Source organism: Streptomyces sp. NPDC019531, assembly GCF_044903305.1.
GTDB lineage: Bacteria > Actinomycetota > Actinomycetes > Streptomycetales > Streptomycetaceae > Streptomyces.
In genome coordinates this window covers 322,315-366,231 of the sequence record NZ_JBJDQL010000004.1, presented here as the reverse complement: position 1 = coordinate 366,231, position 43,917 = coordinate 322,315, and the positions used below count along the sequence as shown (strand labels likewise).

42 protein-coding genes and 1 pseudogene are annotated in these 43,917 nt (G+C 70.5%); 20 read left to right on the top strand and 23 right to left on the bottom strand.

All coding sequences use genetic code 11. The annotated features are described in order from the left end of the window. Positions 1 to 141: 141 nt before the first annotated feature. Positions 142 to 687: a GNAT family N-acetyltransferase gene (locus ACI2L1_RS08005; RefSeq protein WP_404738444.1), complete on the top strand. Its 546-nt coding sequence runs from the start codon at positions 142 to 144 to the stop codon at positions 685 to 687. Here the strand turns inward: ACI2L1_RS08005 and ACI2L1_RS08000 are convergent, their stop codons facing one another. From ACI2L1_RS08000 to ACI2L1_RS07965, 8 genes are all read right to left on the bottom strand, one after another. Further along, on the bottom strand, positions 688 to 2,283 hold the full coding sequence (locus tag ACI2L1_RS08000) for a type VI secretion protein (protein ID WP_404738443.1): 1,596 nt from the start codon (positions 2,281 to 2,283) through the stop codon (positions 688 to 690). Positions 2,284 to 2,295: 12 nt separating this feature from the next. Next, positions 2,296 to 3,711, bottom strand: a complete 1,416-nt coding sequence (locus ACI2L1_RS07995; RefSeq protein WP_404738442.1) for an ATP-binding protein — start codon at positions 3,709 to 3,711, stop codon at positions 2,296 to 2,298. A gap of 11 nt (positions 3,712 to 3,722) precedes the next feature. Beyond that, the gene (locus tag ACI2L1_RS07990) at positions 3,723 to 5,282 is read right to left on the bottom strand and encodes an SCO6880 family protein (protein WP_404738441.1); all 1,560 of its coding nucleotides are present in this window, start codon (positions 5,280 to 5,282) and stop codon (positions 3,723 to 3,725) included. Further along, positions 5,279 to 6,610, bottom strand: coding sequence for a hypothetical protein (locus ACI2L1_RS07985; protein ID WP_404738440.1), 1,332 nt, complete (start codon positions 6,608 to 6,610; stop codon positions 5,279 to 5,281). Before ACI2L1_RS07985 ends, ACI2L1_RS07990 begins: the two co-directional genes overlap by 4 nt. After that, positions 6,600 to 7,433 carry a hypothetical protein gene (locus tag ACI2L1_RS07980; protein ID WP_404738439.1) on the bottom strand — a complete coding sequence of 278 codons (834 nt, stop codon included), beginning with the start codon at positions 7,431 to 7,433 and terminating at the stop codon, positions 6,600 to 6,602. The genes ACI2L1_RS07985 and ACI2L1_RS07980 overlap by 11 nt, the downstream gene beginning before the upstream one ends. A 165-nt stretch (positions 7,434 to 7,598) precedes the next feature. Then, positions 7,599 to 7,907, bottom strand: coding sequence for a hypothetical protein (locus ACI2L1_RS07975; protein ID WP_020140250.1), 309 nt, complete (start codon positions 7,905 to 7,907; stop codon positions 7,599 to 7,601). A 338-nt stretch (positions 7,908 to 8,245) separates the two neighbouring features. Beyond that, a complete protein-coding gene (locus ACI2L1_RS07970; RefSeq protein WP_404738438.1) occupies positions 8,246 to 9,589 on the bottom strand; it encodes a peptidase S8 in 1,344 nt (447 codons plus the stop codon). 271 nt (positions 9,590 to 9,860) lie between these two features. Next, positions 9,861 to 10,475 (bottom strand): TetR/AcrR family transcriptional regulator, encoded by a 615-nt coding sequence (locus tag ACI2L1_RS07965; RefSeq protein WP_404738437.1) that lies wholly within the window; start codon positions 10,473 to 10,475, stop codon positions 9,861 to 9,863. Positions 10,476 to 10,546: 71 nt separating this feature from the next. Here ACI2L1_RS07965 and ACI2L1_RS07960 point away from each other — a divergent pair, with 71 nt between their 5' ends. Then, a complete protein-coding gene (locus ACI2L1_RS07960; protein ID WP_404738436.1) occupies positions 10,547 to 11,461 on the top strand; it encodes an oxidoreductase in 915 nt (304 codons plus the stop codon). A gap of 72 nt (positions 11,462 to 11,533) precedes the next feature. On the opposite strand, the pseudogene ACI2L1_RS07955 reads toward ACI2L1_RS07960, so the two are convergent. Further along, positions 11,534 to 12,210 (bottom strand): annotated as a pseudogene (locus tag ACI2L1_RS07955) (alpha/beta fold hydrolase); the annotation flags it as partial. A gap of 102 nt (positions 12,211 to 12,312) precedes the next feature. On the opposite strand from ACI2L1_RS07955, the gene ACI2L1_RS07950 reads away from it, so the two are divergent. The 3 genes from ACI2L1_RS07950 (at position 12,313) to ACI2L1_RS07940 (ending at position 14,989) form a co-directional block, all read left to right on the top strand. Next, positions 12,313 to 13,026, top strand: coding sequence for a trypsin-like serine peptidase (locus tag ACI2L1_RS07950; RefSeq protein WP_404738435.1), 714 nt, complete (start codon positions 12,313 to 12,315; stop codon positions 13,024 to 13,026). Positions 13,027 to 13,176: 150 nt separating this feature from the next. After that, a complete protein-coding gene (locus ACI2L1_RS07945) occupies positions 13,177 to 14,121 on the top strand; it encodes an NlpC/P60 family protein (RefSeq protein WP_404738460.1) in 945 nt (314 codons plus the stop codon). A 169-nt stretch (positions 14,122 to 14,290) separates the two neighbouring features. Then, positions 14,291 to 14,989, top strand: coding sequence for a phosphatase PAP2 family protein (locus tag ACI2L1_RS07940; protein WP_404738434.1), 699 nt, complete (start codon positions 14,291 to 14,293; stop codon positions 14,987 to 14,989). Between the two features lie 6 nt (positions 14,990 to 14,995). Here ACI2L1_RS07940 and ACI2L1_RS07935 read toward each other — a convergent pair whose 3' ends face one another. Beyond that, positions 14,996 to 16,537 (bottom strand): FAD-binding oxidoreductase, encoded by a 1,542-nt coding sequence (locus ACI2L1_RS07935; RefSeq protein WP_404738433.1) that lies wholly within the window; start codon positions 16,535 to 16,537, stop codon positions 14,996 to 14,998. Positions 16,538 to 16,834: 297 nt separating this feature from the next. On the opposite strand from ACI2L1_RS07935, the gene pstS reads away from it, so the two are divergent. The 8 genes from pstS (at position 16,835) to ACI2L1_RS07895 (ending at position 24,947) form a co-directional block, all read left to right on the top strand. Next, positions 16,835 to 17,959 (top strand): phosphate ABC transporter substrate-binding protein PstS, encoded by a 1,125-nt coding sequence (gene pstS, locus ACI2L1_RS07930; RefSeq protein WP_404738432.1) that lies wholly within the window; start codon positions 16,835 to 16,837, stop codon positions 17,957 to 17,959. 113 nt (positions 17,960 to 18,072) lie between these two features. Beyond that, positions 18,073 to 19,077: a phosphate ABC transporter permease subunit PstC gene (pstC, locus tag ACI2L1_RS07925; protein ID WP_404738431.1), complete on the top strand. Its 1,005-nt coding sequence runs from the start codon at positions 18,073 to 18,075 to the stop codon at positions 19,075 to 19,077. After that, the gene (pstA, locus tag ACI2L1_RS07920) at positions 19,074 to 20,135 is read left to right on the top strand and encodes a phosphate ABC transporter permease PstA (RefSeq protein WP_404738430.1); all 1,062 of its coding nucleotides are present in this window, start codon (positions 19,074 to 19,076) and stop codon (positions 20,133 to 20,135) included. The genes pstC and pstA overlap by 4 nt, the downstream gene beginning before the upstream one ends. A 41-nt stretch (positions 20,136 to 20,176) precedes the next feature. Then, complete coding sequence (gene pstB, locus ACI2L1_RS07915) at positions 20,177 to 20,953, top strand: phosphate ABC transporter ATP-binding protein PstB (RefSeq protein ID WP_352391660.1); 777 nt, start codon at positions 20,177 to 20,179, stop codon at positions 20,951 to 20,953. Positions 20,954 to 21,191: 238 nt separating this feature from the next. After that, complete coding sequence (locus ACI2L1_RS07910; RefSeq protein ID WP_404738429.1) at positions 21,192 to 21,770, top strand: hypothetical protein; 579 nt, start codon at positions 21,192 to 21,194, stop codon at positions 21,768 to 21,770. Positions 21,771 to 21,772: 2 nt separating this feature from the next. Beyond that, entirely contained in the window at positions 21,773 to 23,020 is a 1,248-nt protein-coding gene (locus ACI2L1_RS07905) for a peptidoglycan-binding protein (protein ID WP_404738428.1), read from the top strand. Then, on the top strand, positions 23,017 to 23,727 hold the full coding sequence (locus ACI2L1_RS07900) for an ABC transporter ATP-binding protein (RefSeq protein ID WP_404738427.1): 711 nt from the start codon (positions 23,017 to 23,019) through the stop codon (positions 23,725 to 23,727). The genes ACI2L1_RS07905 and ACI2L1_RS07900 overlap by 4 nt, the downstream gene beginning before the upstream one ends. Before the next feature lie 8 nt (positions 23,728 to 23,735). After that, positions 23,736 to 24,947, top strand: coding sequence for an ABC transporter permease (locus ACI2L1_RS07895; RefSeq protein ID WP_404738459.1), 1,212 nt, complete (start codon positions 23,736 to 23,738; stop codon positions 24,945 to 24,947). Positions 24,948 to 25,042: 95 nt separating this feature from the next. Here ACI2L1_RS07895 and ACI2L1_RS07890 read toward each other — a convergent pair whose 3' ends face one another. Then, positions 25,043 to 25,396 (bottom strand): SH3 domain-containing protein, encoded by a 354-nt coding sequence (locus tag ACI2L1_RS07890; RefSeq protein WP_404738426.1) that lies wholly within the window; start codon positions 25,394 to 25,396, stop codon positions 25,043 to 25,045. A gap of 212 nt (positions 25,397 to 25,608) precedes the next feature. Here ACI2L1_RS07890 and ACI2L1_RS07885 point away from each other — a divergent pair, with 212 nt between their 5' ends. Beyond that, positions 25,609 to 27,252, top strand: coding sequence for a sensor histidine kinase (locus ACI2L1_RS07885; protein WP_404738425.1), 1,644 nt, complete (start codon positions 25,609 to 25,611; stop codon positions 27,250 to 27,252). Here the strand turns inward: ACI2L1_RS07885 and ACI2L1_RS07880 are convergent. The 3 genes from ACI2L1_RS07880 to ACI2L1_RS07870 form a co-directional block, all read right to left on the bottom strand. Beyond that, positions 27,238 to 27,954: a response regulator transcription factor gene (locus ACI2L1_RS07880; RefSeq protein ID WP_404738424.1), complete on the bottom strand. Its 717-nt coding sequence runs from the start codon at positions 27,952 to 27,954 to the stop codon at positions 27,238 to 27,240. The two genes, ACI2L1_RS07885 and ACI2L1_RS07880, sit on opposite strands and share 15 nt — an antisense overlap. Before the next feature lie 77 nt (positions 27,955 to 28,031). After that, positions 28,032 to 29,030, bottom strand: a complete 999-nt coding sequence (locus ACI2L1_RS07875) for an anion permease (RefSeq protein ID WP_404738423.1) — start codon at positions 29,028 to 29,030, stop codon at positions 28,032 to 28,034. Between the two features lie 8 nt (positions 29,031 to 29,038). After that, entirely contained in the window at positions 29,039 to 29,659 is a 621-nt protein-coding gene (locus ACI2L1_RS07870) for a DUF47 domain-containing protein (protein ID WP_030043659.1), read from the bottom strand. A gap of 188 nt (positions 29,660 to 29,847) precedes the next feature. Between ACI2L1_RS07870 and ACI2L1_RS07865 the strand changes: the two genes are divergently transcribed. Further along, positions 29,848 to 30,186: a metal-sensitive transcriptional regulator gene (locus ACI2L1_RS07865; RefSeq protein WP_404738422.1), complete on the top strand. Its 339-nt coding sequence runs from the start codon at positions 29,848 to 29,850 to the stop codon at positions 30,184 to 30,186. A 36-nt stretch (positions 30,187 to 30,222) separates the two neighbouring features. Here the strand turns inward: ACI2L1_RS07865 and ACI2L1_RS07860 are convergent, their stop codons facing one another. The 9 genes from ACI2L1_RS07860 to ACI2L1_RS07820 all read right to left on the bottom strand — a co-directional run bounded on the left by ACI2L1_RS07860 (position 30,223) and on the right by ACI2L1_RS07820 (position 39,142). After that, positions 30,223 to 30,399 carry a hypothetical protein gene (locus ACI2L1_RS07860; RefSeq protein WP_404738421.1) on the bottom strand — a complete coding sequence of 59 codons (177 nt, stop codon included), beginning with the start codon at positions 30,397 to 30,399 and terminating at the stop codon, positions 30,223 to 30,225. Positions 30,400 to 30,497: 98 nt separating this feature from the next. Further along, on the bottom strand, positions 30,498 to 31,322 hold the full coding sequence (locus tag ACI2L1_RS07855) for a hypothetical protein (protein ID WP_404738420.1): 825 nt from the start codon (positions 31,320 to 31,322) through the stop codon (positions 30,498 to 30,500). A gap of 301 nt (positions 31,323 to 31,623) precedes the next feature. Next, positions 31,624 to 32,049, bottom strand: coding sequence for an NUDIX hydrolase (locus tag ACI2L1_RS07850; protein ID WP_404738419.1), 426 nt, complete (start codon positions 32,047 to 32,049; stop codon positions 31,624 to 31,626). Positions 32,050 to 32,077: 28 nt separating this feature from the next. Beyond that, positions 32,078 to 33,151, bottom strand: a complete 1,074-nt coding sequence (locus ACI2L1_RS07845; RefSeq protein WP_404738418.1) for a CHAD domain-containing protein — start codon at positions 33,149 to 33,151, stop codon at positions 32,078 to 32,080. Continuing rightward, the gene (locus ACI2L1_RS07840) at positions 33,132 to 35,366 is read right to left on the bottom strand and encodes an RNA degradosome polyphosphate kinase (protein ID WP_404738417.1); all 2,235 of its coding nucleotides are present in this window, start codon (positions 35,364 to 35,366) and stop codon (positions 33,132 to 33,134) included. The genes ACI2L1_RS07845 and ACI2L1_RS07840 overlap by 20 nt, the downstream gene beginning before the upstream one ends. Before the next feature lie 677 nt (positions 35,367 to 36,043). After that, positions 36,044 to 36,883 (bottom strand): hypothetical protein, encoded by an 840-nt coding sequence (locus tag ACI2L1_RS07835; protein WP_404738416.1) that lies wholly within the window; start codon positions 36,881 to 36,883, stop codon positions 36,044 to 36,046. Then, complete coding sequence (locus ACI2L1_RS07830) at positions 36,880 to 37,839, bottom strand: hypothetical protein (RefSeq protein ID WP_404738415.1); 960 nt, start codon at positions 37,837 to 37,839, stop codon at positions 36,880 to 36,882. Before ACI2L1_RS07830 ends, ACI2L1_RS07835 begins: the two co-directional genes overlap by 4 nt. Continuing rightward, positions 37,836 to 38,753: an ABC transporter ATP-binding protein gene (locus ACI2L1_RS07825; RefSeq protein WP_404738414.1), complete on the bottom strand. Its 918-nt coding sequence runs from the start codon at positions 38,751 to 38,753 to the stop codon at positions 37,836 to 37,838. Before ACI2L1_RS07825 ends, ACI2L1_RS07830 begins: the two co-directional genes overlap by 4 nt. Continuing rightward, positions 38,750 to 39,142 carry a GntR family transcriptional regulator gene (locus ACI2L1_RS07820; RefSeq protein WP_062051885.1) on the bottom strand — a complete coding sequence of 131 codons (393 nt, stop codon included), beginning with the start codon at positions 39,140 to 39,142 and terminating at the stop codon, positions 38,750 to 38,752. The genes ACI2L1_RS07825 and ACI2L1_RS07820 overlap by 4 nt, the downstream gene beginning before the upstream one ends. Positions 39,143 to 39,264: 122 nt before the next feature. On the opposite strand from ACI2L1_RS07820, the gene ACI2L1_RS07815 reads away from it, so the two are divergent. The 5 genes from ACI2L1_RS07815 to ACI2L1_RS07795 all read left to right on the top strand — a co-directional run bounded on the left by ACI2L1_RS07815 (position 39,265) and on the right by ACI2L1_RS07795 (position 43,821). Next, entirely contained in the window at positions 39,265 to 39,807 is a 543-nt protein-coding gene (locus ACI2L1_RS07815) for an RNA polymerase sigma factor (protein WP_404738413.1), read from the top strand. A 112-nt stretch (positions 39,808 to 39,919) separates the two neighbouring features. After that, complete coding sequence (locus ACI2L1_RS07810; protein WP_404738412.1) at positions 39,920 to 40,747, top strand: zf-HC2 domain-containing protein; 828 nt, start codon at positions 39,920 to 39,922, stop codon at positions 40,745 to 40,747. Beyond that, positions 40,744 to 41,613 (top strand): ABC transporter ATP-binding protein, encoded by an 870-nt coding sequence (locus tag ACI2L1_RS07805; protein WP_404738411.1) that lies wholly within the window; start codon positions 40,744 to 40,746, stop codon positions 41,611 to 41,613. The genes ACI2L1_RS07810 and ACI2L1_RS07805 overlap by 4 nt, the downstream gene beginning before the upstream one ends. Next, the gene (locus ACI2L1_RS07800) at positions 41,610 to 43,151 is read left to right on the top strand and encodes an ABC transporter permease (RefSeq protein ID WP_404738410.1); all 1,542 of its coding nucleotides are present in this window, start codon (positions 41,610 to 41,612) and stop codon (positions 43,149 to 43,151) included. Before ACI2L1_RS07805 ends, ACI2L1_RS07800 begins: the two co-directional genes overlap by 4 nt. A 22-nt stretch (positions 43,152 to 43,173) precedes the next feature. Then, a complete protein-coding gene (locus ACI2L1_RS07795; RefSeq protein ID WP_404738409.1) occupies positions 43,174 to 43,821 on the top strand; it encodes an ABC transporter in 648 nt (215 codons plus the stop codon). Positions 43,822 to 43,917: the final 96 nt, after the last annotated feature.

Sequence of the window (43,917 nt, the reverse complement as noted above, 5' to 3'; positions counted from 1 at the left end):
CCGATGGTACTGCAGGGGGGACCCTGTGGGAGAGTAGGACACCGCCGAACAATTTTTGAGAAATCCCCCGTGCCATTCGGCACGGGGGATTTCTGTTTTATCGACTTTATTGGGCCGTAGCCGGGCACTATTGTTGCCCGCATGAGTTACATGATCCGGTCCGTTCGTGCTCACGAGTGGCCCGCTGCCAAGGCGTTGCGGCTTGTGGCGCTTCAGGATCCGGTTGCTCCTCTTGCCTTTCTGGAGAGCTTTGAGGAGGCGGTCGGTCGGCCCGACTCGTTCTGGCGGGAGCGTACGGCCTCGGGGGCGGAGGGGGCTGACGGAGCTCAGACGATCATTGCTGAGGCGCCGGGCGGGGAGTGGGTGGGGACCGTGACCGTGCTGCTGGAGGAGCCCGGGACCACGGACTGGGCCGGATTTCCGGTGGAGCGGAAGCAGGGGCATGTCGTCGGGGTCTTCGTGCGGCCCGAGGAGCGTGGCAGTGGGCTCACCGATGTGCTGTTCGACGCCGCCCTGGAATGGGCGTGGGCGCACGGGGCCGAGCGGGTGCGGCTGATCGTGCACGAGGACAACGGGCGGGCGCAGCGGTTCTATCGCCGGGTCGGCTTCGTGCCCAGTGGTGTGGTGGTGCCGCTTGCCGCGGCTCCGGGAGAGTCCGAGTTGGAGTTCGTGCTCGAACGCGCCTGACTACACGGGCAGTTCCGCGTCCGGCCAGCGGGTGCGGGCCTGTTCCTGGGACCGGAGCAGGGCCAGGGTCGGTAGCCCCCGGTCCGCTCCGGCGGCCAGCAGCTCCGGGAGCTGGGGAAGCGGAGCCACGGCTGCGACGTCGTCCAGGACGAGCGTCAGTGGTGGGTCGAGGCGACCGGAGGATGACCGTTCGGCCATGCGCCGGCCACGCTCGACCACGCTTGAGGTGAGGGCCGTCAGAAGTGGCATCGCGCCCGGGTTGGTCCTGGGGTCCTCGATCGATTCACCCACCACATAAAGCGTGCCCCCTTCGTCGATGAAGGAATCCAAGGCGAGGGCATCATTTCGGTTGGGAGTGCAGGCCTCGCGGACGTTGACGGTGAAGAGTGCGGAGAGGGCCCGGCTGGTCAACTCCTGGGCGATGTCGCGGCGTTCCGGGTGGGCGGTGAGGGCGGCCTCCAGCTCGCCGGCCGCGCCCGGTGCCGCCTTCGGGCTGGTGCGGAGGGTTCGCACGGCGTCCTGGATCTGGGTGCCCTGGCACCAGCGGTGGACGTGGCGGATGGTGCGGGCTTCTATGGCCGCTGCGTGGAGGTAGCTGCGCAGGAGCGTTTCGGCTACGTCGGCCACGGCCTGGTCGATCTTGGCGGTGGGCCGGATCGGGGCGAGGAGGGCGTGGGCTCGGGCCTTGGCTGTTTCCTTGTCCTCGCAGCCGGTTGTGGGGGACCAGTGGAGGCGGGCCGGGGTGTCGCAGAGGTGGGTGGGGTCGTAGACGTGGACCGGGCCCAGTTTGGCTCTGGCGTCCTTGGTGTCCGCCCACAGGGTCGGGTTCGAGGTGACTACGAGGGTGGGGCCTTCCGCGTCCCTGATGGCCTGGGCTGCGGTTGAATGGCGGGTTGCCGGTGGGGCGTAGAGGATTGCGCCTTCGGCGCGAGATGTTTCCCACCCGCCCACGCGTACGACATTCGTCGTCGGGTGCGGGTGGCCCTCGTGGGGCTGGAGCGCCGTTGGCGGCTGCGGCTGCGGCTGCGGCTGCGGCTGCGGCTGCGTGGGCGAGGCCGAGAGCAGGTGCGCGGTGGCGGATGGCTGCGTCTGCTTAGTAAGTGGCGCCGTGGCGGCCTGCTGTGGCTCTGTCGCCGGTCTCGGTGCCGGTACCTCGTGGAACGGTTCCGTGGGGGTCGGGCCCGACTCCGACTGCCGTTCCTGCGCCCGAGCCGCCAGTTTCTCCGCCTTCGTCCTCGCCCGTACCGCCCTCCACCGGGCCAGTGTTCCCATCACGAAGATCGTCAGGACGACCAGGACCATCAACTGGCCGATGAACAGACCCCAGACCAGGCCGTAGCCGGAGAGCTGGTCCGTGGGGGTGTCGGGCCATGCGCCGGGGATGTCCTGGGGGTGGCCGATGAGGTGGCGCATGGCCACGGGGGTACGGGTGAAGGTGACGGACCGGGGCCAGTCGCCGTGGGCGAACCAGCCCGCGAGGCCCGTCGCCGACCAGACCAGCAGGGTCATGCCGAGGAGGAAGGCGAGTATGCCGACCAACAGCCCGTCGGGGACGCCTCCTTGGCCGTCCTGGTGACGGCGGTCGTCCGGTCTCACCACTGCCCCCTCCTACGCCACCGTCGACTCGGAGTCGCCCATGTGCTGTTCCACGAAGGCAGCCGCCCGCTCCTCGGCCTCCAACTCCGCGGCCCGCAGGGCGTCGTCGGCGAGCTCGTGGTCGGCGGAGGACTCCGTCATAGCGCGGTCGGTGAAGACCAGTGGCCGTTCCGTTTCGGTGACCAGGTGTTTGACCACCTGGACATTGCCGTTGACGTCCCAGACGGCGATGCCGGGAGTGAGGGTCGGGATGATCTCCACCGCCCAGCGGGGCAGGCCCAGCACGCGGCCCGTGGCCCTTGCCTCGTCCGCTTTTTGGGCGTAGATCGTCCTTGTCGACGCCATCTTCAGGATCGCCGCCGCCTCCTTCGCCGCCGCTCCGTCCACGACGTCGGACAGGTGGTGGACGACCGCCACGAAGGACAGGCCGAGACGTCGGCCGAACTTCAGCAGGCGCTGGAACAGCTGGGCCACGAAGGGGCTGTTGATGATGTGCCAGGCCTCCTCGACCAGGAAGATGCGCTTCTTCCGGTCGGGGCGGATCCAGGTGTGTTCCAGCCAAACACCGACGATCGCCATGAGGATGGGCATGGCGATGGAGTTGCGGTCGATGTGGGACAAATCGAAGACGATCAGCGGCGCGTCGAGATCGATGCCGACCGTCGTCGGGCCGTCGAACATGCCCCGCAGGTCACCGTCGACCAGGCGGTCCAGGACCAGGGCGACGTCGAGGCCCCATGCGCGTACGTCCTCTATGTCGACGTTCATCGCCTCGGCCGACTCGGGCTCGGGGTGCCGTAGCTGCTCCACGATGTCCGTGAGGATCGGCTGGCGGTCCACGATCGTCTCGTTGACGTAGGCGTGCGCGACCTTCAGGGCGAAGCCGGAGCGCTCGTCAAGGCCGTGGCCCATCGCGACCTCGATGATGGTCCGCAGCAGGGCGAGCTGGCCGGTCGTGGTGATCGCCGGGTCCAGGGGGTTGAGGCGGATGCCCTGGTCCAGGGCTGCCATCGGGTCGAGCCGGATGGGAGTTATCCCCAGCTCCTGCGCGATGAGGTTCCATTCGCCCGCGCCGTCCTCGCCCTGGGCGTCGAGGACGACGACCTGGCGGTCGCGGAAGCGCAACTGGCGTAGGACGTACGTCTTTTCGAGCGCCGACTTGCCGTTGCCGGACTCGCCCAGGACCAGCCAGTGAGGAGCGGGCAGCTGCTGGCCGTAGAGCTGGAAGGGGTCGTAGATGTAGCCCTTGCCGGAGTAGACCTCGCGGCCGATGATCACGCCCGAGTCGCCGAGGCCCGGCGCGGCGGTCGGGAGGTAGACCGCCTGCGCCTGGCCGGTGGAGGTACGGACCGGCAGGCGGGTCGTCTCGACCTTTCCGAAGAGGAAGGACGTGAAGGCGTCGGTCAGGACGGACAGCGGATCCCGCATGAGCTCAGCCCCTACCTTCGGATGCCGGTGGCGAACGGGAGGGTGTTCACGAACGCGCGGTGGTGCTCGCGGTCGCACCACTCCAGCTTCAGGTACGACTTTCCGGCCGAGGCCCGGATGGTCCGCTTGTCGCGGGCCAGGGCCTCGGGGTTGCGGGAGGACACGGTGATGTAGCCGACCAGGTTGACGCCCGCCGCGCCGCTGGCGAGGTCCTCGCCGCGCTGGTCGAGACGGTTGTGGGCGGCGATGTCCCGGGGGTCCACGGTCCGGTTCATCTTGGCGGCGCGGCTCGCCTCCGCGTCGTCGTTGGTCTTCTCCGTCAGCATGCGCTCGATGGCGATCTCGGTGGGTTCGAGGTCCATCGTGACGGCGACCGTGCGGATGACGTCCGGGGTGTGGACGAGCAGGGGCGCCAGGAAGTTGACGCCCACCGGGGTCATCGGCCACTCCTTGACCCAGGCGGTGGCATGGCACCAGGGCGCGCGCGTGCTGGACTCCCGGGTCTTCGCCTGGAGGAACGTCGGTTCCATGGCGTCGAGTTCGGCCGGCCAGGCGTTGCGCTTGGTCATCGCCTGGATGTGGTCGATGGGGTGGTCGGGGTCGTACATGGAGTGGATCAGCGACGCCAGCCGGCCCTGGCCGAGGGGCTGCCGGACGCGGATGTCCGCCTCTTGCAGTCGCGAGCAGATGTCGGTCAACTCGCGGGCCATGACGACCGCGAGGCCGGCGTCCCGGTCGAGCTTGCGGCCGTTGTGGGGGCGCGCGGCACGGGCCATCGCCTGGGCCTCGGCGGCGAGTTCGCGGTTGTACTGCATGCAGGCGACGAGGTAGGCGCGGTGCTGCTCGCTGCTGGTGGACACCATCGACTGCAGTTGGTCGTACGAGGTCTGCAACCAGGGCAGCGCCTTGTCGTCCCCGCGTACGGCGACGTCCTTGGCGTGGGCGTCGGGGTCCGCGGGCAGGGTGCGGGCGAGCATCTGGATGCGGGTGACGAAGCCGTCGCCGTTGGCGACGTGCTTGAGCAGGGTGCCGAAGCGGTCGACGAGGGCCTCCTGGTCCTCGGAGTCGCGCAGGCCGACGCCGGGGCCCTCGATCTCGATGGCGGCGGTGACGGTCCGGCGGTCCGCGTGCAGCAGTACGGCGATCTCGTCGGGCCCGAACGGGGCGGCCAGCCAGTTGATCCGGCCGATGCCGGGCGGTGGGCCGACCTCGACCTCGCGGCCGTCGACGCGGGTGCCGGCCTCCATCACGGAGGAGCGGTAGGTGGTGCCCTGGCGCAGGGTGCGCTTGTAACTGCGGTTGATCTCGAACCACTTGTAGAAGGTGCGGCGCTTGTACGGCACGTAGACCGCGGCCAGCGCGATGAGGGGGAAGCCCATCAGCAGCACGATGCGCAGGGAGAGCACCGGGACGAGGAGCCCGCACATCATGCCGAGGAACGCGCCCGCGATGATCAGTGTGATCTCGCCGGACTCACGGTTGCGGCCGACGATCGCGTTCGGCCGGGCGCGGCCGATCAGATATGTACGGCGGGGCGTGACCGTATGCGACACGTGGGACTCGGTCGTCAACGCCCGTCACCTCCTGTGCTGTTGCTGCTGCTGTTGCGGTTGTTGCTGGCGTGCGGGGTGTTCACCGGGTTGCTCGAACGGGGGGCGGGAGCGGCGGAGGGGACAGATCCGCCGCCGCTGTTCGGGGTGCGCGAGCTGTGCGCGGCGACGCCGCCGGACGCCGGGTTGCTGGGGCGGGCGCCCGATCCTCCGGAGGACTGACCGTTGTTGTCGGCCCGGGTGCTGTGGGTCTTGATGCCCTGGGCGACCAGGGTGGCCGGGGAGCTGATGACCGCGGCGGCCTTGCCCTCGGCGCCCTGCATGATGCGGTTGTTGCGGGAGCCGGCGATCTCGTCGCCGAAGCCGGGGACGAAACGGTAGATCATCGCGCTGGCGAAGATGGCGAGCAGGATGATCGCGAGGCCGGAGACCACGGCGGAGAAGGCGTCGGGGCCGTCGTCGGAGGAGAGCGCGCCGGCGAGGCCCAGCACGATGACGATGACCGGTTTGACCAGGATCACCGCGATCATGATGCCGGCCCAGCGGCGGACGTGGCCCCAGAGGTTCTTGTCGACGATGCCGGCGTAGACGACGGTGCCGAGGAGGGCGCCGACGTAGAGCAGGGCGGCGCGGATGACGAGCTCCAGCCAGAGGACTCCGGCGGCGAGGATGCTCACGAGTGACACGACGATGAGCATGATCGGGCCGCCGCCGATGTCGTTGCCCTTTTCCAGGGCGCCGGAGAAGGTGCCGAAGAACGTGTCGGTCTGGTCGCCGGTGGCCTTCGCGAGGACCTCTGAGACGCCGTCAGTGGCGGAGACGACGGTGTAGAGGATCAGGGGGGTGAAGGCGGAGGCGAGCACGGTCAGCCAGAGGAAGCCGATTGCCTCGCTGATGGCGGTGGTGAGGGGGACGCCTCGCACCGCGCGCTTGGCGACTGCGAGCAGCCACAGGAGGAGGGTGAGGATGGTCGACGCCGCGAAGACGACGGCGTACTGCTGGAGGAACTTCTGGTTGGTGAAGTCGACGTTCGCGGTGTCCTTGACGGCCTCGCTGAGCTTGTCGATGGTCCAGGCGGCGGCTTTGGCGCAGCTGTTGGCCAGGGAGGACATGGGGTCGAGGGTGGAGGTGGGGTCGTCGTTGATCGACCCGCCGCTCTGCTTGCTGCTGCGGTCGCTTTCGCACAGCTCGCGAGCAGTGCCGGTGATCAGGTCGCAGGCACCGTCACTCGCCGAGGGTGATGGTGAAGGTGAAGGGGCCGCGAAGGCACGGGTCGCCAGAAGCACGGCGGCCGTCTGTACAGCTGTGACCGCTGCGGCGGTCTTGAGTACGTAGCGATTACCGCGCATAGGTGAACCCTCCGTACTCGTCAACGGCCTTCGCCATGTCGTCGGCGCTGGAGGCCGGGTCGTCGCCTGGGACGGGCGCCGGGCCTTCCTTCTGGGACTGTGTGACGACCTTCCAGTCGTCGGCCGCCCACTCGAGTTTCATGGTGACGGTGAACCAGCTGTTGGTGACGGGGTTCGTGGAGTTCTCGCCTGCCATCCCGAGGAGCCCGCTGCACCAGACCTCGACGGTCGCGTTGTTCCCGGAGGACGCGGTGGCCTTGGTGCCGATCGGGCTCGTACGGGACACGAATGTGTAGCCGGTGGGTGTGGAGCCGTCCTCGTTCAGCCCGACGTTCTTGTTGAAGGCGGCGGTGTAGGCCCGGTCCATGGTCGACTGGAACGCGGCCACACGCGAGGGGGCGATGATGACCTGGAGCATCGCGTCGCGCTTGGCCTTGTCGAACATGTCGGCCGAGCCCAGCGCCACCGCGTAGTTCGCCGCCGCGCTCTGCGCTCCCTGGGTGTCGTGCGCGTAGCCCGTGGGGATCGCGCCCGAGGTGGACTGAACCGGCTTGGTACCGCTCGGCGCTGTCGTCGTCGCCTTCGGCTGCCCCCCCGCCCCCTCCGCCGAGCTTGCGGAATCGTCTCCTCCGCGGTTCGCGAAGGCGATCGCGGCGATCAGGAGGACGATGACGCCGACCACGGTGACCAGGCTTCTGGAGGACGAGCGGCCGCCCCGACGGGCGCCGCCGTAGACGTCGGCGCCGCCCTCCGGGTACCGGGTGCGGGTCTGGCCCGTGCCGCCGTAACCGCCGGAGCCGTCCTGGTCGTCTCCGAGACTCATGCCGCTCACGCCCCCTCGACGTCGTACGAAAACGCGTAGGAGTACGACGGTAGCCGCGCGGGTTCCCGCGCGGGTGCGGTGTGGTGACTCGACATCAGGGAACGCAACCTCAGCCGGTGGGCACTGCGGACGGGTGGGGTAGAGGGGGTGTACCGGACGCGACGCCTATACGGCCATGCCGTACACGATAGTGAAGAGCGTGCCCAGGGAGCCGATGATGAAGACTCCGGTCAGGCCCGCGACGATCAGGCCCTTGCCCTGTTCCGCGCTGAAGGTGTCCCGCAGGGCCGTGGCGCCGATGCGCTGTTTCGCGGCGCCCCAGATGGCGATGCCGAGGCAAAGCAGGATGGCGACTGCCATGACGACCTGGATCATCGTCTTCGCTTCGGTCCCCAGCGCCCCGAAGGGCCCCCAGTCGGGAGCGATCCCGCCGATGATGGTGTTGATGTCTCCCTTGTCGGCCGCAAAGAACATGTAAGTCACCGCCCCTGGTGGGTAGTTCTGCTTCCCCTGCGAGGGTGCAGGGGTCAGGCCTCATTGTCGCTGACAATTCCGCCCTCGTATGTCGACTTGGCGGCATTGATGGGCGGGTTTCGTACGAACGACTGTCTGGTCACTCTGTGTATCACGGCAGGTCACGCCGGGCAATGAGGCCTGAGCGGAACCTGTCGTGTGGTTCCGTCGTTAACCCCTGTTTCGACCTGCGACGCTTCTGGCACCGACGTTCTGCGGGTGAAGGCTATCCCGGAGCGGACCAGGCATGCCGAACGGGCCGCGGAAGGGGAAACCGCGGCCCGCTTGTTGACGGAGAGTCAGCCGGTGAAGGCGTCCAGGCCCTGCGGGGTGCCGAGGCCGGTCGGGCCGTCGTAGCCCGACGTGGCGCTGCAGTAGTAGCTGACGGAGCAGGTGCCGTTGTTGCCCGAGGTCACGTCGTTGAGCGCCGAGGTGTCCGCATAGGGGTACTGGGCCGGGTAGTCGCTGCTTCCCGGGGTGCCCGCGAGGGCGTACACCGACGCGATGATCGGGGCGGAGGCGCTGGTGCCGCCGTAGGTGTTCCAGCCCGTGCCGTCGTCGCCGTAGGAGTCGTAGACGGAGACTCCGGTGGCCGGGTCGGCCACGGCCGAGACGTCGGCGATCATGCGCTTGGTGCAGCTCGCGTCGGTCTGCCAGGACGGCTTGGCGTCGTAGGCGGAGCAGCCGGAGCCGGTGCCCTCGGTGGAGCTGGTCTTCCAGACGCTCTCGGTCCAGCCGCGGGAGGTGGAGGAGGTGGAGAGCTTGGTTCCGCCGACCGCGGTGACGTACCTGGAGGCGGCCGGGTACTCGGCGCCGTAGCCGGAGTCGCCGGCGGAGACGGTGATGGCGACGCCGGGGTGGTTGAAGTACGAGGAGTCGTACGAGGTGTCGCTCGACGACTCGGAGCCGCCGTAGGAGTTGGAGACGAACTTGGCGCCCAGCTTGACGGCTTCGTTCACGGCCGTGCCCAGGTTGGCCATGCTCGACGACTTCGCCTCGACCAGCACGATGTTGGCGTTGGGGGCGATGGCGGAGACCATGTCGAGGTCGAGGGAGATCTCACCGGCCCAGCCGCTGTCGGCGGTGGGCAGGGAGGTGGTGGAGCCGGTCTGGCTGACCTTCTTGAAGCAGCCGTTGGCGGTGGTGCACGCCGGCAGGCCGTAGTAGTCGCGGTAGGTGGCCAGGTCGGCCTCGGCGTTGGGGTCGTCGTAGGCGTCGACGATGGCGACGGTCTCGCCCGAGCCGTTGGAGGCGGCCGCGTCGGTCAGGCCGTAGGCGGACTGGAGGTCGCTCGGGCCGTAGCCGGTCGGGGTGGCGGAGGAGGCGTTCGGCTTGAGGGTCTTGGCAGTCACGCCCTTCAGCGCGGCCTGCTTCTCCATGTACGCGGTGGTGCCGCCGGTGACGCGCAGGGCGTTGCAGGCGGCGTAGCCCTTCTTGGGGGTGGCGTCACACGCGCTCTCGTACTGCACATGGGCCTTGGCGACGGCGGTGGCGACGGCCTTGGCGCTCACGTGGTCGGGCGTGGCCGCGGTGGCCTGGGCGGCGGTGCCGAGTCCGGCGAACACGAGGGCGCCGGTGGCCACGGCGGTGGAGCCGATCCGGCGCCATCTGCCGGATATGTGGGGGGTGTTGGGAGTACGCAACGTACAGCCTCCTGAGAGTGGTTGCAGAGGCCTGCGGTGGGGGACCACCGGTGAGGTTCCCGGTGGGGGCGGCGACCCGCGTAGACCATCGCCTTGTTGAGTACGTGACAACAAGGCGGGTTCCGGAATCCTGACTCCCGCCTTACCGAAGGGTGTTGGGGGATTGCTGATCAATGGCGGGCGGATGGGCGGGGCATGGCCGCGGCTTGACCATCTGCACGCGTCGCACACAATTCCCGCGTGCTGCGGGACGGCGGGGCGGGGCTCCGGATCAGCGGGGCTTGAGGCCGTGCATCAGGTGATGGACCAGTTCCGTCACGGCGGCCATGGCGGCCTCGGTGGTGAACTTGCCGGTGACGGCGAAGGACGCGAGGCCGTGGAGCGCGGTGCCCACGACGAGGGTGAGGTGCTCGGGGTCGCCGTCGATGATCTCGCCCCGCTGCTGGGCGGCCGCGACGGCCCGCTCCAGGGCGCCCACCGTGCGGTCGATGGCGGCGGCCATCTGTTCGGCGGCGTCGGGCTCGTGCTTGCGGGCGAACATCAGCTCCAGGAGCTCGGCGTTGTCGATGGCGAAGCCGAGGTAGGCCCGGGCGAGGGTGGTGAGGCGGTCCTGGAGGGGCAGTCCTGGTTCGTCGGCGGCTTCGAGGACCTCGGCCATGCGGTCGTATCCGGCCAGGGCGAGGGCGTTGAGCAGGGCCTGCTTGTCCTTGAAGTGCCGGCCGGGGGCGGCATGGCTGACGCCGAGGTCGCGGGCGAGTTCGCGCAGGGAGAGGGCGGCGGCGCCCTTGTCGCGCAGGGTGCGCTCGGCGGCGGCGAGGAGGGCGGAGCGGAGGTCTCCGTGGTGGTAGGGGCGGGTCCCGGGCATCTCGGCTGGCATGGGCGCCATCGTATCCGGATGTAGACGACGCCAGCATTGTTGTCATTGACAGCATTGTTGGCAGCGTCTACATTCGGGGCATGGCTACCGACAAGCAGCAGAAGTGGAACGCGATCCGCCTCCCCGACCAGACCGGCCGCACAGCGGTGGTCACCGGGGCGAACAGCGGTATCGGACTCCGGGCCGCCGAGGCCCTGGCCGGGGCGGGCGCGCACGTCGTGTTCGCCGTACGGGACCCCGAGCGCGGCGAGGCGGCGGCGAGGACCGTGAACGGCAGCACGGAGGTCCGGCGTCTGGACCTGGCGGACCTGTCCTCGGTGCGGGAGTTCGCGACCGGCTGGGACCGCCCGCTGGACCTGCTGATCAACAACGCGGGCGTGATGATGATCCCGCAGCAGCTGACGGCGGACGGCTTCGAGAAGCAGTTCGGCACCAACCATCTCGGCCACTTCGCGCTGACGAACCTGCTGCTGCCGTATGTCACGGACCGGGTGGTGACGGTGTCCTCGGGGCTCCACCGCGGTGGCAGCGGGGTGATCGACTTCGACGACCTGAACCAAACGGCGAACTACCGGCCGACCCGCGCCTACGCCCAGTCGAAGCTGGCCAACCTGCTGTTCACGCTGGAACTCCAGCGCCGCCTCACGGAGTCGGGCTCCAGGGTCCGTGCCACGGCCGCCCACCCCGGGTACGCGAAGACCAACCTCCAGAGCCACGCGGCGAACCCGCTGATGCGTGGCTTCCTGCGGATCGGCAACCGGTTCATGGCCCAGGACGACAGCGCGGGCGCCCTGCCGACGCTGTACGCGGCGACGCAGGACCTGCCGGGGGCGAGCTATGTGGGCCCGGACGGCCTCGGGGAGTCACGGGGAGCGCCGACGCTGGTCGGCCGCAGCGCCGCGGCGAGTGACCCGGCCGCTGCACGGCGGCTGTGGACGGTGTCGGAGGAGCTGACCGGGACGCGTTTTCCACAGGGTGTGGGGACGCGGGGCTGAACGTGCGGCACCTCGGGACGGCCGGGACGCGGGCCCGAGGCTCTCCCGGAACGGGAGCAGTGCGTCGGCGACCGCCCAGTCGCGCCAGACGCCCAGGACATCGCCGTAGAGGCGGGCCATGTCGTCCCGGGTGGCCCACAGGACCTGCAGCGGGCGCTCGATGCGGCGGCCGGACCGTCGGTCGGCGTCGTCGTGGTCCCGGTCGACACCGAGGCCCGCCCGGTGGTCCTCGCACATGGCGTGCACGGTGGCCGGGTCATGGATCGCGCGCCGGTGGTCCTCGTACGCCTCGGCTCCCATCCGCTCGGGAGCGGCCCGGTACCAGGCGTCGGGGGCGGCGTTGATGACGCGTTCGGCGGGCTTGTCCGTCTGGCCGCGGAAGAACCGGTGCCACCAGCTCGCGGCGACTCCGGCGTCGCAGCGTCGCAGGGCCTTACCGATGGGTACGGCTTTCAGCACGCTGACGCGCCCCGGTCGTGCCCGACGACCGCGAACCGCTCGTGCCCGAGTCGGCGCATGACCGCCATGCAGTCACCGGCCATGGCGCGCTTGGAGTACGGACGGTGTTGCTGGTCGGTCGCGGGCTTCTCGGACCCGCCGTAGCCGCGCAGTTCGGGGCAGACCACCGTGCGGCCCGCCGCGGCCGGCAGCGGGGCGACCCGGTGCCAGGTGGCGTGCAGTACGGCGGGACCGCTGCCGCCGTGTCGGACGCGCAGCCGGACGCCGTCCTCGCCCTCGCGGCGGGTCAGCTCGAAGCCGTCGAAGACGTGGCTCTGGGTGCCCACGGGCGCAGTCTCCACGCGGCGGCCGGTTGACGCGTTTCTCACCTTCGTGCGGAATGCTCACGTCCGATGAAGCGCACGCCACGTCTCGCTCTCCACGTCGTCGTCGTTCTGCTCACCGTCACCTCGGCCTCCGAAGCGGTCGCCGACGACGGGACAGGGCCCTTCGGGGTGACGACGGTCGCCGCGGCCATCCCGCAGAACGCCCGCGTGGGCGCCCTGTTCGACGGCACGCAGCACTTCTGCACCGCCTCCGTCGTCCGCAGCCCGCACCGGGATCTCATCGTCAGCGCCGCGCACTGTCTCGACGACAGCGACGGCGACCTCGTGTTCGTGCCCGGATACCGGGACGGCCGGGCACCGTACGGCAGGTGGAAGGTAGGGAAGCGGTACATGCCCGCGGGGTGGTCCAGGGCGCAGGACGAGGACAGCGACGTCGCCTTCGCCAGGGTCGAGGGGGACGTCCAGGACGCCGTCGGCGGGAACCGGTTCGTGACCGGCACCGCCACCGGGGCCACCGCCGTCACCGTCACCGGGTATCCCTCCGCCCGGAACGTGCCGATCGGCTGCACCAACAAGCCGATCGCGCACAGCCGTACGCAGCAGCGGATCGAGTGTCCCGGGTTCACCGGCGGTACCAGCGGCAGTCCCTGGGTGAACGGGGACGGGCAGGTCGTGGGGGTGCTGGGCGGGCACGAGCAGGGCGGGGCGACGGCCGACGTGTCCTACAGCGTGGTGCTCGGGGCGGAGGCCGCCGCGCTCTACCGGGACGCGGTCTGCTGATCTTTGTGCCGCCCCCCGAGTACCGCGGTTTCCGTCGGGGAAAGCTCATAAACTGGCGCGGGCGTACTCCCAGTGTCCGAGGGGCGGTTGACGGTGCGTAAGGCGTGGCTCGTGGCGGGCGCCGCTCTCGGAGCGGGGCTCAGCTTCGTGATGCTGCTCGTCGTGGGGGTCTACGTCGTCGCCGGGAATCTCGCGAACGGCGTGGGCGGGGCCGCCAAGTCCCTGGCCAAGGGGGCCGTTCCGGCCGCGTACCAGCCCCTCGTGCAGAAGTGGGGCAACCTCTGCCCCGCCATCAACCCGGCCCTGCTCGCCGCCCAGCTCTACCAGGAGAGCGGATTCAACCCGAAGGCCCAGAGCGCCGCGGCGGCACAGGGAATAGCGCAGTTCATTCCCGGGACCTGGGCCACGCACGGGGTCGACGGGGACGGGGACGGCGACAAGGACGTCTGGGATCCCAATGACGCGATTCCCTCGGCGGCTTCGTACGACTGCAAGCTCGCGTCCTATGTGAAGGACGTTCCCGGGAACATCACCGCCAACATGCTCGCCTCCTACAACGCGGGCGCCTACGCGGTCATCAAGTACGGGGGCGTGCCGCCGTACACGGAAACCCAGAACTACGTGAAGACCATCACGACTCTGGAGGAGAGCTTCGCCGCGCCGACGACCCGCGTCGATCCCTCCAGGCAGGCCGCCGGTGCCATCTATTACGCGCAGAAGAAGCTCGGGACGCCTTATCTGTGGGGCGGTACCGGTACCGCTGCGCAGGGCGGACGCTTCGACTGTTCCGGGCTGACGCAGGCCTCGTACGAGAGTGTGGGGATCACGCTGCCGCGCGTTGCGAACGACCAGTACAACGCGGGCCCGCATCCGGCCAGAAGTGAACTGTTGCCGGGGGATCTGGTGTTCTTCTCCAAGGACCTCACCAACTCGCGCGCCATCCACCATGTAGGGATTTATGTGGGCGGCGGGTACATGATCGACGCGCCGAGAACAGGTGCTGTGATCCGGTTCGACCCGATCGACACTTCTGAGTACTTCGGTGCCACGCGGGTCACCGAAGATGGCGCGAAAGCATTGCCCACGACGGTGTGACGGAACGTGAAACCCACCCCCTGAGCTGCGGCGATGTGTCTCTCTTCGATAACGTCTGCGTGATCATTCAGTGGAGTGTGGAACGTATTAACAGGAGCCGTGCGTTCCTGAGGGCGTAGCCGAGCGCACATGGGTACGCCGGGAAAGACGACGAAGGGGCCGCAGGACCATGGCTGTTCTCGCCGAATCCGGGTCGAACCCCGACGTCGACCTGCTCTACGACATCAACGGCCTGGCCAAGGACGCCCCGCACTGGTTCGACCGGGTCATGGAGTATGTCGGGGAGTACGGCATCCTGCTGGGCATGGTCCTGCTCGTCGTGTGGTGCTGGTGGTCCGTGCGGCGGCGTGGCGGTGAGGACGCGGCGGGGTCCGTGGCCGCGCTGGTGTGGGCGCCGTTGGCTGCCGCGATCGCAGTGCTGGTCAACGTGCCCATAAGGGGGTTCGTCGAGCGGCCCCGGCCCTTCCGGACGCACGAGGGACTTGAGGTTCTGGTCTCCGGCAAGACCGACTATTCGTTTGTGAGCGACCACGCGACGATCACCATGGCGATGGCGGTCGGCTTGTTCGTGGCCCATCGGAAGTTCGGTCTCTTCGGCATTGCGCTCGCGCTGCTCGAAGGGTTTTGCCGGGTTTATATGGGTGTGCACTATCCGACGGATGTCATCGGCGGGTTCGCGCTCGGTACCGCTGTGGCTCTGCTGCTGTCCCCGCTTGCGATGGCCCTTCTCGCGCCGGTCATGAAGGCGGTGGAGGGGTCGTCGAAGGGGGCGTGGATCGTGCGCGCACGAGGGGTCGAGCGGGGGGCCCCGGTGATTCCCGGGGCCCGGCAGGAGGCCGCGGCTTCCGAGAGGGACCTGGCCGCGTAGAAGGACCTACAGCGACTGCGGGTACGTGAAGAACGCCTGCGGGTCGTACTGCTTCTTCAGCTTTGCCAGCTTGCTCGCCGCGTCGCCGTAGTACGCCTTCCGCCAGTCCTTCAGCGTCGGGTCCGTGTAGTTCTGGTACGCCGCTCCCGAGGCGTAGGGCTTCATCGCGTTGTGGGCCCCCGTCAGCCAGCTCTGGGCCGTCGAACCCGTGGTTCCCGCCTTCCAGGACGCTATGTACTGGGCCAGCATGCGGGAGCGGCGGTGGACGAAGGCCGTGGCCGTGGGGGAGACGCGGTTGACCGCTCCGCCGAGGGCGGTCAGGGCGATGCTGCCCGAGCCGCCCCGGACCGAGGTGATCTGCTTCAGGAGGGTCTGGATGCCGGCGGCCGAGATCGAGCGGTCGAAGAAGTCCGAGCGGGCCGCGTAGGTCTCGCGGCCGAGGGCGCCCTGGGGGGAGCGGCCCGGGGTGGAGCCGGGCAGGTGGCACTTGGCGTCCGTGGAGAAGGACGAGCAGCCCGCGTACGCCTCCATCGCGCTCTCGTAGGAGTGCCGCCGGAGCGTGACGCTGCGGGCAGGTGAGCCGATCCGGTCGGCCAGGCGGTCGAGCGCGTTCTGGAGCTCGCCGTAGGTGCCCATGGAGAACGCGGCGACCGCCACGGAGGGCGAGCCGCCGTTCTCCAGATGGCAGGAGGACCAGATCTCGTCGGGCTGGCCGGGACCCCACTCCTGCCACGCCCTCACCACGGCGGCCGCCTTCGACCAGGGCCAGGTCGCGTACGCGGTCACGCCCTGCGGGGCCGGGTGGGTCCTGAAGTGCAGTTCGGTCACCACGCCGAAATTGCCGTTGCCCGCGCCGCGCAGCGCCCAGAACAGGTCCTTGTTGGTGGTGGCGTTCGCGGTGAGCTGCTTGCCGTCGGCCGTTATCAGCGTCGCCTGGGTGAGGTTGTCGCAGGTCAGTCCGTAGGCCCGGGAAGCCACGCCGTGGCCGCCGCCCAGGGTGAGACCGGAGACGCCGACCGTCGGGCACGAGCCGGCCGGGATCGTCACGCCCTTGGCGGTGAGGGCCCGGTAGACGTCGATCAGCTTGGCGCCGGCGCCGACCACGGCGGTGCCGCCCGAGGCGCGGACGCGGTTCAGCCTGGAGACATCGACGATCAGCCGGTTGTTTCCCGAGGACCAGCCGGCGTACGAGTGGCCGCCGTTGCGGATCGCCACCCGGATGTCGTGGGCGCGGGCGTAGGCGAGCGCGGTGCGGATGTCGTCCGTGTTCGCCACGTACGCCACCGCCGCGGGCTTCAGCGAGTCGAAGCGGGTGTTGTAGAGCTGGCGGGCGGTCGCCCAGTCGGAGTCGCCGGGGCGGGCCAGGGCGCCGTCCAGGTCGCGGGCGAGGGCTGACCAGTTCGCGGCGGCCGCGGCGGGCGTACGGGAGGAGAGGGACCGGGCGACGGTGCTCTGCGTGGCGTCGGCGCTTCCGCCGTTTTCGCACGCGGCCGTGCCAACCGCGGCGAGCGCGGCCGCGCCGCCCCCGATGAACGTACGCCGTTCCATGTGTCCGTGCCTTTCGTCGGCCTCGTCGGCTTCCGTGGAACGAGACGGTACTGAGGGGGCGCGGGTTCCCGCGTGGGTTCCGGAATCACACTGTGCCCTCGACGTAAGCGTTCCGTGACCTCACCGCACCTTCTGCAGGGGTTCACCCGCCGTTCACTTCCGGCCATAAACGCCTTCACCTGATCTGCCTAATTTCGGCCTTACGCGATGCGTGGTGCGTCTCGAATGCGCATCCGTATCACCCAGACTTCGCGCACGCCGCCGGATTCAGGACGGCGGCTCCCGGAAGGAACTCAAGTGAAGCTTCAGCGCAAGAACCGGCGGGCCCTCGCCTTCGGTGCTCTCGCCGTCTCCGGCGCCCTGGCCCTCACGGCGTGCGGCTCCGACGACACCAGCGACGGCAGCGGCAGCAGCGCGTCCGCGACGGCGGCCGCGGGCAACATCAAGTGTGACGACGCCAAGGGCCAGCTGCTCGCCGACGGCTCTTCCGCGCAGAAGAACGCGATCGACGCCTGGGTCAAGCAGTTCACCGCCGCGTGTGGTGTGCAGATCAACTACAAGGGCAGTGGTTCCGGCGCGGGCATCACCGCGTTCACCAACGGCCAGGTCGCCTTCGCCGGCTCCGACTCCGCGCTGAAGCCGGAAGAGGTCACCGCCTCCAAGAGCGTCTGCTCCGGCGGCCAGGCGATCGACCTTCCGATGGTCGGCGGCCCGATCGCGGTCGGCTTCAACGTTTCCGGCGTCGACAAGCTCACGCTGAACGCCGAGACGCTCGCCAAGATCTTCAACAACCAGATCACCAACTGGAACGACCCGGCGATCAAGGCTCTGAACAAGGACGTCACCCTTCCGGACCTGAAGATCCAGGCGTTCCACCGCTCGGACGAGTCCGGCACCACGGACAACTTCACCAAGTACCTGATCGACCAGGCCAAGGACTCCTTCCCGTACGAGGGCGGCAAGGCCTGGCAGGCCAAGGGCGGCCAGTCGGCGTCCGGCTCCTCGGGTGTGGCCCAGCAGGTCAAGCAGACCAACGGCGCCATCGGCTACTTCGAGCTCTCCTACGCCAAGGACGGCATCAAGCCGGTCTCCCTCGACACCGGTGCCGCCGCCCCGGTCGAGGCCACCGTCGCCAACGCCACCAAGGCCATCGCCGAGGCCAAGGTCGTCGGCACCGGCTCGGACCTGGCGCTGAAGCTGAACTACGGCACCAAGGCCGACGGCGCCTACCCGATGGTCCTGGTGACCTACGAGATCGCTTGCGACAAGGGCAACAAGGCCGACACCCTGGCCGGTACCAAGGCGTTCCTGCGCTACATCGCCTCCGAGGACGGCCAGAGCGTCCTGGAGGCCAACGACTACGCGCCGATCCCCGACGACATCATCGCCAAGGTCCGCACCACCATCGAGGGCCTGAGCTGACCTGAGTGTGCAGTCCGGTCCGGGGCTTGCGGGTCCCGGACCGGACCGCACCGTCCGGTGCACCGCCGCCAGGAGCCGCACAGCACGTACGGCTCCGCAGACCGGAGAACCCGATGGACACGACACAGATAACAGACACTCCTCCCCCCACCCCCCAGCCCCCCACGGCCGAGCAGAAGCGCGCGGCCCGTGGCGCCACCCGACCCGGTGACCGGATCTTCCTCGGTCTCTCCCGCGGGTCGGGCATCCTGCTGTTGGTGATCATGGCCGCGATCGCGGTCTTCCTCACCTATCGCGCCTCGATCGCGATCAGCAAGGACGAGGCCAACTTCTTCACCGCCTTCGAGTGGAACACCCAGCTCGTCCCGCCGAAGTTCGGTATCGCGGTCCTCGCCTTCGGCACGATCGTCTCCTCGATCGTCGCCATGGCCATCGCGGTCCCGATCGCGGTCGCCATCGCGCTGTTCCTCACGCACTACGCCCCGCGCAGGCTGAGCGGTCCCATCGCCTACGTGATCGATCTGCTCGCCGCCGTGCCGTCCATCGTCTACGGCCTCTGGGGCGCCCTGATCCTCGTCCCTCACATGAACGGCCTCTTCGGCTGGCTGAACGACTACCTCGGCTGGACCGGCATCTTCTCCTGGCAGGGCGGCGCGCCCCGCTCGATGCTCACCGTCGGCGTACTGCTCGCGATCATGATCCTGCCGATCATCACCAACGTGAGCCGCGAGGTCTTCCGCCAGGTCCCGCAGATGCACGAGGAGGCGGCCCTGGCGCTCGGCGCCACCCGCTGGGAGGTGATCCGCATGGCGGTCATCCCCTTCGGCCGCTCCGGTGTGATCTCCGCCTCGATGCTCGGCCTCGGCCGTGCGCTCGGCGAGACGATGGCCGTCGCGACCGTGCTCTCGCCGACCTTCGACATCCAGAGCAGCCTGCTCGACCCGGGCGGCGGCACCTTCGCCCAGAACATCGCCAGCAAGTTCGGTGAGGCCAGCGAGACGGGCCGGGACGCGCTGATCGCCTCCGGTCTGGTCCTGTTCGTCATCACCCTGCTGGTCAACGGCGCGGCCCGCGTGATCATCGCCCGCCGCGCGGAGTACTCGGGGGCCAACGCATGAGCAACGCCGTCATCGCCGAAAAGCGCCCCAGCACCCTGCGTGGCGCCAGCCTTCCCAAGTGGGCCCCGTACGCCATCGCCGTCGGCTCCGTCGCCCTCGGTCTCGGCATCAGCGCGGCCGCCGGTCTGGACAGCAGCATCCAGTGGGCCCTGATCGCCGCGATCCTCTTCATCGGCGGTACGTACGGGATCGCCGCCCGCGTGGAGGGCCGCCGCCAGGCCAAGGACCGGGTCGCGACCGCTCTGGTCTGGGTCGCCTTCCTGCTCGCCCTGATCCCGCTGGTCTCCCTGGTGTGGTCGACCGTCTCGCGCGGTGTGAAGGTCCTCGACTTCTACTTCCTGAGCCACTCCATGGGCCTGATCTCCGACTCCGAGCCGGGCGGTGGCATCTACCACGCCATCCTCGGCAGCCTGGAGCAGGTCGCCCTCGCCACGGTCATCGCCGCGCCGATCGGTGTGCTCACCGCCGTCTACCTGGTGGAGTACGGCCGCGGCAAGCTCGCCAAGTCCGTCACCTTCTTCGTCGACGTGATGACCGGTATCCCGTCGATCGTCGCGGGCCTGTTCATCCTGTCGATCATGCTGATGGCCGACATGCAGCCCTTCGGCTTCGCCGGCTCGCTCGCGCTGGCCATCCTGATGATGCCGGTCGTCGTCCGTTCCACGGAGGAGATGCTCAAGCTCGTCCCGAACGAGCTGCGCGAGGCGTCCCTGGCGCTCGGCGTCCCGAAGTGGCGCACCATCCTGAAGGTGGTCCTGCCGACCTCGATCGGCGGCATCACGACCGGCATCATGCTGGCGATCGCGCGTATCGCGGGCGAGACCGCCCCGGTGCTCCTCCTGGTCTGGGGGAACTCGCTCATCAACTCCAACCCGTTCGAAGGTGCGCAGCAGTCGCTGCCGCTGTACATCTACCAGCAGTACGCGAACAGCGCGGGTGCCGGTGCGGCGTACGACCGAGCGTGGGCGGCGTCCCTGACCCTGATCGCCTTCGTGATGATCCTCAACCTGGTGGCTCGCGGGATCGCCCGCTGGAAGGCCCCGAAGACCGGTCGCTGACGCGGCCATACAGCGACCGAAGATCTGGAAGTGAAGTAGTCATGGCCAAGCGAATCGACGTAAGTGGGCTGACCGCCTACTACGGCTCCCACAAGGCGATCGAAGACATCTCGATGACGGTCGAGCCCCGCTCGGTGACGGCCTTCATCGGCCCCTCCGGCTGCGGCAAGTCGACCTTCCTGCGCACGCTGAACCGTATGCACGAGGTCACCTCGGGCGGCCGGGTCGAGGGCAAGGTGCTCCTCGACGACGAGGACCTGTACGGCCAGGGCATAGACCCCGTGTCCGTGCGCCGCGAGGTCGGCATGGTCTTCCAGCGCCCGAACCCGTTTCCCACGATGTCGATCTTCGACAACGTGGCGGCGGGGCTGCGCCTGAACGGCTCGTACAAGAAGTCCGAGCTGGCGGACGTCGTCGAGAAGTCCCTCAAGGGCGCGAACCTCTGGAACGAGGTCAAGGACCGCCTGAACAAGCCGGGTTCGGGCCTGTCCGGTGGTCAGCAGCAGCGTCTGTGCATCGCGCGGGCGATCGCGGTCGAGCCCAAGGTCCTGCTGATGGACGAGCCCTGCTCGGCCCTGGACCCCATCTCGACCCTCGCCATCGAGGACCTGATCGGTGAGCTGAAGGAGCGCTTCACGATCGTCATCGTGACGCACAACATGCAGCAGGCCGCCCGTGTCTCCGACCGCACGGCTTTCTTCAACCTGGCGGCCGTCGGCCAGCCCGGCAAGCTGATCGAGATCGACGAGACGGAGCGCATCTTCTCCAACCCGTCGGTCCAGGCCACGGAGGACTACATCTCCGGCCGCTTCGGCTGAGCCGAGGGCCTCATTGACCCCTCGCGGTGCTGCATGGCGGTGCCACCGCGAGGACACAGAGGGCCCGCCCCCGGATTCCGGGGGCGGGCCCGTTGTCGTATGCGGCAGCCGCAGGTCGGCCGATTCCGGGCCGCATCGTCGGCGGACAGGTTCTTCAAGAGTTCTTCATCATCCCCTTCCTACGATCGGCCTGCCTGCCGCGGTGGCGGTCGGGTCCGACAGGAGTGGGGGAGAACCGATGAGGGTGAATCGGGTACTGCTGGCCGTCGCGGCCTCGGTCGCGGCCTTCGCGGTGGCCGGGTGCGGCGGCGGCGACGGCGGGTCGAAGGTCCCGACGGCCGCGGGCGGCACGGCCAAGGCGTCCGGTACGGCGAGCGCGCAGGCCGGCGGGGACGACGTGGCCGCGTACGTCGAGGCGCAGCGCACCTATGTGAAGTGCCTGCGGGACAACGGGATCGACGCACCGGACCCGGACGCCAAGGGGAACATCGACTTCGGGGGCGGTGACGACGTGCTCGCCCTGAAGAAGAACCCGAAGTTCAGGACGGCCACCGAGCAGTGCGCCAAGTATCAGGTCGCCGTCCCCGAGAGCGTCGAGAACGGCAACCAGCCCTCCCTGTCTCCCGAGCAGATCAAGGTGAAGCTCGAGTACGCCGAGTGCATGCAGAAGAACGGCGCCGCCGACTTCCCCGACCCCGGCCCCGACGGTCTCGGGCAGGGCGAGTGGGACCAGAGCTCCGCCTCCGCGAAGCGGGCCATCCGGATCTGCGGGCCGATCGTCGGAGTCCCGGCCGACGCGAGCCCGGGCAAGGGCTGATCATGACGGAGACGGTGCCACAGATCGACGACGAGCCCGGGACGGCTCCCGCGCCGGCGCCGGGCGTACGGCGTCGACGTACGGCCTTGATCGTCTCGGCCATGGTCCTCGTGGCCGCTGTCTCCGTGGTCGGGGCGCTGGGGCTCGGGGGCGGCGGGGACGAGGAGCCGAGTGCGCCGTCCCGGGCCGGTTCGCTCGTCCCGGTCACCCGGTCCACGCTGACCGAACGCACCACCGTGGACGGACAGTTGGGATACGGCACGGAGATACCGCTGCCGGTCAAGGCGACGGGGACCGTGACCTGGCTGCCCGAGACGGGGGCGTCGGTGAAGCGCGGGGACGCGCTGCTGCGCGTCGACGACCGCCCGGTGGTGCTCCTGTACGGGAGCCTGCCCATGTACCGGGATCTGGGACTGGGGTCCGGCACGTCGGAGTCGGAGTCGGAGTCGGGGGAGGCTCAGGCGGAGCAGGGGTCGGACGGCGGCACCGACGCCAAGTCGGCAGCCCCGAGCGCCACCCCGTCGGCCGCGGCGACCGACGCCGCGACCGAGCTCACCGGCATGGACGTCCTCCAGTTCGAGACCAACCTGGCCGCGCTCGGCTACTCCGGCTTCACCGTGGACGAGACCTTCACCGCCGGCACCGCGGCGGCGGTCAAGCGCTGGCAGAAGGCGCTCGGCGAGCCGCAGACCGGCACGGTCGGCATCGGGGACGTCATCTACTCCGCCGGCAAGGTGCGGATCGGCCACCCGGGCGTCCGGCTCGGCGGGGCCGTCGGCGAGAACACCCTCTCGTACACCGGCTCGACGCGGAAGGTCGTGGTCAACGCCTCAGCGGCGGAAGCGAGTTGGGCCGTACGCGGCACGGCCGTCACAGTACGGCTGCCGGACGGCGCGGCGGCGCGGGGCGAGGTTGCCTCGGTCGGCAAGGAGGCGACCGCGCCCGAGGGAGGCGAGGCGGGCTCCGGCGAGACGTCGGCGACCGTACCGGTGACCGTCACGATCAAGGACCAGAAGGCGCTGGGGCAGTTGGAGAGCGGACCCGTCACCGTCGAGTACGTGGGCCGGGAGGCCAAGCAGGTGCTGACGGTCCCGGTGGCCGCGCTGGTCGCGCTCGCGGAGGGCGGCCACGGCCTGGAGACCACGGACGGCACCTTCGTCGCCGTGAAGACGGGGCTCTTCGCGGACGGCAGGGTCGAGGTGAGCGGTTCCGCGGTCCGCGAGGGCCTGAAGGTGAGGATTCCGGAGTGAGCGGCGGATCTGCGACGGTCGTGGAGTTCGACGCGGTCTCCAAGACGTATCCGGGTGGGGTGACGGCGCTCAGTGACGTGAGCCTGTGCGTCGGGCGGGGCGAACTGGTCGGCGTGGTGGGCCCCTCGGGCTCCGGCAAGTCCAGCATGCTCCACCTCATGGGCAGCCTCGACCGGCCCTCGGCGGGGCGCGTCCTGATCGACGGCCACGACGTGGCGCGGCTGTCCGACCGCGAGGTCTCCGCGCTGCGGGCCACCCGGATCGGCTTCGTCTTCCAGCAGTTCCATCTGGCGGTCGGCGTTCCGGTGCTGGACTCGGTCGCGGACGGCCTGCTCTACGCGGGCGTCCCGCTACGGCGCCGACGCGCGCAGGCCGCCGAGGCGCTGGCCCGGGTGGGACTCAGCCACCGGGTCCGTCATCTGCCGCACCAGCTCTCCGGCGGGGAACGGCAGCGGGCCGCGGTCGCCCGTGCGGTCGTAGGCGGACCGTCGGTGCTGCTGGCGGACGAGCCGACCGGGAATCTCGACTCCGCGTCGGGGGCGGCCGTACTTGAGCTGCTGCGGGAGCTGCATGCCTCGGGCACCACCGTCGTGATCATCACGCACGACCGTGAGATCGCCGCCGGGCTGCCCCGCCGTCTGGAGATGCGTGACGGCCGGCTGATCGGGGACACCGCGCGGAACACGACGATAGGGGCCGCGTGGTGAGCGACGGTATGCGCGACGCCGACGGCGGCCGGTCCCGGCTGCGGGCGGCACGGCTGCGGCCCGCCGATGTCGTCCGCCTCGGCGGCACCGGACTGCGCACGCGGCCGCTGCGGGTCTTCCTCTCCGCCCTCGGTATCGCGATCGGCGTCGCCGCGATGATCGCGGTGGTCGGCATCTCGGGCTCCGGGCAGGCGGAGGTGGACCAGCGGCTGGACGCGCTCGGCACCAATCTGCTGCGCGTGGCGCCCGGCGAGTCCCTGACCGGTGAGGAGGCCGAACTGCCGGTGGAGGCCGTGCCGATGATCCGCCGGATCCCACCGGTGCGGCAGGTCGCCGCGACCGGTGCCACCGATGCCGGGGTCTACCGCAACGAACGCATCGCCGTCGGCCACACCGGTTCCCTGGAGGTCCTCGCGGCCGGTACCGGTCTGCTGCCCGCCGTCGGCGGGGAGGTCCGCAGGGGCCGCTGGCTGGACTCGGCCACCGAGGACTACCCGGCGGTCGTCCTCGGCGCCACGGCCGCCCGTCGGCTCGACGTGTACACGCCCGGCGTGCGGGTGTGGATCGGCGGCCGGTGGTTCTCGCTGGTCGGCGTCCTCGATCCGGTGCCGCTGGCCCCGGAACTCGACAGCGCCGCCCTGGTGGGCTGGCCGGCCGCCCGGACGTACCTCGGCTTCGACGGCCATCCGTCCACGGTCTACGTCCGTGCCGAGGACAGTCAGGTCACGGCGGTCCGCGGGGTCCTCGCGGCCACGGCGTACCCCGAGAAGCCGGGCGAGGTGCGGGTGTCGCGGCCCTCGGACGCGCTCGCCGCCCGCGAGGCCACCGAGTCGACGCTGACCGGGCTGCTGCTGGGCCTCGGCGGGGTCGCCCTGCTCGTCGGCGGTGTCGGGGTGGGCAACACCATGGTGATCTCGGTGCTGGAACGCCGTCCGGAGATCGGCCTGCGCCGGGCGCTCGGGGCGACCAGCGGTCAGATCCGGACCCAGTTCGTGACCGAGTCGCTGCTGCTGTCCCTCGTCGGAGGCCTCGGAGGAACCGTGCTCGGCACGCTGATCACCTCGGGATACGCCGTCAGCCGCGGCTGGCCGACGGTGGTGCCGGCGTGGGCGAGCGCGGCGGGGATCGGCTCGACGCTGGTCATCGGTGTGATCGCCGGGCTGTATCCGGCGGTCCGGGCCAGCAGGCTGTCGCCGACGGTCGCGCTGTCCGGGACGTGAGAAGAGGCGATGACATGAGAAGGGGCGGTCCCTCGCGCGCGGGACCGCCCCTGGGATCACATCATCTCGGTGCGCTCAGCGCAGCCGAGGAGCTGCTAGAAGCCGCACCAGACGGAGCTGCCACCGTCGCTCAGCAGGTCGTCACGGATCCAGCCGGTCACGCCCGTGGCGTCGTTGCGCACGAACGTCCAGCTGTAGTCGCTGCCCCAGGTGTAGCAGTGGTAGTCGAGGGCCTGGGTGTTGTAGGCGATGCCCTTGATGGCACAACCGGTGCTGGAACCGCTGCGCTCGTTGGCCCCGTTGGCGGTCTTGCCCCAGGAGCTGCCGTCCTTGTCCGAGACGGTGGTGCCGCACGAGGCGGCCGCGGACGCGGGAGTGGAGAGGGAGAGCGGAACGGCCAGGGCGACCGCCGCCAGTGCGGGAACGAGAGCTGCTTGTCTGAGCTTCATTCGGATCCCCCAATGGGTTGTTTTCCAGTCGGCGCTGCACCTGATGCCGGAGGGCATGCAAGTGAAAGCAGCGGCCTCTGCATCGCCAGGGATGCGGGAGGCGTAAGTACGATCACCGTCCAGAGGGGGGTGAAGAAATCATTCCGGCACCGACTGGCTATTTCTGATCTGTCAGTGACCAAAATCCAGCAAATTGATGCGAAAAGGGAAAGATGAGCTTCCGCCTCCGGGTCCTCGGCCTGCTCATGCTGGTCGCGATGGCAGCCACCGCGGCCACCGCCTGGCTGATCCTTCGTCAGGCGAACCGGCAGATCGAGGAGACCGTCACGGCAGGGCGGCAGGAGATCTCCCGGATCACCGGTGAACTGCGCGACTACGGATTCGCCCACGGCACCTGGGACGGGCTCTCCCCGACGGTCGCCGAGCTCGCGAAGGACACCGGCCAGCGCATCCGGGTCGCCACGGAGACCGACGGGCTGCTCGCCGACTCCGACGCCCTCGCCGGCCGTGCCCCCCGGGCGCTGAGCAGTCAGCCTGCGGTGCTGGTCGACCCGCGCCCCCAGCTGCGGTTCCCCGAGGGCCAGGTGCGGCGAATCTCCATGAAGCAGACGGTCAAGGCGATCGCCGACTACCGTGCCGCGGCGTCCTACGCGGCCTGTCTGACGCGGGCCGGTGTCCAGGTGACGGCCGGGCCGGATGCCATGGGTGTGCCCCGGATCAGCGCCGACCGCCGGACCGCGCAGTGCGCGGAGCCGACGGGGGGCCTCGATCCGCGCGCGGAACAGGACAACGCGGCGGTCCTCCAGTGCGAGTCGCAGCAGCGGTTCACGGCCTGCCTGCAACGGGTCTTCAGCGAGCGGGTCGCATCGAGCGCCCCGCCCCGACTGGAGATCCGCCTGGGCGTGCGGGACGAGTCCCCGCCGACCCTGGCCGCCGCGCCCACCACTGTCGTCGCCGCAGGGGTCGCGCTCTCGGTCATCCTGGGTGCCCTGGTCCTGAGCAGGGCGGTACTGCGTCCCGTCCGTGCCATGACGCTCGCGGCCAAGGATCTGGGCGAGGGCGACCTGGGGCGCCGGGTCCCCGTGTCGGGGCGGGACGAGATCGCCCAGCTCGGCGGGGCCTTCAACCACATGGCCGATTCCCTCCAGGCCGGCGAGGAGCGCCAGCGCCGGCTCACCGGTGACATCGCGCACGAGCTGCGCACCCCGCTGGCCAATCTGCGCGGCTACCTGGAGGCCCTGCGGGACGGGATCGTCGAGCCGACTCCCGACCTGCTCGCCTCCCTGCACGAGGAGGCGCTGCTGCAGCAGCGGATCGTGGAAGACCTGCAGGATCTTGCCCTGGCGGAGGCCGGGGCACTCACCTACCACCCCGCCGAGGTCGACCTGCGAGAGCTCCTGGAGGCCGGCCGCACGGCCCATCGCGCCCAGGCCGAGACGGCGGGCGTCGCGCTGGAGCTGGAGGCACCGGGACCGGTGACGGTGGTCGCGGACCCGGACCGGTTGCGCCAGGTCGTCGGCAACCTCGTCGGCAACGCGCTGCGGGCCACCGCGGCGGGCGGCACCGTCACTCTGGCGGTGGCCCCGCGGGGTGAACTGGCCGTGGTGGAGGTGCGGGACACCGGGCGGGGGATATCGGCCGAGGACCTGCCGCACCTCTTCGACCGCTTCTGGCGCGCGGACGCGTCGCGGGGCCGGGCGACCGGTGGCAGCGGCCTGGGACTGTCCATCGCCCGTCAGATCGTCACCGACCACCGCGGAACCATCGAGGCGCGCAGCACGGTCGGCGTGGGCACGACCTTCACGATCGTCCTGCCCGCGGCGCCGGAGACCGACGGTGGCTCAGGAGCGCGCTGAGTCCGAGGCGTCGGAGGCTTCGGCGAGGCGGTAGCCCCTGCCGTACACCGTCTCCAGCAGGCGGGGCCGCCCCGGGTCCGCCTCCAGCTTGCGGCGCAGGTTCATCACATGGGCGTCGACGGTCCGCTCAAGCACGTCCCGGTCGAAGCCGAAGACCCGCTCGATGATCTGTCGCCGGGTGAAGACGCGGCCCGGTTCCCGGGCCAGGGCCTCCAGGATGGAGAACTCCTTCGCGGTCAGCGTCACCGGCTGCCCCGCCACCCGTACCTCGAAGCGCGCGGTGTCCAGTTCCATCTCGCCGACCCGCAGTACGGCGGACTCGGGCGTGCCGCCGGCCTTTCGCGAACGGCGCAGCAGCGCCCGTACCCGAGCGGTCAGTTCGCGGGGGCTGTACGGCTTGGTGAGATAGTCGTCGGCGCCGAGGTCGAGCCCGAGGAGCATGTCCTCCTCGGTGGTGCGGGCGGTGAGCAGGAGAATCGGCACGTCCGACTCGGTGCGCAGGATGCGGCACACGTCGAGCCCGTCCACCAGCGGCAGCATGACATCGAGGATGATGAGGTCCGGCTTGGACGAACGGGCCCGATCCAGTGCGGCCCGGCCGTCGGCCACGACCTGCACCGCGTTGTCTTCTCTTTCCAGATAGATCCGGATGAGTCGAGACTGTTTTTCGTCGTCCTCGGCGACCAGAATCCGTGCGCTCATCGATTTCCCCCCAGCGAAGTCCGGCGCATTCCAGGACCGTATTACAAGGGGGCCGGGAATTCCCGTCCGGGGCCCGGCTACAGGAACAGCAGGTTCACGATCCCGAAGGAGCACGCGGCCACGATCGCCGCGGCCGGCATCGTGATGAACCAGCCGAGGATGATGTTCTTGGCGACACCCCAACGAACCGCGTTCACGCGCTTCGTGGCGCCGACGCCCATGATCGCCGAGGTGATGACGTGGGTCGTGGAGACCGGAGCCTTGAACAGGTAAGCGGTGGTGAACATGATCGCCGCACCGGTCGTCTCCGCGGCGAAGCCCTGCGGGGGGTCGAGCTCGATGATCTTCCGGCCCAGGGTGCGCATGATGCGCCAGCCGCCCGCGTAGGTGCCCAGCGACAGCATCACCGCGCAGACGATCTTCACCCAGACCGGGATCGGGTCGCCGTACGTCTCGTGGCCTGAGATCACCAGGGCCATCACCACGACACCCATGGTCTTCTGCGCGTCCTGGAGGCCGTGGCCGAGGGCCATGCCGGCCGCGGACACGGTCTGCGCTATCCGGAAGCCCCGCTTGGCCTTGTGCGGGTTGGCCCGGCGGAAGATCCACATGATCGCCGTCATCACCAGATAGCCGGCGATCAGGCCGACCACCGGGGACACGAACATCGGGATGACGACCTTGTCGAGCACACCGTGCCAGATCACGTCGGTGCCGCCCGCGAGCGCGGCCCCCACCATGCCCCCGAACAGCGCGTGCGAGGACGAGGAGGGCAGCCCGAAGTACCAGGTGACGAGGTTCCAGGTGATGGCGCCGACCAGCGCCGCGAAGAGGATCCCCATCCCCTTCGAGCCCGCCGGTGTCTCGATCAGTCCCTCACTGACCGTTTTCGCGACCCCGGACCCGAGAAACGCGCCCGCGAGGTTCATCACCGCGGCCATGGCCAGCGCGGCCCGGGGTGTGAGCGCTCGCGTCGACACCGATGTCGCGATCGCGTTCGCCGAGTCGTGGAAGCCGTTGGTGTACGTGAAGAAGAGCGCGACCAGGATGGTCACGACCAGAGCGAAGGTGTCCATGGAAGGGCTCAGGACTCCTTGACGGCGATGGTCTCCACCGTGTTCGCCACATGTTCGAAAGCGTCCGCGGCCTCTTCGAGCACGTCCACGATCTGCTTGAGCTTGAGGACCTCGATGGCTTCGTACTTGCCGTTGAAGAGCATGGCGAGCAGCTTGCGGTGGATCTGGTCGGCCTGGTTCTCCAGCCGGTTGACCTCGATCCAGTACTCGGTGAGGTTGTCCATGGTCCGCAGGTTCGGCATGGCCTCGGCGGTGAGCTCGGCGGCCCGCGCCAGCACCTCGATCTGCTGCTCGACGCCCTTGGGGAGTTCCTCGACGTTGTAGAGGACGACCAGGTCGACGGCCTCCTCCATGAAGTCCATGATGTCGTCGAGGGAGGATGCCAGGTTGTAGATGTCCTCACGGTCGAACGGCGTGATGAACGAGGAGTTCAGCTGGTGGAAGATCGCGTGAGTGGCATCGTCACCGGCGTGTTCAGCGGCCCGCATACGCTCTGCGATCTCGGCCCGGCCGGCGGTGTCCGCCCCGAGCAGTTCCATCAGGAGCTTCGAGCCCGTGACGATGTTGTCCGCGGAGGCGGCGAACATGTCGTAGAAGCTCGTCTCCCTGGGGGTCAGACGAAAGCGCACAAGGGGTCCTCGGGGTGCATCGGTTTCGGTCAGGCTGATGCTAAGTGCATCATCCGGCCACGGCTAATGGGCCGTCCCCCAGTGTCGCCCATGAGGCAGCGTGATCCGTAGGGGGGCGTGCCAAGGGCCCTATACCCAGCAAAGTTCGGTACGATATACCCGGTAGGGGTATTGATCTGGAGGACCCGATGACGACGACCGAGGCCGGCGCCACGGCGCCCTCCGAGACGGTGGCCGAAAACACCACCCACGGCTACCACAAGCACAAGGACGAACATCTCAAGCGGCTGCGCCGGATCGAGGGCCAGATCCGGGGTCTTCAGCGGATGGTCGACGAGGACGTCTACTGCATCGACATACTCACCCAGGTGTCGGCCTCCACCAAGGCCCTGCAGTCCTTCGCGCTGCAACTCCTTGAGGAACACCTGCGGCACTGCGTCGCCGACGCCGCGGTGAAGGGCGGCACCGAGATCGACGCGAAGGTCGAGGAGGCCACGAAGGCGATCGGCCGCCTGCTGCGGACCTGATCCGTACCTCGCTACGACGGGACGGGCGCCCCCGGCTCACTCGCCGGGGGCGTCCGCGCGTTCTTCGGCCACTTTCAGCACCTCGTCGATGCTCTCCAGGCTGAGCCGGTCGTCCGCGGCCGAGGCCGCGATGATCAGCTCTCCGCACAGTTCGATCTCGGCGAGGGCCACGTGGTCCTGCACCGCCGTACCGCCGACCGGAGCCACGCGCATCACCTCTTCTCTGCCGTTACCGACTTCCTAGAGTAGGGAGCGGCCTACACACCGCGCATGGCACGGACGGGCTAGTTCTTGACGCCCGTCACGGCTGCTCACCCGTCGGCGATCTCGCCGGCGTAGATGTCCCGGGCGGCCGGCAGCCGTACGTCGGCGGCCACCCCGAAGTCGTACAGCAGGGTTGTGGAGGCGACCGCGACGGTGCCCTGCTGCCTGTTGACGAAGCTGAACCGGTGGCGGATCTTGCGGATACGGCCCTGCTCGTCGAGGTAGACGTCGAAGGGCACCGCGGCCGTGGCGAACCCTTTCGCCGCCGCCGCCAGGACGCCCTTGTTGGCGCCGGAGGCACCCTTCGCCGCGGCGGCGAGGTCGGCCGTGCCCCGGTAGTGCCGCACCTCGGTCCCCGCGAGTTCGCTCGTGCCGACGTACGTCGCCGTCCTGGTCCCGCGCAGCACCTCGGCGGCGGCGAGCGGATCGGTGGCCCCACCGGTGACGAGGTTGCCGTCGGAGAGTCCTGCGGTGTCGACGCGTACCCACTTGTCGGCGGGGACGCCCGCGCCCCGGTTCTTCATGAACAGGGCACCGGGGGCGAGGAGTTCGGTGATCGGCCGGTGCCCGCTGGTACCGGCCGGGTCCTGCGGCAGCAGCACCTTCAGCCGGCCGAGCCGCTCGCGGTAGTCGTACACACCCTCGCCGCGGATGGTGACCCGGGTGCCGCCGGTCGCCATCTCCATGGACGTACGGGCCTTCGAACTGCCCGTGTCCACCAGGGTGTCGGCGGCCCGGCGCAGGGTCCCGACCGGGTCGGCATTGTGTGCGTCGTCCAGGGTGGCGCTGCCGCTCGAGCAGCCGGCGGCACCGGCCGCGAGCACCGCCGCGACGACCGCCCCGCCGGCCCGCCTGTGCTGCTGCTCTGCCATCGCCGCCTACCCCCAGCCGGTACGTCCGCCACGGACTTCCTGTCGCTGCCGTTAACGACGGGTGGGCGGGGGCCGTCACGCGCGGACTGTCCCTTACCTGGGGTGGGTAACGTTGTCGGTGTGGCGCAGCAGGACAGGATCCCCCCACCCCCTTCCGACCGACCGGCCCACCTCGCGCAGATGGTCGAACAGGGCCGTTTCTGTCTGGCCCGGTGCACCTGCGGCTGGCGCGGACCGGCACGCAGAGCCCGCAGCCTGGCACGGGCGGACGCGGAGGGGCACGTTCAGGGCTGAGCGGAGCTCATGTGTGTTCGAACACCCGGACAAGGAACTCGTCGACCAGGGCCTTGTCCCGGGGCTGGGTCAGCCGGTTCCTGGCCGCCGTCGGCGGGAGCCAGAGGATGCGGTCGACCTCGTCGTTCGGGGTGAAGGCGCCCGTGGTGGCCTCGGCCGCCCAGTAACGGACCTCCTTGGGGCGGCCGTTGGCGAAGTACTTCACGGTGGACAGTGGGGCGCCGGGATCCGCCCCGTAGCCCGTCTCCTCCCCGACCTCGCGCAGGGCGCCGGCGAGGTGGTCCTCGCCGCGCTTCAGCTTGCCCTTGGGGTGCGACCAATCGTCGTACTTCGGCCTGTGGACCAGGCAGATCTCCAGCTCTCCGTCGATCGGGGAGCGGCGCCACAGGACGCAGCCGGCTGCCTGGACGGGGGTTTCGTTGGCGTGGGTCACGTGGATGTTCGCCTCCTGGACGGGTGCCTCAGGGCGTGCCGACCGCCTGTTTCTGCCAGCACTGCTGGAACGCGAAGCGGGCCGCCTCCACCTCGTGGCGCTGGTCGGCGTGCAGCACGCCGAGGGCGTAGGCGGTGGCCGGGGCGATGCGGGGGGTGCGGGCCGCGGCCGCCGCGGCCGCCGCCGCCTCCGAGGCGTCGCGGTGGCGGTCGAGGGCCTGGCCCGCGGTGAGGAGCCGTACCTCCACCGAGGGGTTGGTGCCGCAGAGGACCTCCCCCGCGTATCTGTGCAGTCGGAGGAGGAGGCGGACCTGGTGCCAGGGGGCGTCCTGGGGGTGGGGGGACGGGTCGGGGGAGAGGCCGTGGACGAGGGCCTCGGCGTTGTAGGGGTGGCCCGCGGTGACGAGGGGGAGGGCGGTCACCGCGTCTTCCAGGCGTTCCTGGGCCGCGGTGGCCATCGGGTGGAGGTCGGTGGTGCCGGCCGTTCTCGTCAAGGGGACTTCGCTTGCGAGTACGGCGATGCTGTCGGCGACCGCGTGGAAGCGGGAGGAGCCCAGGGCCTGTAGGGCGGTTGAGTGGGCTCGGGTCCTTGCGAGGGTCAGTTGGCGGTCGAGGAGGGCGCCTGCCTTTGCCGCGCCCACTGTGAGGTTGCCGCGGTCCGGGGTGGGCGTTGAGGGGGTTCCTCCACTGGCGTTGCCACGACTGCCCGCGGCTGCGTCAGCGGACACAGCCTGCGCCGGGAACACCGCGCCCGACAGCCTGTGCAGGGCCAGCAACAGGCGTTCCAGGCGGGACTCGTACCCGTGCTCCATGCCCAACGTGCCGGACAGCCAGGCCAGTTCGGGGCGGAGGGACTCCGACCAGTCGGTGTCGAGGAGGGGGCGGAAGGTGTGGAGGCTGGCGCTGATGCGGCGGACCGAGCGGCGCAGGGCCCGGGCCGCGTCGACGGGGTCCTCCGCGCCCGGCGCCTGGGCTCCGCTTTCGCGGTGCTGGCGCAGGGCTCGGAGGAACTCCGTGGCCTGGGACCGCAGATAGCCCGCGAGGGCGTCTCCGGTCACCGGTCCGGCCAGCGGGTCCGTCGGTTCAAGGTGTTGCTGTGCCACGCCGGCGCCTCCGGGCGTCTATGAGCATCTCCTGGACGTTGCGCAGGGGTTGGCCGTCCGCGTCGGTCGCATGCCGGGTCCACTCGCCGTCCGGCCCGAGATGCCAGGACGCGGTGGTGTCGGACATGCCGGTCTCCAGCAGCCGGTTGAGGGCTGCCCGGTGGGCCGGGTCGGTGACCCGGACCAGTGCCTCGATACGGCGGTCGAGGTTGCGGTGCATCATGTCGGCGCTGCCGATCCAGACCTCGGGCTCGCCGCCGTTGCCGAAGCCGAAGACCCGGGAGTGTTCGAGGAACCGGCCGAGGATCGAGCGGACCCGGATGTTCTCGGACAGGCCGGTGACGTCCGGGCGGATCGCGCAGATGCCGCGCACCCAGACGTCGACCGGCACACCCGCCTGGGACGCGCGGTAGAGCGAGTCGATGAGCGCCTCGTCCACCATCGAGTTGACCTTGATGCGGATGAAGGCCGGACGTCCTGCGCGGTGGTGCTGGACTTCCTTGTTCACACGGGAAATGAGGCCGTCACGAAGGGACTTGGGGGCCACCAGGAGGCGGCGGTAGGTCTCGCGACGGGAGTAGCCGGACAGCCGGTTGAAGAGGTCGGAGAGGTCCGCGCCGACCTGCGGGTCGGCGGTGAGCAGGCCGAGGTCCTCGTAGAGCCGTGCCGTCTTCGGGTGGTAGTTGCCGGTGCCGACGTGGCTGTACCGCCGTAGCGTGTCGCCTTCCTGACGGACCACCAGGGACAGCTTGCAGTGGGTCTTCAGGCCGACGAGGCCGTAGACGACATGGCAGCCCGCCTCCTCCAGCTTGCGCGCCCACTTGATGTTGGCGTGCTCGTCGAAGCGTGCCTTGATCTCGACCAGGACGAGGACCTGCTTGCCGGCCTCGGCGGCGTCGATGAGGGCGTCGACGATGGGGGAGTCGCCCGAGGTGCGGTACAGGGTCTGCTTGATGGCGAGGACGTCGTCGTCCTCGGCCGCCTGCTGGAGGAAGGCCTGGACCGACGTCGAGAAGGAGTCGTAGGGGTGGTGCAGCAGCACGTCACGGGTGCGCAGGGCGGCGAAGATGTCCGGCGAGGACGCCGACTCGACCTCGGCCAGGTCGCGGTGGACGCCCGCGACGAACTTGCGGTACTTCAGCTCGGGGCGGTCGAGGCCCGCGATGCGGAAGAGGCCGGTGAGGTCGAGCGGACCGGGCAGCGGGTACACCTCCGCCTCGGAGATCTTCAGTTCGCGCACGAGCAGGTCGAGGACCTCGCGGTCGATGGACTCCTCGACCTCCAGGCGCACCGGCGGGCCGAAGCGGCGCCGCATGAGCTCCCTCTCCAGGGCCTGGAGGAGGTTCTCGGCGTCGTCCTCCTCGACCTCCAGGTCCTCGTTGCGGGTGACCCGGAAGGTGTGGTGCTCAAGGACCTCCATGCCCGGGAAGAGCTCTTCCAGGTGGGCGCCGATGACGTCCTCGATGGGGACGTACCGGCCGGTGGAGGACTCCAGGAAGCGGGAGAGCAGCGGCGGGACCTTGACCCGGGCGAAGTGGCGCTTGCCGTTGACCGGGTTGCGCACGATGACGGCCAGGTTCAGGGACAGGCCCGAGATGTACGGGAAGGGGTGCGCCGGGTCGACCGCGAGGGGGGTAAGGACCGGGAAGATCTGGTGGCGGAACAGGGTGAAGAGGCGGGCCTGTTCCTTCTCCTGGAGTTCGTTCCAGCGGACCAGGTGTATGCCCTCTTCGGCCAGGGCGGGGGCGATGTCCTCGTGATAGCAGGCGGCGTGCCGGGCCATCAGCTCGCGGGAGCGGGCCCAGATCATCTCCAGCACTTCGCGCGGCTGGAGGCCGGAGGCGGAGCGGGTGGCCACGCCGGTGGCGATACGGCGCTTCAGTCCAGCCACCCGGACCATGAAGAACTCGTCCAGGTTGCTGGCGAAGATCGCGAGGAAGTTGGCGCGCTCCAGGAGGGGCGTGTTCGGGTCCTCGGCGAGTTCAAGGACGCGTTCGTTGAACGCGAGCCAGCTGCGCTCCCGGTCGAGGAAACGGCCCTGCGGGAGCTGCGGGGCACCGTCGGCCTGGGTCTCCTCGTACGCGTCGAGATCGGCGTCGAGGTCGGGTTCCAGATCGGAGACGGTGGCCGACACGGTGTGCGGTCGGTGCGCGGCTATGGAGCCCACGGAGGGCTGGACGTGCTGGACCTCTGCCTGGGTGTTCGACTGGCTCATGGCCCCATTCTTCCGCGCCACGAGCGAAACGGGCGCGTCGGAGAGCGCGAGCGGAAGCACGGCGGCGACCGGGGAGGTGGCCGGGGAGTCGACCGGGGCGTTCCCGTTCCCCGCGGACCCCTCGGGCGGCGGCGAAGGCTCTGGCACGGCGGGCTTCATTCGGTGAGCGTCGCAAGCCCGTCTGAACCAATGGTTACGGCGACATGGCGTGCGGGATATCGGGGGACGGCTCCCGGAGGTCTACGGGCCGGGTCTGTGCGTGCTTTGTCGTGCTGGGGGAGGTGTGGGCGGGTGCCGGGCTGTGCTGTGGTCGGTGGGCGGTGGCGGTGGGTGCGGTGAGGGCGGGAACGGAGGGCGGGATCGGAGGGCGGGAACGGAGGGGACTCGGGGTGCCCGCACAGCCGGGCCGGGCCGGGGGCCTCCCTCGGCCGAGGGGGCTGCGTTTCGAGGTGTTACGCGGTGTTACGCGGTGTGGCGGGCGGTGCGCGGTGGGCGGTGGTGGCGGGGGTGACTCCCGGTCGCCCCTACCTCTGAACCAGGCCCGGTCCTGCTGGGGGGCTTGCGGTGCGAGGGATTGCGTGGTGTGGCGGTGCGGTGGGTCCTGGGCGGTGTGGGGCCCGCTGGCCTGCACGTCTGAGCCGAGTTCCCCCCTCCCGCCGAGGGGCCGGTCCGAGGTGTTACGCGGTGCGGCGGCGCAGTAGCCAGAACGCGGTCGTGGTCGTGAGTGCGGCGGCCGCGAGGACGATGCCGGTCTCGACGAGGTGCATCGGCCAGAACTGCGACGGGGAGTGATAGGTGCCGCCGCGGGTCTGCCACAGGTCGGCGGAAGGTTTGGCGTTGCCCACCGTGGGCCAGAAGTCCTCGCGGTGCCGCTCGATGGAGCGGTTGAGCACGATCATCGCGGCGACGGCGACCCCGAGGGCCGGCAGCGATCGCCGGATGACCAGCCCGGCGAGGGCGCCGACCGCGAGCGCGCACAGGCCGTACGCCACCACGGCCGGGCCACGTACCGCGAACACGTCTGGGAAGCTCCAGTTGTCGCCCATCAAATCCCGGTGCGCCGACCAGGCCCAGCGGTAGGCGGGGACGAACAGCGCGCCGCCGAGGACGATCAGTACGGCCGGCACGGCGAGCTTGACGGCCAGCCAGCGGGTGGGTGTGACGGACTGCGTCCAGGCCAGCCGCGCGGTGCCGGACTCCAGTTCGCGGCCGATCAGCGCACCGCCCGACCAGGCGGCGACTGCCCAGAAGCTGTAGTACATGAACGTGCTGATCCAGCCCATGGCGTTGCTGTAGCCGTGCCACTGGGCGAGGGCGCAGAGGCTCCCACTGTTCCTCGGACAGGCGGCCTGCGCCGCGTGCACCGAGTCGGCGGTGACCTCGGTCAGCCACACCAGGTAGCCCACGGAGCCGAGGACGAAGACGGCCCACACGATCAGCGCGGGGCGGTGCAGCCGCAGCACGGTCCGGGTGAGTCCCTTCGGCACGATGGCCGGGGTGGCCGCGACGGCGCTCATACGGTCGCCGCCCGCCTGCGCAGGACGCCGAACGCGAGGGCGACGGCGAGTGCGGTGAGCGCCAGCAGGATGCCGGTCTCCAGCAGCTGGCGGGGCCAGTAGTCGGAGGACGGCAGGTACTCGCGGGTGAAGCGGACGATGTCGTGCCGCGCGAGGCAGGCCTTGTTCGTGTAGCACCCGGGGTCGGCGATCTCGGCGCCGGTGGAGGTGACCGCGTGGCTGCGGGAGCGCAGCTCCGGCTGCTCGTAGCGGCCCTGGAAGGGCCAGTGGTTGCCGCGGAACGCGTAGACCAGGAAGTACGCGAACCCGCTGAAGGCCAGCGCGGGCAGCGTGCGGCGCACGGCGAGGCCGATCAGCGCGCCGAGCGCGAGACCCAGCAGCGGGGCGGCGACGGTGGCCGGGCCGAGCGAGAAGTAGAGGGAACGCGGGCCGATACCGGCGATCAGCAGGTTGCTGTGGGCGGACCACAGCAGCCGGTACAGCACGGTCAGCAGACCGGTGCCCACGACGATGAAGGCGGCCGGCACGGCGAGTTTCACGGCGAGCCAGCGCGCGGGCGAGAAGGACTGGGTCCAGGCCAACTGTGCGGTGCCGCTCTCCAGTTCACGGGCGATCAGCGGGCCGCCGGCGAACAGGGCGACGGCGAAGGAGGCCAGGGTGATCAGCGCGTCGGGGTCGTAGAAGAGGTCGTTGTACGCGCCCGAGGTGAAGTAGAGGAGCGTGTCCGAGGAATAGGCGGCCTCCATGACCCCGCCGCCGTAGCCGAACCGCTCCAGCTGCCGAGCGGTGTCGTCGGCGCCGGGGCCGGTCAGCCACAGCAGCATGGTCGCGGTGATCGCCACGAAGGCGAGCCAGATCCACAGAGCGGTGCGGTGCAGGCGCAGGACGGTGCGGACCGGGCCGCGCGGGGCCTGTCGCACAGCCGGTGGGGCTTCTTTGAGGGTCGCGGTGCTCATGCCGTCACCGCCTCGGGGGCCGCGGTGGTGCCCGGGGTGAGCAGGGCGGGAGCCTCCGGGGCGCGGAGGTGGGCGAGCAGCAGTTCCTCCAGTGAGGGTGCCTCGGTCGCCCAGCCCTCGCCGACCGGGCCGTCGCGGCGGATCAGGGCGGTCAGGCCGCGGCCCGCCGTACGGGACTCGATCACTGTGTGCGGGGCCAGGTCGGCGGGGGTGCCGCGGCCCGTCACCAGGGTGTGTGCGGCGAGCAGGTCGTCGATGCCGCCGCCGAGCCTGACCCGGCCGCCGCCCAGGAGCAGCAGGTGGTCGCAGGCGTCGGCGAGCTCGGCCACGATGTGCGAGGACATCAGCACGGTGGTGCCGCGCTCGGCGGCGTCCGCCATCAGGGTGCCCATCAGTTCGTGCCGGGCGAGCGGGTCGAGGTCGGCCATCGGCTCGTCGAGGAGCATCAGGTCGGGCCGCTTGCCGAGCGCGAGGGCGAGGGCGACCCGGGTGCGCTGGCCGCCGGAGAGCCCGCGGATGCGGGAGCGCGGGTCCAGGTCGCCCTGCTCGACGATCCGGGCGGCGCGGGCGGCGTCCCAGCGGTCCGGGTTGAGCCCGGCGCCCATGCGCAGGGTCTCGGCGACGGTCAGCTGCGGGTACAGCGGCTTGTTCTGGGCGAGGTAGGCGGTCCGGTCGCGGGCCGCGCCGGGCACCCCGCCGAGGACGGCGAGCCTGCCGGCGGTGGGCCGGAGCAGGCCGGCGGCTATCGCGAGGAGGGTGGACTTCCCGGCTCCGTTGGGGCCGACCAGTGCGCTGATACGGCCCGTGGGGAGCCGGAAGGAGCAGCCGTCGAGGGCGGCGGCCCGCCTGCCGTACCGCTTGCCCAGGCCGGACGCCTCCAGGGCGACGGCCGGGGTGGTGCTGGTGGAACTCACTGGTCCCCCTTCGGGAAGTGCTCATCGAGTACGGCGGTGAAGAACGCGTCGACGTCCTCGCGCCCCAGGCCCGCGGACCGGGCGCGCTTGGCCCAGTCGTCGAGCTCGGCGCGCAGGGGGGTGTCGGCGGCCTGGACACCGGCGCCGAGCGTCCTGCGCACGAAGGTGCCGAGGCCGCGCCGGGCCTCGACCAGGCCCTCGCGCTCCAGTTCGCGGTACGCCTTGAGCACGGTGTTCGGGTTGATGGCGGTGGCCTCCACGACCTCACGGGCCGTGGGGAGCTTGTCGCCGGGTTCGAGGAGGCCCAGTCGTAGGGCCTGCTTGGTCTGCTGGACGATCTGCACGTAGGTGGCGACGCCGGAGCGCCGGTCGATGCGGTACTCGACCACGCGGACAACCACCCTTTCACTAATTGAGTAGTGAAAGGGTGATGGAAGGTGGCCGCGAAAGTCAAGGGTGGTTTCTTTGTCGCCGGGTGAACCGGTCGGCGGGGGCCGTCCGATGAAGGGGCGTGAGGGAAACGAGAAGCGACGGGGATCTGCTGCGGGCCATCGCCGCGGACGCGGACCGGCGTGCCTTCGAGGAGCTGTACCGGCGGTACGCGCCCTGGCTGCTGGCCCGGCTGCGCGGCCGGTGCGCGGATCCGGGCCTGGTCGACGACGTCGTACAGGAGACGTTCCTCGCGGTGTGGCGGGGGACGGCCAAGTACCGCGAGGGGGGCGATGTGGCCGGGTGGCTGTGGCGGATCGGCTCACGGCGGCTGATCGACGCGCTGCGCGGCGACGGGGCGCGGGGGCGGCTCAGGCAGGCCCTGTCCCGCCTGCGGCACCGGGACGAGGCGTCCGCGGAGGAACGCGTGCTCGCGGGGGTGGAGCACGGGGACCTCGCGGGCGCCCTCGTCCGGCTCTCACCGGAGCTGCGGGCGGTCCTCCAGGCGACGGTCATCGACGGCCTGACCACCCGAGAGGCCGCCGTCCTGCTGGGCATCCCGCCGGGCACGGTCAAGACCCGGGCGATGCGGGCCCGGAAGCAGCTGAGGGAGGCGCTGACGTGAGGACGGACGTACGACGGCGGGGCCGAACGCAGAGCAGGCTGAACCGACCCCGGAACCGACCCCGGAACCGACCGCAGGGCCCGGTACAGGGACGAGTGAAGGAGGTGGCGGCATGAGTTGGCATGTGGCTGAGGAAGATCTACGGGCTTACGCCCAGGGCGAGTTGGCCGCCCCGCTGCTCTGGTCCGCCGATACCCATCTCGCCGTCTGTGCCGAGTGCCGGGCCGTGCTCGCCGGGGTCAGCGATCCGGGCGTGGTCGAGGCCGGGTGGGAGCGGCTGGACGCCGAGATGGACGCGCCTCGGACGGGGTGGTTCGAGGCGTTGCTGACACGGGTCGGGATCGCCGACCACACCGCGCGGCTGCTCACGGCCACACCGGTGCTCAGGCGCTCCTGGCTGGCGGCCGTGATGTTCCTGCTGCTGGCCACGGTCGGCGCGGTGCACACGGCCGGCTCGCCGACCCTGTTCCTCGCCCTCGCCCCGCTGCTGCCGCTGGCCGGCGTGGCGCTGTCCTACGGTCCGACGCTCGACCCGACCTACGAGATGGCGGTCGTCGCGCCCATGCACGGCTTCCGGCTGCTGATGATCCGTACGCTCGCCGTGCTGGCCGCGGGCCTCGGCCTCAACGGTCTTGCCACCCTCGCCCTGCCCGGCTACGGCCTGCGCGCGCTCGCCTGGCTGCTGCCCGCGCTCGCCCTCACCTCGACCGGCCTCGCGCTCACCCCCCGGCTCGGCCCGGTGCTCGCGCCGTCCCTGGTCGGCGGCGCCTGGATCGCCGTACTCCTCGTCGCGCAGGCCGCGCAGCAGACGTCCGCCGACCCGCTCGCGCCGTTCACCGCGGCCGGGCAGGGCGTGGCCGGGGCGGTCGCCGCGCTCGGCGCCGGGCTGCTCTTCCTTCTCCGTGACCGCTTCGACCTCTTCAACGGGAGCGCCGAATGACCGCCACCGTCTCCGCCTCCGGGCTCGGCCTGCGCTACGGCGGCACCCGCGCCCTCGACGACGTGTCGCTGCGGCTGACCCCGGGCGTGACCGGCCTGCTCGGGCCCAACGGGGCCGGAAAGACCACCCTGCTCCGGGTGCTCGCCACCTCCGTGCCCGCCGACCGGGGCTCCTTCACCGTCCTCGGCAACGACCCCGGCACCTCACGCGGCCGCCAGGAGGTCCGCCGTTCGCTCGGCTATCTGCCCCAGACCCCGGGCCTGCACCCGGACTTCAGCGCCTTCGAGTTCGTCGACTACGTGGCGATCCTCAAGGAGCTCACCGACCGCACCGCCCGCCACCGCGAGGTGCGCCGGGTCCTGGAGGAGGTCGACCTCGGGGACGTCCGGAGCCGCCGTATCAAGAAACTGTCCGGCGGGATGCGGCAGCGGGTCGCGCTGGCCGCCGCCCTCGTCGGTGACCCCGGCTTCCTCGTCCTCGACGAGCCGACCGTCGGCCTCGACCCCGAACAGCGCATGCGCTTCCGGGAGTTGATCGCCGAGGCCGGGGAGGGCCGGACGGTCCTGCTGTCCACCCACCAGACCGAGGACGTGGCGATGCTCTGCCACCGCGTCCTGGTGATGGCCGGCGGCCGCATCCTCTTCGAGGGCACCCCCGCCGAACTCACCGCCCGCGCGGCCGGCCGGGTCTGGAGCAGCACGGAACGCGCCCCGGACGCGAAGGCCGGCTGGCGCACCGGCGCCGGCTCCTTCCGCAACGTCGGCGACCCGCCCACCGGTGCCGACCTCCTCGAACCCACCCTGGAGGACGGCTACTTGCTCACCCTCGACGACGCGGGCACGGGCGCGGGGGTGGCGGCCGCGTGAGCCTGGCGACGGAGACGGCGGCCGAGTCCGCCGCCGTACCCCAGGACGATCCGCGGCGATCGTGGGCGGCCGTGTTCGCGCTCGCCCGCTTCGAAGCACGTGATCTGCTGCGATACATCCCGGTGCTGGCGACCGTCCTGCTGTACATCGGCTACACCGCCTGGACGCTGTTCCACGAGAGCGACGGCATGGACGCCTTCCCGGCCCTCCAGAACGTCGACCGCGACACCCAGAGCGGGCCCCTGCTCCTCGGGATCGCCCTGTTCGTGTGCGTCAACCGGTGCGCCCTGCGGTCCCGTCGGCGCGGTACCGACCGGCAGTTCGACGTGCTGGTCATGGAGCCGTGGCGGCGGACGGTCGCGCATGTGCTGTCGGTCGTGCCCTACGCCCTGCTCACCGCGCTGGTCGTGCTCGGCGAGTTCACCCGGCAGGCGCTCCGGCCGGGCGCGGTGGGCCACGGCTCACCGGCCGAACTGGCCGTCGGCCCCCTGTACGTGCTGCTGTGCGGCGCGCTCGGTGTGCTGCTCGCCCGGCTGGTCCCGACCACGTTCGCGGCACCGCTCGGTGTGATCGCCCTCTTCGTCCTCGGCGTGCTCGTCTCCGCGGGCACCGGCGGCGCGGAATGGTCGCGTTGGCTGTCGCCGATCGTGGCCGAGACGAGCAGTACCACGGTGCTTCCCTCGGACCTCGTCGGCCGCCCCGCCGCCTGGCACGCGCTGTATCTGACCGGGCTGCTCCTGCTGTTGGTGCTTGGCGCGGTCCTGGCGAGCGGCGGCAGCACGCGGGTCATGAAGGCCGCGTCGGCGGGCGCGCTCGCGCTGACGCTGGCCGGAGTGGTGGGCCAGTCCGGAGGAGTGTCACCGGAGTTGACGGCCGCCCGCGAACAGGCCTCGGTCGCCCCGCAGAAGGACCAGTCCTGCGGGAGGCGCGGCGGTTCGACGTACTGCGCCTTCCCCGAGTGGAGCGGCCGCGCGGTCGCCTGGGCACAGGTCGTGGACCGGGTCCAGGCCCTGGCCGGCGGTACGGCCGCCCGGCGGCCCCTTCTCGTACGGCAGCGGGTCGAGGCCCGTGGCGGCCTGACCGGCGATTCGGCGATCGATCCGCTCGGTACCCCGGACCAGGTGACCGTGGGCACCCGGTGGGGCGGCAACCGGGTGCCCGAGTTCGCGGTCGGCGTGGCCTATGTGCTGGTCGCCGGTGACGAGTCGAAGGGCGGTGAGCTGTGCGACGGGCGGGTGGTCACCGCGATGTGGCTGGCCCTGGGCGGGGACTCCCACCCGATGGCCGACCTCGCGCACCTCCGCCTCGACGACAGTGTCACCGGGGCCGCGGTCGTTCTCGCCCCGACCGACGGGCTCGCCATGTCGGCCGGACAGACCGATGTCGTACGGGAGTTGCTGGCACGACCGCGGGCCGAGGTGACGGCGTCCGTGAAGCGGCACTGGTCCCGGCTGACGGCTTCGGGGGTGTCGACGGTTCAGGTGGCCCGGCTGCTGGGGGTCGAGGTGCCGAAGGGGGCGAAGGACTGTGAGGAGTGACGGGGGCGCCCGGAGGGCGCTGATGACGGCCGTGGCGCGCACCGTGCCGTGGCGGGCGGTCGGCGCCGGGGCCGTCGTAGGGCTGCTGGTCGTAGGTCTGCCACGGCTGCTGTCCGGCCCGCCCGACGCGTGGCTCGGCCTCACCCTCCTCCGGGCCGCGGCTCTTGTCTTCGCCCTCGGGCTGACCTTCCTCCTGGACGACCCGGCCCGGCACGTCACCACCCCTGTACCGACCCGGCGCTGGGTCCGGACCGGGCTCCGGGTCGCGCTGGTGTCCCCGGTCGCCGCACTGTGGTGGACGGCCGCGCTGGCCCTGCTGCCGCGTCAGGCGCGGCCGCCCTTCGGCGCCGTCACCCTGGAGGCCGCGGCGACGGCCGTCCTCGCGCTGGCCGCCGCGGCCCTCACGGTCCGCTTCACCGACGAACCCGAGCCGGGCCCCTCGGTGGCGGCGGCCCTGCTGACCCTCGCGGTGCTCGTCCCGCTGTTCCTGCCGGCCCGCTGGGACCTGTTCGCGGCGGTGGGGAGCCCGGGGTGGGAGGCGGCCCATGTCCGGTGGGCGGTGGTGCTCGGGTGCGCGGTCCTCATCTGGGGGCTGTGCGCTCCGGAGCCGGTGCGGCGCCGGACCATCAGGAACCGACCGCCGAGGCGCCCCCGCATGTCGTCTGCCTGACCCGGGGTCGGCATGGTGCCCCGCATGTCGTTTGCCTGATCCGGGCGGTGCCTTGGCCGGACCGGCGCGGTGGCCCTGGCACGTCGTCTGCCTGAC

Coding starts and splice junctions, on each gene's coding strand:
- ACI2L1_RS07860 (WP_404738421.1), bottom strand. CDS start 30,399: ATGCGCGTGGCTCCGGTCGGCGGTACGGCGGTGCAGGACCACGTGGCC.
- ACI2L1_RS07950 (WP_404738435.1), top strand. CDS start 12,313: ATGAAGCGCACGCCACGTCTCGCTCTCCACGTCGTCGTCGTTCTGCTC.
- ACI2L1_RS07995 (WP_404738442.1), bottom strand. CDS start 3,711: ATGCGGGATCCGCTGTCCGTCCTGACCGACGCCTTCACGTCCTTCCTC.
- ACI2L1_RS07805 (WP_404738411.1), top strand. CDS start 40,744: ATGACCGCCACCGTCTCCGCCTCCGGGCTCGGCCTGCGCTACGGCGGC.
- ACI2L1_RS07880 (WP_404738424.1), bottom strand. CDS start 27,954: ATGAGCGCACGGATTCTGGTCGCCGAGGACGACGAAAAACAGTCTCGA.
- ACI2L1_RS07840 (WP_404738417.1), bottom strand. CDS start 35,366: ATGAGCCAGTCGAACACCCAGGCAGAGGTCCAGCACGTCCAGCCCTCC.
- ACI2L1_RS07940 (WP_404738434.1), top strand. CDS start 14,291: ATGGCTGTTCTCGCCGAATCCGGGTCGAACCCCGACGTCGACCTGCTC.
- ACI2L1_RS07960 (WP_404738436.1), top strand. CDS start 10,547: ATGGCTACCGACAAGCAGCAGAAGTGGAACGCGATCCGCCTCCCCGAC.
- pstC (WP_404738431.1), top strand. CDS start 18,073: ATGGACACGACACAGATAACAGACACTCCTCCCCCCACCCCCCAGCCC.
- ACI2L1_RS07835 (WP_404738416.1), bottom strand. CDS start 36,883: ATGAGCGCCGTCGCGGCCACCCCGGCCATCGTGCCGAAGGGACTCACC.
- ACI2L1_RS07975 (WP_020140250.1), bottom strand. CDS start 7,907: ATGTTCTTTGCGGCCGACAAGGGAGACATCAACACCATCATCGGCGGG.
- ACI2L1_RS07905 (WP_404738428.1), top strand. CDS start 21,773: ATGACGGAGACGGTGCCACAGATCGACGACGAGCCCGGGACGGCTCCC.
- ACI2L1_RS07935 (WP_404738433.1), bottom strand. CDS start 16,537: ATGGAACGGCGTACGTTCATCGGGGGCGGCGCGGCCGCGCTCGCCGCG.
- ACI2L1_RS07875 (WP_404738423.1), bottom strand. CDS start 29,030: ATGGACACCTTCGCTCTGGTCGTGACCATCCTGGTCGCGCTCTTCTTC.
- ACI2L1_RS07890 (WP_404738426.1), bottom strand. CDS start 25,396: ATGAAGCTCAGACAAGCAGCTCTCGTTCCCGCACTGGCGGCGGTCGCC.
- ACI2L1_RS07830 (WP_404738415.1), bottom strand. CDS start 37,839: ATGAGCACCGCGACCCTCAAAGAAGCCCCACCGGCTGTGCGACAGGCC.
- ACI2L1_RS07855 (WP_404738420.1), bottom strand. CDS start 31,322: ATGGCAGAGCAGCAGCACAGGCGGGCCGGCGGGGCGGTCGTCGCGGCG.
- ACI2L1_RS08005 (WP_404738444.1), top strand. CDS start 142: ATGAGTTACATGATCCGGTCCGTTCGTGCTCACGAGTGGCCCGCTGCC.
- ACI2L1_RS07985 (WP_404738440.1), bottom strand. CDS start 6,610: ATGCGCGGTAATCGCTACGTACTCAAGACCGCCGCAGCGGTCACAGCT.
- ACI2L1_RS07885 (WP_404738425.1), top strand. CDS start 25,609: ATGAGCTTCCGCCTCCGGGTCCTCGGCCTGCTCATGCTGGTCGCGATG.
- ACI2L1_RS07910 (WP_404738429.1), top strand. CDS start 21,192: ATGAGGGTGAATCGGGTACTGCTGGCCGTCGCGGCCTCGGTCGCGGCC.
- ACI2L1_RS07895 (WP_404738459.1), top strand. CDS start 23,736: ATGCGCGACGCCGACGGCGGCCGGTCCCGGCTGCGGGCGGCACGGCTG.
- ACI2L1_RS07795 (WP_404738409.1), top strand. CDS start 43,174: ATGACGGCCGTGGCGCGCACCGTGCCGTGGCGGGCGGTCGGCGCCGGG.
- ACI2L1_RS07865 (WP_404738422.1), top strand. CDS start 29,848: ATGACGACGACCGAGGCCGGCGCCACGGCGCCCTCCGAGACGGTGGCC.
- ACI2L1_RS07965 (WP_404738437.1), bottom strand. CDS start 10,475: ATGGCGCCCATGCCAGCCGAGATGCCCGGGACCCGCCCCTACCACCAC.
- ACI2L1_RS07980 (WP_404738439.1), bottom strand. CDS start 7,433: ATGAGTCTCGGAGACGACCAGGACGGCTCCGGCGGTTACGGCGGCACG.
- ACI2L1_RS07810 (WP_404738412.1), top strand. CDS start 39,920: ATGAGTTGGCATGTGGCTGAGGAAGATCTACGGGCTTACGCCCAGGGC.
- pstA (WP_404738430.1), top strand. CDS start 19,074: ATGAGCAACGCCGTCATCGCCGAAAAGCGCCCCAGCACCCTGCGTGGC.
- ACI2L1_RS07945 (WP_404738460.1), top strand. CDS start 13,177: ATGCTGCTCGTCGTGGGGGTCTACGTCGTCGCCGGGAATCTCGCGAAC.
- pstB (WP_352391660.1), top strand. CDS start 20,177: ATGGCCAAGCGAATCGACGTAAGTGGGCTGACCGCCTACTACGGCTCC.